This is a genomic window from uncultured Bacteroides sp. (genome assembly GCF_910578895.1).
GTDB lineage: Bacteria > Bacteroidota > Bacteroidia > Bacteroidales > Bacteroidaceae > Bacteroides.
Genome location: NZ_CAJTSC010000007.1, coordinates 1 through 57,671, shown reverse-complemented (window position 1 = coordinate 57,671; position 57,671 = coordinate 1). Strand labels below are relative to the sequence as shown.

The following is a 57,671-nucleotide window of genomic DNA, read 5'->3' as shown; positions in this document are numbered from 1 at the left end:
AAGAATGCCAACGACAACGGATGGATGTAATTTAACTGATTAATGAAACCGATTACTTGGATACAGTTACTGATATTCTGTGCGGGAATAGGACAATCCCGGGCTGTCAACGCCCAGGATGTCCGTTCCCGTTCGCAGCGGGAAGCCGGTTCGCCGGTAAATCCGCCGTTGGCAAAGCAGGCGGAACCGACGTTGCGTTTCGACAAGACCGTACTGGATGTCGGAACCCTGACCGAGGATGACGCCCCGCGGACGTACCGTTTTACAGGCACCAACGTAGGCAAGAAAACAATCATCCTGACCCGTGTAAGGACCACTTGCGGTTGTGCGGTGGCAGATGTCCGTACCGGAGAAATACTGCCGGGCGAAACGCGGACCGTCACGCTGACCTATCATCCGAAAAATCATCCCGGAACGATAGACGCGAACGCCTTCGTTTATCTCTCTTCTTCGGAAAAACATCCCGTGGCACGCCTGACGCTGACAGGAAACGTCATTCCCGGAGCGGACGAATGGGCACGCTATCCGCATGCGATGGGAAAGTTGAGACTGAAACAGAACCGGATGGAGTTTCAAGAAGTGGCTGCCGGACAGCAGCCTTCCGAACGGATTTTATGCGGAAACAGCGGCGACAAACCGTTGCGCCTGTCGGCACCTCTTCTTCCGAAGTTCGCAACTTTCCGTACGGAACCGGAGGTCATACAGCCGGGTAGCGAAGCCGATATCGTGGTAACGGTAGACGCCTCACAAATTCCTGCCGGGATGGGACAATCGTTCACCTTCCCGGTCATCATCGAAGGAGTGGATGCGCGTCCGTCGGACCGGACACTGAATGTAAAAGTAAACTGTATTAAGTAACGATAAAAACAAGAAATTCGATATGAAGAATATTTTCAAACTAATGGCGCTGTTTGCCTTCCTGTTCTGCCTTACATCCTGCGAGGATGACGAACCGGTAATCCGGACATTGGAAGTGACTCCCGCCAACCTGCACGGAACGTGGGAACTTGCCGAGTGGAACGGAGCTCCTCTGGCAGAAGGTACATACTGCTATGTGACTTTCAACCGCAAGGAACAGACTTTCGAAATGTACCAGAAGTTCGACAGCATGTATGCCCGCTACATCACCGGAAGTTTCAAGATTAAGAACGACCCTTATCTGGGCTATGTCATCAGCGGATTGTACGACTTCGGCAACGGCGAATGGAACAACCAATATATCGTGACCGACCTGTTGGAAAGCGGTTCGATGGTATGGACCGCCAAGGACAACGAAAGCGATGTGAACAAGTATGTGCGTTGCGAGAAAGTTCCTGACGAAATCGTTGAAGAGGCGAAGGCGGATAAAGGCGAGGAATAAGAAACAAACTGAAGAGCATGGGGGCAAAACCCTGACAGGACAATACGGCTGTCAGGGTTTTGCCCCCACGCTCTTTATAAGTACCCGCATTTGAAAGAGAGTGTTTCGAAACCCCCTCGGTTCACTCTCAATAAGAAACGCTCACTTCTATCCCTGCTTCCCTTACCAACGCCGCAATGCGGTCCAACTCCTCGGGAGCGGCCTTTTGCAACTCGCGGCAGGGCGTTTCGCGGTCAATCGTGTAAATCATGACTTGGCGGGGAGAAATCTCCTTGACCGCTTCCAGCCACGGCAACACAAAGGCATCGGTAGTGTTGTCCACATCCTTGCCTTGATAATCACCTTTCAGGAATATGGTCTGAATGATGCAATTGCCTTTGAAAGCTTTCATGCTTTCGATAATGGCAGCTACGGAGTACGTGCCGGCAGGGCGGTCCAGCGTACGGATATACGCTTCATCCACCGTATCCAGCTTCAAAATGTTATTATCCACCTTGCCCAATGCTTCGAACACGGCGCGCCGGTGAAGGAAGGTGGAATTGCTTAGTACGCTTACCTTGGCGGCAGGAAAATAGTTGTCGCGCAAAGCGAGCGTATCTTCTATGATTTCGGGAAAGTGCGGATGTGCGGTAGGCTCTCCGTTTCCCGCAAATGTCAGCACATCGGGCACGGGACCATTCGCTTGCATATCCTGCAAACGGGCTTCCAGCGCGATGCGCACCTCTTCACGCGTAGGAAGCGGCTTCTTGGGGCGGTGGTCGGAATTGAACCCGCACTCACAATAGATGCAGTCGAAAGAACATACCTTGCCGTCTGCCGGCAGCAGGTTAATTCCCAAAGATACTCCCAAGCGGCGGGAACGGACAGGACCGAAGATGGGAGAGGGGTAGATGATGGTCATTTGAGTTCCGAGTTATAAGTTATGATTGTTTGTCAACTGTCATTCAATGCGGCAAAGATACGAAATAAAGGGACGGGACTTTCATTTAAGGTACATTATTCGCTGTGTAAGCACACTGCTTTTTCATTTACAGGAGTTGAAGGGAGTTGGAAGGAAGTTTCGTGACAGGAGTTAAAATCCGGCAGCCGCACCGGGGAACACGACCGGAAAGACCGCGCAAACAGCCAGGCGGAAACGGACAAACGGAAACGGACCGGTGAAGAACAAACGGATAAGAACAGGTTGGCGAAACATTCCCTTCAAACGTTTATTATCAGCAACATACGAGTGCCAGTCGTTTTCTGCTTGGTGGAACTTTATTCCCAGCTTGCTGGGAACGCATTCCCTCTTCGTTGGGAAAACATTCCCAACAAGCTGGGAACACTTTCCCAACGGGGTGGGACAAAAAGCCGTGCGTGTATGTAGGTTGACGGGAGCCGCCCCCCTTTCACTGCTTCATTCCGGTGCAGTCCCATTCTCGTTCTGTTTGCAGGCGTTGCGTACAACTTTGTTGCATAAAAGAACGATTGTTATATGCCTTCATAGGATAAACGGACACTTTTGCAGAGGCATTTGAAATCCGAATAAGACTATGAAACGCATTTTATCTTCTAATCCTGAACCGGAGCCGCCTGCGCGGCTTGCTACTCTCAAGAAGGAAATTAATCCATAAAAGAAATAACTTATGAGTTTAAAGAAGCAACTGTTTTTACTATGCGGAGTGCTTGCAATGCCGTTTTCGGGTTTGCAGGCGGATGATGTGAATGTGGCGTTACGCAAGCCGGCGACGGCATCGTCGCAACAGGACAAGTTTCCGGCATCGAACGTGACGGACGGAACTGTTTCCCGTAAATCAACCTGGATGAGTGCCGGAAATGCCCGCCCGCCTCATCTTCTGGATATTAACCTGGAACGATATTATGATATCAGCCGGATTGTTATTTATACCGGTATTCCGGAAAACGAACAGACAGAACCGGAAAAAGGGAAAGCGCCGGGATTCTGGTCGATGAAGAACTTTAAGATACAGTACTGGGATGATGCCAATTGGACCGACCTGCCGGATACGGAGCGTACGGAAAACAGGCAGGACAGGCTCGAATTTACCTTTCGCCCTGCATTGCAGACTTTTCAAATCCGCGTGGTATCCACGGACGGCGAACCGGTACGCATTAATGAGGTGGAAGTATATGGCAAGGAGAAGAAGGATATGCCGGTGCCTGTGGCAATAAACGGGGTTCCGGAAACCGTTCGGCAACCTCTTGATACGGAGATACAGGTGACGATAACCAAAGATGTTATCGGGAAGTCGATGAAATACGTGGCTTACAATCAGGGATATTATTTGCCGGGAAGCAATATCTCCGGCTGGCTTGAATATTCCAATGTGAACAGTCTGCGTGTCTGGACTTCCTTGAACGACTATGTTCCTCAGTCGGCGGTGCTGCATGATGAAGGATTATCCGCCTTGGATGATTTTGAGGCATGCAAGGCTGAATTGAGAAACAATCCCGAACATAATCGCTTTATCCGTTGGAAAACTGTTTGGGAGAATTGCCGTAAAGTGCAGTTCTCCACCAATTCAATGGTTTTTGAATATGTGTTGAAGGAGCTGAAGCGTCTCAACATAGAGCCTGTCATTCAGATAAACTCCACGGATTTTGACGGCACGTGGAGCAATAAGTGGAAGCAGTGGCAACGCTTTTACGCGCTTGCCTTTTATGCTGCCAAAACCGGAGACGTAACCATGTATGCCATGCACAATGAGCCTAACCATCGCCATGCCGGTCCCATGAAGATAACGCAGTATGTGGATGCCATGAAAATTGTTTCGGATGCCGTCTGTTGTGCCGTGCAGGATGTGAACAGGTTGTATGGAAAGTGCTTGAAGTCGCGTTTTGTAAGTCCCGTCACGGCGGGTTCGAATGCCAATTGGTGGGCGGAAGTTGTGAGGAACCTGCGTACGGACTATCGCGGTTTGCCTTCGGGCAGGGACTTGCTGGATATATTTTCCACCCATTCGTATAATCTGCCGGCTGCGGGCTATGCGTCCAAGGTTTCGGACATCCGGAAAATTATCGTGGAAAATCATCCGTTGAAGCAACCGTTGCCGATAGTCTATACGGAAACCGGACGTTGGATGAATGCTTACCTGATAGACAAAGAGGAAACGATGGACTCTCCCTCTTTATTTACGGAATGGGCGGGTGAATATACCAACAATACGCTCAATCAGGGTTATGGCATGTGGGCTTTCAAGTTTGCCAATACTACGAGCGGCACCTATCCGCGCGGCATCAAGTCCGGGCATCATTTTATTTGGCAGGGCAAGCGGATTGTGGAGGATGCTTATGATAATGTGGCATTGGGCAAGCGGACAACCGACCTGACCGCTTCCCGCACGCAGGCTGTAAGAACAATAACGGACGGAGACAAGACCGATGCTTCTATGTGGGTCTCTCCGGACACAGATGCGGAGAAATGTCTGGAAATAGATTTGGGCAGAAACCATGTGTTGGGTGGAGCGGTTGTCTATACGGGTTCTTCGTATGGAGTTTATACTTCTCCCGACCGTGTGAAGGAGTTCAAGTTGCAGTATTGGGATGGTGCCGTCTGGACGGATATAAAGGAGACGGTGGAAAAGAATGCGCGTTATGCCCAGTCGTTCTTCTTGTTTGACGCACCTGTCGCCACCTCTAAAGTCCGCTTCGTATCCGCCGACAAAGGAAGTATAAAGGTCCGGGAAATCAAATTGTTTGATGCGGAGTCCGTACAGGATATCCCTTCTTCTTACGATGTAAGCGGCATTCAGCGCACCGGCGAGGTGGTCCGCCTTTTTGCGAAAGGATTCAAGGACGAACGTCCTTTGTTGAATACGGTGAAGTCCGTTGCAGATAATGATGTGGATGCCCTTACATGCTTTAATCCGGAAGAAATGAGGTATTATATATGGCTTGTGCAGCGCAAACACTTTTCAAATAACCTGACTTTGGACATGAAGTCGTTAGGGCTTCCCGCCGGTACCAGAGTGATTGCCGAAGAGGTAAGTGCGAACGCTTATGGTGAGGTGGTTTGGTCGGAAGAGATTCCGGAGAGCGGGCGGCTCTCTTTTGAACTTCCTGCCCAAAGTGTGATGCTTCTTACCGTTCCCATACGTATGAATGCGTTGGATACGTTAGTTGCGACAGATGATGCCACGGTAAAACCCGGCACGAATGATAAGAGGAATTTCGGTAAGGCTGAACGGATGGGCGTGGAGATGAATGCTTCCCGGATAAATGGCAACCAAGTGAGTTATGTCAAGTTCGATTTGTCCGGAGTGGACAGGCGGAAAATAAATGCCGCCCTGTTCCGGATATACGGCAACTCTGCTGCCGAAGCTCCTTATCGTTTCCATGTCTATGCTTTGGATAATAATGATTGGGACGAGCATACTGTAAACTGGACAAATGCTCCCAATCTGGAAAGGAAGCAGGTACGTGTAACGGATGTGGGGAATACCGCGCACGTGGCGGGTGAGATTGCGGTGAACCGGACGCCGGGTTATCATCAACTGGATGTTACCGGATTGCTCCGCAACTGCCGGGAACGGGAGATAACTTTTGTATTGGTAAGAGAAGCCAGGCAGTTGGGCGATGATGCCGATAACGGAAGAACCTGCTCTTTCCATACGAAAGAGGGCGGGAATGGTCCGCAACTGCTGGTTTGGTAGCATGAACCGGGGGGTGTATGATAGTGCTTTCTTTTCGTACAATCCTTTTATGGCAGCTTTGTCTTTTTCGTGACTTTTGTCTTGTTGTAAATTTAATCTTAATGTATAAATGAAAAACAATCGTCTAAAACTAATTGTGCCGGTCATGTTCTTATTAATCATGATGGGCATGCATGCGCAAAATGTACAAGTGACAGGGGTAGTGTCTGATGCGCAAGGTTCGCTGATTGGTGTGAATGTCCGTGTAAAAGGTAGCACAACAGGTGTGATTACCGATATGGACGGTAAATATTCGATTAGCGCCCCTTCTCACGCAGTGCTTGTATTCTCTTACATAGGTTATGCCGACCAAGAGCAGAAAGTGGGCAGCCGGAAGGTTATCGATGTGACAATGTCTGAAGACTCCAAATTATTGGATGAGGTGGTAGTGGTAGGCTATGGTTACCAACGAAAGAGCGATGTGGCAACTTCCGTGGCTTCCGTCAAGACGGATGAGATGAAGAGTTTCCCGGCAGGCAATGTGGGAGACATGCTTCGCGGACGGGTGGCGGGGGTCAATGTGACGAGTGCTTCCGGAAGACCGGGATCTGCACCGAACATTACAATTCGCGGCAACCGCTCCATTAGTGCGCAGAACACTCCTTTGTATGTCATCGACGGTTCCGTATCGGACGGTGAGGAGTTCAGTACGCTGAGTGCTGAAAGCATCGAGTCTATTGAAATCCTGAAGGATGCCGCTTCTCAGGCAATTTATGGCGCGCGTGCCAGCGACGGGGTTATTTTGGTGACTACCAAACGCGGCGCCCAAGGCAAGATGGAAGTAAACTACAACGGATATGTAGGTGTCCAGTCTTTGTGGCGCAACTTCGATTTTTATTCTCCCGAAGAATACCTGATGTTGCGGCGCGAGGCAATGGCAAACGACAAAGGCATTATAGATGCCCGTGAAATGCCTATATCGGAAGCGTTGGGCGATGATGTGATGGCGGAAGTATGGGCAAGCGGGAGATTTGTCGATTGGGAAGACCTGATGCTGAAAAATGCGCTTTACCAAAACCATGATGTGACCGTACGCGGCGGAAACGACAAGCTTCGCGTATCTGCAGGGCTTAATTATTTCAATCAGGACGGCATGGTGACTACCGGTTCCGGTTATCGGAAGGCGGCTTTCCGGCTGAATGTAGATTACAAGGTCAATAAATGGGTCGGTTTCGGTGTGAACACTTCTTATGCCTTGACGAAGAGCGAACGTGAGGACGGTAATTTTACCGAGTTCATCACGCGTACGCCGTTGGCTAAGGTATATGAAGAGGACGGAACTTATGCCAAGTACATTAATTCCGCCAATGACGTCAACCCCCTTTACCGGGCACAGAATTACAGCCACGAGATAAGTAACAACAGTTATCGTGTCAATCTGTTTCTGGAACTGAAACCTTTTAAAGGATTTAATTACCGTTTGAACACATCCTTCTACAACAGGCAACAGGAAGACGGGGAAGCCAAAAAGACGGATTATCCCGGTGGAGGAGCCACCGCGAAGCTGACGAATAACGAGAAAAGAAGCTATCTGATAGAGAACATATTCACGTATGACGTTCCCTTCAGGGATAAAAAGCATAAATTAGCTTTGACTGCCGTACAGTCTGTGGATCATACTCAATCCAAAGGATTGGGATATTCCACCGCTTCATTGCCTGTGGACATGGGTTGGGATTTTATCGCCAATGGCGAGTTCAGCGGAAAGCCGGTCCGGACATTCTCCGAGAATAACCTGGTTTCGTTCATGGGGCGTGCTTCCTATACGCTTATGGACAGGTATATTATGAACGTAGCCGTCAGGCGCGACGGTTCGAGCCGTTTCGGTAAGAATAATAAATGGGGCACATTCCCTTCTGTCGCTTTGGCATGGCGCGTAAACCAGGAGGAGTTTCTTCGCAACGTGTCTTGGGTCGACAATTTGAAATTGCGCCTGAGTTACGGCATTGTGGGCAATCAGAACGGCATCGGCAACTATACCACTCTTGGCTTGGCAAATGAATACCGCTATGAGTTCGGCGATAATATGTACATGGGTTACCTGCCCGGAAAAGAGCTTTCCAATCCCGGCTTGAAATGGGAGCAATCCCGCACCACCAATGTGGGAGTCGACTTTGCATTCTTCAAGAACCGTTTGTCGGGAACGGTCGAATATTATGCGACAAGAACCACCGACTTGCTTGTCAGACGCGAGATAAACTCGGTATTGGGCTATGAGAACATACTTGACAACCTGGGCGAAACGAAATCCCACGGGGTGGATATTACTATCAGTGGGGATGTTATCCGTACAAAGGGACTGACTTGGAGCCTGGGTGCCAATTTCAGCCGTTACGCCAATGAAATCGTGAAGATTGACGACCAGGTGGATGAGAACGGCACACCGTTGAGCCAACCCGGAAACCGTTGGTTTGTAGGCGAACCTATCAATGTGTACTATAATTATGTGCCGGACGGCATTTACCAGTATGAGGATTTTGACATCAGGCGCAATCCTTACAATGAACTGGAGTACGTCCTGAAACCGACCATCGATACGGACGGCGACGGCATTGCGGACAAGGCACTTTTGCGGGATGACAATGTACAACCCGGTTCCGTGAAGATTAAGGATATCAACGGTGACGGCAAGATTAATGCGGACGACCGTGTTCCCATTTCCAAAGACCCCGACTTCACACTATCCTTGAATACATCCCTTAAGTGGAAAGGTATTGATTTTTACATGGATTGGTACGGAGTGTCCGGACGTAAGATTCAGAACGCTTACCTGAACGAGTCAAACAGCGGCGGTTCTTTACAAGGCAAGCTGAACGGTATCAAAGTAAACTATTGGACACCGTTCAATCCGTCGGACGAATTTCCGCGTCCCAGCCATAATACGAATGTGCCTTACCACGGCGCATTGGCAATCCAGGATGCTTCTTACATCCGTTTGCGTACCTTGCAGTTGGGATATAGCTTTCCGGCAAAGTGGATTAAACAGCTTTCCTTGTCGCGCCTGCGGGTTTATGCCACGGCAACCAACCTGCTGACGTTTACGGACTTTAAGTCTTATAGTCCCGAACTCACCCCGGGGGCTTATCCTGAATCAAGGCAGTACGTGTTTGGCATCAATGTCTCATTCTAATAACTATGTATAGAATATGAAAAGAATAATATATATGGCAGCTTTGGCAATATCATCCACCATGTTATTGTCTTCTTGCGAGGATTTTCTGAATCCGGAATCCAAAACGAACATAACAGTCGATTATCTGATTAATTCCCCGGACGGGTTGAACCGTGCGGCGATAGGCTTGTATGCGCTGGACAGGGAGATAGCCAAAGGGGCCGACAACAATGGCAACGGCAATCTGTATGTGGTAACCATGTGCGATTACAGCACCGACCTGATGGCATTCCGTGCAGGGACCAGTACCGCCATTGCCAAACTTGAGAATTTTATGCCGAACAACAGTGATGTGGAGGAGTTCTGGCAACAGCACTACTTCATCATCGGTAAGGCGAACGAGGTGATAGCGGGAGCGGAAGCATTGGGAGTGGAAGACCCGGACCCCTTGACGCGCCGTGCCTACGGTGAGGCGAAATTCTTTCGCGGACGCGCCTATTTCGAATTGTGGAAGCGCTTTGAACGCCTTTACCTGAATACCGAACCTACTACGGTAGGCAATCTGGAGCGCGATTTTACTCCGGCAAGCAAAGAGGATGTCTTCGCATTGATCCGTAAGGACCTGGACACCGCCATCGGAATGCTCGACTGGAAAGCGCAGGACGGCGACCAGGGCCGTGTCACCAAAGCCACTGCCAAGCATGTGCGTGCGCAGGTAGCCATGTGGGATAAGGATTACGATAAGGCTATCAAAGAGTGTGAGGATATCTTTGAAGATGGTACATACGCAATGGAGCATAAAACCGCCGATGTATTCAATGGTCCGGATTTCCGCTCGAAGGAAGTGTTGTGGGCGTATCAGTTTTCGATGAACCTGGGAGGTGGCGGCAGCGGCACGCCGTTGACGGGACACCGTGCGGCAATTATCACGACCACCCGCTACCAGTCCAATGCCGATTGCACTTTCGAGGCTAAGAGCGGCGGATACGGTTGGGGACGCGTATATCCCAATACCTACCTGTTCAGCCTTTATGACCAAGTAAAGGATAACCGTTACACGGATCTTTTCATCCATACATTCCGTTATAACGACCCGAAGTCCGCAAAGTTCGGACAGGAGATACCGAAAGACCTGTATGGCACATCTGCCGGTTATATGGAGAAGCTTCATCCGATGTCCAAGAAGCATTTCGACCAATGGACCAATGCCGACCAGCCCGACCGTACTACCAGCTTCCGCGACTTGATTGTATATCGTTTGGCGGAGACCTGTCTGATGTGTGCCGAGGCTTACTATCATCGCGACGGCGGTAACAGTGCCAAAGCCGTGGAATACTACAATAAGACGTGGGAGCGTGCCGGCAATGATTACGAATACGGTCCGCTGACGCTTGATATGCTTTTGGACGAATATGCCCGAGAACTTCATTTCGAAGGTGTGCGTTGGTCGTTGCTGAAGCGTTTGGGCATCTTGGGCGAACGCGTCCGCCTGCATGGCGGCGACTTGAAATCGGAAGACCCTTACCTGGACAAGGATTATGCCGAATGTCGCCGGAATTTTGTGGACGGCAAGCATGAGACGTGGCCTATTCCGCAAAATCAGGTAGACTTGATGGGAGCCGATGTCTTCCCTCAAAGCGATCCGTGGAAATAATTTGTGGCCTGTTTTTATTTATAAATCTAAGAAAAGAAACTATCGTATGAAAAGATTTGCATGGGTTTCACTCCTTCTGTGCCTGGTTTTCGTCTCTTGCAAAGAGTATAACGAGGTGAGGATTATGCCGGAGTTCAATAATAGTGAAACGGAAATAACATTATATAAGAACGTGGGTTCTTCGGCAACTGTGGTTATCAACACAACGGTAGCCGATATAATCGCCGAATATAGTGCCGACTGGCTTGCGGTCGATGTAAACAGACGCAGAGTAATCTACACGGTGACGAAAGCCAACGAAACGGGCGAACCGCGTACGGCTGCGGTAAAACTGGTTTCGGGCGAATGGACCGAGGAAATCATTGTGACTCAACGCGAGTTGGACGAATCGGAAATCAGGTTGCTCAAAGTAGGAGACCTGACGGAAGACGGTTTGGGCATGGTCTTTTGGGTAGACCCTGAAAACCCCGAAGTGGGCAAGGCTGTCTCCTTGCAACGTCAGGGTGGAAAAGCGTTTGAGGCATCGGTGAAGTTGCATGAAGCGTTTTCCACTGTGAACGGCGTGGAGAATACGGCTAAATATACCGATGCAGGCGCGGACGATGCCGTTACTTTCTGTACAAGCCTGGGAGAAGGCTGGTATCTGCCCGCGCAGAATGAATTGCTCGAATTGTTCAAGGCATATAATGGAGCAGGTCCGGCGGACGCCGGGTTTACCAATGCCACCCCTGATGCCATCAGTGATTCGGAGAAGACAGCCCGTGCCGTATTTGATAAGAAATTGACCGACCTCGGCGGAGCGGTAATAAATGCTGCTGCCAGTGGCAATGGAGAGAGTTATTGGGCAAGTACGGAAAACGATGCCGGAGACAAGGCCCGTTATGTACGTTTCGGCAAGTATGGTTTGGATTGGGGAGCAAAGACCGGTACTACCCGTTTTGCCCGTGCCATGAAGCTGGTAGGCAAGTATAAGTTTCCTGAAGAACCGGCTACGCTGAACGTAACCCCAACGGAAGTAAGTTTGGCAAGTGAGGAAGGGTCTGCTAAAGAAGTAACTGTAACTACCAATAAAGATTCATATACGTATACCGTTGCAGGCGAAGACGTGGCTTGGCTCAAGCATGAGCAGAATGGCGATAAAGTGACTTTTATCGCACTTACAGCCAATACCGGTGGTAAGGAACGGTCTGTTACCGTAACATTCACCGCCGGTTCGGAAGAAAATCAGGCTGCGGTCGAAGTAGTTGTCACTCAGGAAAAAATGCCGGCGGCATCGGCATTCACGATTGGAGAGTACGTTGATAAGGATGGTGGCACGCAACTTGCCGAAGGCGGTATCGTATTTTGGACGGAAGGCAATGAAGCCAAAATTCTATCGCTTAAGCGTTATGGTCCTATGAACTGGGTAGAGCCTAAACCTGCCGGACTTACCGGTGTGACGGACGAGTATGACGGAGAAGCCAATACGCAGAAAATGAGAGAAGCCTCGACGGGAAATTTCCCGGTTCTTGAATATTGTACGGATGGTTGGTATTTTCCTGCAAGACAGGAGATGGAAGAGGTGTTCAGGGTATATAACGGTGGTCCCGCTTCTGCTCCGGTGAAGCCCGAAGCTATTACAGAGGCGGAAAAACAGGCGCGTGCAGCATGGGACCTGATTCTTACAACACACGGCGGGGATGTTATGAATGCGAAAACTCCGAGTGAAACCGGCGATAGTTATTTGACAAGCACGGAACATCCTTCGAATGCCGCTAATATGTATTATGTACGTTTCGGGCAATGGGGTGCGGGATTGGCAGCTGCCAAATATACTCAAAATCCGGTTCGTTATGTACGTTTAATCCGCAAAGTATCCAAGTAGAACTTTATTAAAGAAAGAACAACCATGAAAATGAAATCATTCTATATAGCAGCGCTTTTGGCGGGTGGGGCAACGCTTGTCTCATGTACCGATTACGAGGTGAAAGACCCCAACTTCATGCCGCCCGATGTAGTCCTCAATGAGGATCCTAAATATAACGAAATTATCGAAGGGTTGCCCGAACCGGGAAAGATGCAGGCTTATACGCCTTCGTTGCTGGGCAAGCCTTATCGCCCTATTACGGTGAAGTATTCTACTGAATTTAAACCTGTAAGCAGATGGACAGAGTCGAATACGCGCGTAGTGGCATATATGGCGGATTACGAACCCCAAGTAACAACGGAGGCCGGTTACAAAGCCATCACCAACAAGTACGGAAGCCTCACCACCGGAACCAGATTTGAGGCAACCGGACGTTTCCATGTCACCAAGGATGCTGACGGACGTTGGTGGATTGTCGATCCCGAAGGCTATCCCCACTACGAAAGAGGCGTCACTTCCGTGCGCTATGGCAGTTCCGTGCGCAACCGCACGGCATGGCTGGAACGCTTCGGTTCGGATGAGAACTGGCTTGCCGTTTCGCAAGCGGAACTGGCATCTATCGGCTTTCATGGCACGGGGGCTTTCTGCACGGACACGTATGCAAAGATACAGGCACACAATGCGGCGCATCCCGATGCGCCGATGACGCTTGCACCTTCATTCGGCTTTCTTGGCAAATTCAAGTCGGCACGCAAATATGACTATCCGGGGGGTAAATCGGAAAACCTGTTGGGCTTGGTGCTGAATGAAGAAGCGTGGACAACCTTCTGCACGGAGTATGTGGCAGAGGCGTTGGCTCCTTACAAGGGAGATGCCAATGTGTTGGGTTTCTTCTCCGATAATGAGATTAACTTCTCCACGCAGAACAGCAATATCTTGGACCAGTTTCTGAAAATCGCGGATAAAGAGGATATTGCCCGCCGGGCAGCCGATGCCTTTATGGAAGAGAAGGGCGCCGCTAAAGTGACGGCGGCACTGAACACCGAGTTTGCCGGCCGTTTGGCGGAAATCTACTACAAGGGCGTGAAAGAGGCGGTTGAGGCGTTCGACCCCGGCATGATGTATTTGGGAACCCGCCTGCACGGCACGCCCAAATACATGAAAAACGTGGTGGAAGCCTGCGGCAAGTATTGCGACATCGTGTCTGTCAACTACTACAGCCGTTGGAGTCCTGAATTGGATACGTATGTGAAAGATTGGGCCGCGTGGGCAGGAAAGCCGTTTCTTGTGACAGAGTTCTACACCAAAGGCGTGGAAGACTCCGATTTGAACAACGGATCGGGCGCGGGTTTCTCCGTGCCCCGGCAGGCGGACCGCGCATACGCTTACCAGCATTTCACACTCGGTCTGCTGGAAGCCAAGAACTGCGTAGGCTGGCACTGGTTCAAGTATCAGGATGATGACGGCACGGACAATGGCGGAAAACCTGCCAACAAGGGGGTGTACGATAATTATTATAAGATGTATCCTTACCTGGCGAAGTTTATGCAAGAGGTGAATTACAACGTGTATAACCTCGTTGATTTTTTTGACAATTGATAAATATCGGGTAAGGGAATAGTAATAGTATAAGATGATTAACCATTAGTATTTACATACAAAGTCAAACCTTAAAATGAAGGTAATGAGAAACAAGAAAAGAACTTTAATTATCAGTTTGGTCCTGTCGGTTTGCTTCACGTCATCGGCGTGTGCAGTATCCAAAGGCATGAAGAAAGTGGTGGATGAGGCGCTCAACTTCTCTGTCAGGCAGTCGATGTCCATGTTCGGTGAGATGAAAGACAAGGCAGGCATACTGCCCCGCACGGCGAAAGACGGTGAAATGATTACTTGCGAGTCGCCGTGGTGGACAAGCGGCTTCTATCCCGGAACCTTGTGGTATTGCTACGAATACAGCAACGACCCGCAGGTAAGGGCGGCTGCCGAAGAGATGACATCGCGCGTGGAGAAGCAGAAGTATACGACCAGCAATCACGATGTGGGCTTTATCATCAATTGCAGTTTCGGAAACGGTTATCGCCTGACACGTAACGAAGCATACAGGGAGGTGATGGAAACGGCTGCCAAGTCTTTGTCTACACGTTTTCATCCGGTGACGGGATGCACCCGTTCGTGGAACAGCAAGAAGTGGCAGTTCTCCGTCATCATCGACAACATGATGAATCTGGAACTGCTTACGGTGGCATCTTCCATGACGGGAGATAACTCTTACTATAAAAAAGCGAAATCGCATGCGGACCGCACGATGATTAATCATTTCCGTCCGGATGGCAGCTCCTATCATGTAGTCAGCTACGACACCATCACCGGCAAGGTGCTGAACCGGGTCACCCATCAGGGAGTGAACGACCGGTCGGCTTGGTCGCGCGGACAGGCATGGGGGCTGTACGGGTTTACCATGATGTATCGCCAGACCGGCAAAAAAGAGTACCTGGACCATGCCATAAAGGTGGGCAAGTTCATCATGAACCATCCGCGCCTGCCTAAGGACAAGATACCTTACTGGGATTTCGATGCTCCCGACATCCCTAAAGCCGACAGGGATGCTTCCGCCGGTGCCATTATGGCGTCCGCTTTCGTAGAACTGAGCACGTATGTGCCGGGCGAACTGGGCGAACAGTTTCTTGCTATCGGCGAACAGCAGATAAAGTCGCTGGCGTCTCCCGCATACCGGGCAAAAAAGGTGGGAGACAATAACCATTTCATCATACGCCATTGTACGGGTTTCATGGCGAAACAATATGAGATAGACGCGCCGCTTACATACGCCGATTATTACTTCGTGGAAGCGCTTGTGCGCTATAAGAATTTGTCGGAAGGCCGTCCTGCGGTACAAGCCGTTACCGCATTTTCGGAGAATGACGACCGTTCGGCATGGCTGAGCGCGCTTCACCGCATTTCTTATCCGTTGCTCAGTAACATGGCAAAGGGTGAACTGCGCAAGAATATGCCGGTAGAGTCCGTAGCCGCCGATATGCAGAAAAGAAGGGAAGTGACGCACCTTGAAGCTTTGGGACGACTGATTACCGGTATTTCCGCCTGGTTGGAATTGGGTCCTGACAATACGGTGGAGGGTAGGTTGCGTGCCGAATACATTGATTTGGCTGTAAAATCAATCGCCAACGGTGTAGACCCCGAATCTCCGGATTACCTGAACTTCAATAAGGGGCGCCAGCCGTTGGTGGATGCGGCATTTCTGGCTCACGGTCTGTTAAGGGCGCGTACGCAATTGTGGGACAGGCTTGACAGGACGACGCAAGAAAGAATCATCAAGGAGTTGAAGTCATCCCGGGTAATCAAGCCTTCCGAAACCAACTGGCTGTTTTTTGCCGCTATGGTAGAGGCTGCATTGAAGGAGTTCACCGGCGAATGGGAATATGAACGGGTGGAGTATGCTTGCAACCGTTTTGCCCAGTGGTATAAAGGCGACGGCTGGTATGGCGACGGTGCGGATTTCCACCTGGACTATTACAACAGCTTTGTCATACACCCCATGATGGTAGAGGTGTTGGCGGTTATGAAGAAACATGGGCTGGAAGGTTCCATTCCTTACGAATTGGAGTTGGACCGATATGCGCGTTATGCCGAACAGCAGGAGCGGTTGATTTCTCCCGAAGGCACTTTCCCGATAGTGGGCCGTTCGTTGGCATATCGCTTTGGTGCTTTCCATGCGCTTTCGGATGTGGCATACAGGAAATTGCTTCCGGACAGGGTGACGCCCGCCCAGGTGAGATGTGCCTTGACTGCCGTTATCAATCGCCAGATAAATGCGCCCGGGACATTCAATCCGGAAGGCTGGCTACGGGTCGGTTTTGCCGGTTATCAGCCCCATATCGGCGAAGCGTATATTTCTACCGGCAGTCTGTATCTGTGCACTGCCGTATTCGTGGCGCTCGGCTTGCCCGAGACGGACGACTATTGGGCTGCTCCGGCTGCTGACTGGACTTGCAAAAAAGGTTGGGCAGGCGTAGATATGGAGGTGGACAAGGCGTTGAAAAAGTAAAGGAGACCGGATGTAACGGATATGGTACCCTTGTACCGGTTATTAATCACTGTAAGTATTTAAATTCAGTTTATATCATATACTATCTGTCATTCAGGGCGCAGCGAAGCATATCTTCTCCTTGTATATATACAGGGAAGGACCGGCTTTACCCAAAAACACTTCCCGTTTTAAGGGAAAGGGATTTTTTGTTGCACCCTGAATAACAGATGGTATAAGCTAATAAATCATTCGTATCTATATGAAAAATATATTATCTGTATTGTTCGCTTCGCTTACTTTATATTCCTGTTCGGAGAGCAAGATAGCGGAGAAACAAACTACATTCTGTAACCCGATGAACCTGGATTACGGTTGGGGATGCTTTCAGACCAAACAGAAGAAAGCACGTTCGGCAGCGGATCCTGTCGTTGTTCTGTTCAAGGGCAAGTACTATCTGTTCACTACGATGGATACGGGCGGCTATCGTGTCTCCGATGATTTGGTTACTTGGAAAAACGTATATTTCAATCCGGAAGTACATGCTTCCGCGCTTGATACCGATCATTACGTGGCTCCTGCCGTTGCTTCCGATGACAATTATGTCTATTTTGTCAACTTCACCCGGGACCGTACGAAGAAGACGGTGGATGTAATCCGTTCGGCTGATCCTGAAAACGGGAAGTGGGAGAAGTGTGGCGAGGTGCGGCGCATGGCAGATCCGTGCCTGTTCATTGATAACGGTCGTTTCTATTTCTATTACGGGTTGGGCGGTACCCAGTCTACAACTTTCTTTGAGGTGGATCCTGTCACTTTTAAAGAGATTGAGGGTTCGAAGAGGGTTCTGCGCGAGTATGTGACGGATGTCAGCCTATGCAATTCCGGCTATCAGTTCGGACGCAGGGAACTCTATGACGAGATTGATGCTTCCGCCTGGCAGGGGAAATTCTCTAAAGTGCCGTGTCCCGAAGGTGCTTGGATTGTGAAGAATGGCAGTAAATATTATCTTCAGTATGCCACTCCGGGCACTATTTGTAACTGGTATTGTGATGTGGTGCTGGAGAGTGACAGTGTGAACGGCGGTTTCGTGGAGCAGCCGTATAATCCCGTATCGTTGAAAGTGGGCGGCTTTATCGGTGGTGCCGGACATAGCTGTGTGTTTAAAGATAAGTATGAGAACTGGTGGCAGGTGACATCCATGTGGGTGGGCAACCACGATGAGTTCGAACGGCGGATCGGGCTCTTTCCCGTCTCTTTCGATGAAAAGGGAAGAATGAGAACCCATACCGTGTTGGGCGATTATCCGATACAGCTTCCTCGGAAGAAACTTGATCCGCAGGATATCTCCGCTTTTGGCTGGATGCTCCAGTCGCAGAACAAGAAGAGCACGGCGTCTTCCTCGCTGCCCGGCTTCGAACCGGAAAAGGCAGCGGACGAGAATGTCAGGACCTGGTGGTCGGCTACGAGCGGCGATGCCGGTGAATATTTTGTGATGGACTTGGGCAAGAGAGTACGTGTCAATGCCGTCCAGATAAACTTTGCCGAGCAAAATATCAATCCGGATGCTCCGAAGGAAACGGATTATCATGCCTATAGACTGTATATATCCGACAATGGCAGGGATTGGAAGATGCTTGTCGACAAGTCGAAGAATACGATAGCCGTCCCGCACGAATATGTGGAACTTTCCGAACCGGCAGAGACTTCTTTTATCAAGATAGAGAATGTACATACGCCCAAAGAGGGCAAGTTTGCCTTGTTGGATTTGCGTGTGTTCGGTTTCGGCTATTCGGCAAAGCCGGGGGTGGTAAAAAAGCTGGCGGTGCAAAGAAACCGGGAAGACGAAAGATATGCTTCGCTTACCTGGAACAAGGCATCCGGAGCAGACGGTTATCTGGTCCGCTTCGGTTATCAACCCGATTTCCTGAATCAGTGTATTCAGGTGAAGAACTGTGAAACAACGGATTTGCTGCTTCACATTCTCACCAAAGGTGTAAAGTACCATTACCGGGTAGATGCCTATAATGATAGCGGTATTACCGAAGGGGTTGTTATCTCGGAATAATTATGAAGCGGATAATCTCTTGGTGACAATAAGATATGGGATTTAAAATCTGTACTCCAAACTCATAAATCCGAAATTATTTCGAACGTCACCAGCAACCCCTTGTGGTCTGTCGGCCATACTCCTTGCGGCAGCAGGAACTTGTCCTTGGATTTTTCTGCTGTCCGCCGGCTTTTTACGATGCTTCCCTGCGGACCGAAGATGACGGCATCTTTCAGTTTGATAGCGGGATGCGGGTAGTAGAACACATAATCTATCCGGTCTCGTTCATCGGATTTGGGGGTCCAGGTCAGTTTCTCTACCGGAATTAGCGGATTGTCGGCAGGGAAGGTGAAGCCCGGATAGTTCAGTACGTCCGGGTGAAGCGTGCGGTAAGTGTCGATGAAGCCACTGTTGTCCAACATCAGGGGTACTGTCCAGGGGACAACCAGTCCGTTGTGGTCGTATAGGTCTTTCGTTTCCCGTATCCAGTCGAGGTGTGAAGGTTCGTTGAAGTCGCCGCCCAGGATGACGATGGTGCCTTCCGCGATATCCTTGCGGGCAGCGGCGATAAACTCTTTGATGGCATCGTCGCGCAGGGAGGCATCGTTTACTTTCAGTACTTCCAGCACGGTTTGGGGAATGGGGATTTCCTCCCATGTGGAACCGTCGTATCCGCGTACATTATAATAAGCATCGTTCAGATAGTCGAGGTGTGCCGTGTAGACGGCTATCTTGCGCCCCTTTATCCGGCTTGTCATCTTGTAGATGCTTCCGTGGTCATCTTTTTCGGGGAAGACGGTCAGGGAGTCGGTTATCGGATGGCGGCTCAGCAAGCCGGAATCATAGCTGTAGAAGGAGTAGTAGGTCTCTCCTTTGGTTTTCAGCGACCGGACGATGCGGTCGCAAAACCGGGTGTTGTTGTAGTTTCTCACTTCGCTGAAAGTCACGAAGTCGGGTTTCAGGCGGACGATTTCATCGACAATGGCATCGTATCCGCCGGGCACTTTGGTGCCTTCTTGCCAAATGTTCCATTGCAATACGGTAAATTCATTCTTGTTTTGCCCCTTTCCGGCGATGGATGCCAACAGCATCAGGCACATCAGTAACAGTTTTCTCATGATTGATTTTAGAATTAAGTTTATGCAAAAATAGGCATTTCGTAGTAATAAGCATGTTTTTTAGTTAATACTTTGCCTGTTGTGTATCATATTCGCGTAAAACCTTTATCTTTGCACCTGAAAATGATATGTGGAAAGATTTGGGTAGCTTGCAACCACAGAAAAAAATGCTAAAACACATCCTTTTCTGACGGTACTTCGGTGTGCCGGAACTTGCATGCCCGCCCTCAATGACGCTTTTTTCATCTCCTTTTCAGAGCAAGGCTTAAAGACAAGCTCTTCATTGTTCATTTTTAATTTCTAAATTGAAATGGGATATTTATTCACATCCGAATCGGTGTCCGAAGGGCACCCCGACAAAGTGGCCGATCAGATATCGGACGCTGTGCTTGACAAACTGTTGGCGTATGACCCCAGTTCGAAAGTAGCTTGCGAAACTCTGGTTACTACCGGACAGGTGGTGCTGGCCGGTGAAGTGAAAACCAAAGCGTATGTTGACCTTCAACTTATCGCGCGTGAAGTAATCAAGAAAATCGGCTATACCAAAGGCGAGTATATGTTCGAGAGCAATTCGTGTGGTGTACTTTCAGCCATTCACGAACAGAGTCCCGACATCAACCGAGGTGTGGAGCGCCGGGATCCTATGGAACAAGGTGCAGGCGACCAGGGTATGATGTTCGGTTATGCCACCAATGAGACGGAGAATTACATGCCCCTCTCTTTGGACCTTGCCCACCGCATCTTGCAAGTGTTGGCGGATATCCGCCGTGAAGGCGAGGTGATGACCTACCTTCGTCCCGACTCCAAGAGCCAGGTGACTATTGAATATGACGACAACGGCAACCCTGTCCGTATCGACACGATTGTCGTATCCACCCAGCACGATGACTTCATCCTGCCTGCCGACGGGAGCGAGGCGGCTCAACTGAAAGCAGATGAGGAAATGCTGGATATTATCCGCAAGGATGTCATCGGCATCCTGATGCCCCGTGTCATTGCCTCTATTCACCACGACAAGGTACTGGCGCTGTTCAACGAAGATATCAAATACCACGTCAACCCTACGGGCAAGTTCGTTATCGGCGGTCCGCACGGAGATACGGGGCTGACCGGGCGTAAGATTATTGTTGATACTTACGGCGGCAAAGGCGCGCACGGCGGTGGTGCCTTCTCCGGCAAAGACCCCAGCAAGGTGGACCGTTCGGCAGCGTATGCCGCCCGTCACATTGCCAAGAATCTGGTTGCCGCCGGTGTGGCGGACGAGATGCTGGTACAGGTGTCGTATGCCATTGGCGTGGCACGTCCTATCAACATCTATGTGAACACATACGGACGTAGTCGTGTGGACATGAGTGACGGCGAGATAGCCCGCAAGATTGACGAAATCTTCGACCTTCGCCCGAAAGCTATTGAAGACCGGCTGAAGCTTCGTAACCCCATCTATCAGGAGACAGCCGCTTACGGTCACATGGGACGTGAGCCGCAGGTAGTCACCAAGCACTTCAAATCCCATTACGAAGGCGATAAGGATGTGACTGTGGAACTTTTCACTTGGGAGAAACTGGACTACGTTGATAAGGTGAAAGCGGCTTTCGGTCTTTGATGACCGTCCGTTTTCGGACTTGCCGTTTTGATAATAAAGTAATCAGCATAGCTTTACAGCTATTTATTATAGAAAGCCGCTATTTTGCTTTCGGAATTTCCGAAAGCAGAATGGACGGCTTCTTTTTTCAAATCTCCTTAAAATCATATACCTTTGCAACAACGTATAATCGATAGAGCTAAAAGATGATGAACAAGATAACTTCCGTATGCGTATACAGTGCCTCGAGTACCAAAATCGATTCCGTTTATTTTGATGCGGCTCGCGAATTGGGCACGTTCTTGGGGCAGCGGCATATCCGCCTGGTTAATGGTGCCGGCAATATGGGACTTATGTCTGCCGTTGCGGATGCCGCGCTTGCGGCGGGTGGTGAAGTTACCGGGGTAATTCCCCGTTTTATGGTGGAGCAGGGTTGGCATCATACGGGATTGACCGAGCTTGTGGAAGTGGAAAGCATGCACGAACGCAAGAAGCTGATGGCAGATTTGAGCGATGCCGTGATAGCCTTGCCCGGCGGTTGCGGCACGTTGGAGGAGCTGCTTGAAATCATCACCTGGAAGCAATTGGGGCTTTATCTGAATCCGATAGTCATATTGAATGTCAAGGGTTATTTCGACCCGTTGCTTGATATGCTCCGGAGAGCGGTGGATGAAAACTTCATGCGCGTGCAGCACGGGGCAATCTGGCAGGTAGCCGAAACAGTGAGTGAAGCTGTTGAACTGATACATACCGCTCCTTTGTGGGATGTCTCTATCCGTAAGTTTGCAGCAATATGATGAAGGAGTTGATGGCGTGGACGGTTGGCGGGACAGAAGGTATTCCCATTCCTTATTCCCCGAGAATGGATGATGGTATTACCATTGTCCTGTTGGGTTGTTTCTTTCTGTCGGCCTATGTTTTTTCCCGCAGTCGCCGGTTTCTATTGCAGTTGGTAAAGGATTTCTTGCTGCATCGGGAGCGGACCAGTATCTTTGCAACTTCGACGGCGGGCGATATGCGTTATCTGCTGTTATTGGTTTTGCAGACTTGCATACTTTCCGGAGTCTGTATTTTCAGCTATTGCAATGATGCCCGGCCGGAATTGGTACACCATATCCCGCCTTTTAACTTGTTGGAAATCTATGTCGGAATAAGCCTTCTTTATTTATTTCTGAAATGGGCGATATACTCTGTATTGGGTTGGATTTTTTTTGACAAAAGTATTACAACCCTTTGGCTTGAATCGTATTCCGCCCTGCTTTATTACCTCGGTTTTGCCCTTTTCCCGTTCGCTCTATTCATTGTCTATTTCGATTTAAGTCTGCAACTTACGATAATAATCGGATTGATTTTGGTCTTTTTTACTAAAATATTGATGTTCTATAAGTGGTTAAAGCTTTTTTGCAGCAATTTACATGGCAGTCTCCTTTTAATTTTGTACTTTTGTGCCCTTGAAATCATGCCTTGCTTTATGTTATATCAAGGCGTGGTACAACTAAACGATTATTTGATAATAAAATTTTAGGACGTTGAAAATTAAGAAAGTACTTGTGTCGCAGCCGAAACCGGCATCAGAGAAATCTCCATATTACGACATTGCCGAGAAGTACGGTGTGAAAATAGATTTTCGCCCGTTTATCAAAGTAGAGAGCCTTTCAGCGAAAGAGTTCAGGCAACAGAAGGTGTCTATACTGGATCATACAGCCGTTATTTTCACTTCGCGTCATGCAATCGACCACTTTTTCCATCTTTGTACGGAATTGCGTGTGACAATCCCCGAAACCATGAAGTATTTCTGTGTGACAGAAGCGATTGCTCTGTACATCCAGAAGTATGTGCAATACCGGAAACGTAAGATTTTCTTCGGGAATACCGGAAAGTTTGATGACTTGTTGCTTTCCATTGTGAAGCATAAGACTGAAAAGTATTTGGTGCCGATGTCGGATGTGCATACGGACGAAATCAAGAATTTGTTGGACAAGAGCAAAATCCAGCATACGGAAGTAGTGATGTATCGCACGGTAAGCAATGACTTTACTCCGGATGAGAAGTTTGACTATGATATGTTGGTTTTCTTTAGTCCTGCCGGCGTGTCTTCTTTGAAGAAGAATTTCCCGGACTTTGAGCAGAAGGAGATCAAGATCGGAACATTCGGCTCTACAACGGCGCAAGCTGTCCGTGATGCCGGGCTTCGCCTGGATTTGGAGGCTCCCAGTGTGCAGGCGCCCTCTATGACGGCAGCGCTCGATATGTTCATTAAGGAGAACAACAAAGGAAAGTGAAAGGAATGACGAGTTATGAATTATAAGTTATGAGTCCGCGGGCTTGTGGCTTGTAGTTGTAACGATAGAAATTACGAGCTACAGGTGCGGTGCTTGAATGCCGCAGGCCTTGTAGCTCGTTTTCTATATATAAATCTGAAATCATAAATCTGAAATCACTCATGGCAAATACCTTGCGTAAAGTCGAAAGGCTGGATAAGAAAAAGATAATAGAGAAGATGTTTGCGGGCGGCGCGCATTCGTTTTCGGTTTTCCCGTTGCGTGTGGTGTATCTGCCGGTGGAGGAGTTGGAGACGGATGCTGCCATTCTTGTCAGTGTTTCAAAGCGTCGTTTCAAACGTGCGGTGAAGCGTAACCGCGTAAAGCGTCAGATACGCGAGGCCTACCGCGTAAACAAGCACGGGTTGCTGGATATGCTGGCGCAAAAGAAGTGCCGGCTGGCAATCGCCTTTATTTACCTTTCCAATGAGCTGGTGGAATCTTCCGTCATAGAAGAACGGATGAAAACGGCTTTGGCGCGTGTGGCGGAGAAGGTGGCGGCGCAACATGCTACTGCGGATACTGCTGAGACCGTAGCCGTAACACCATCTCTGTAGGACCATGAAACGCCTGTTCTCATATTTGCTGTTGCTCCCTATCTATTTTTATCGGAAGTGTATTTCCCCCATGACTCCCCCGTCGTGCAGGTTTACGCCTACCTGTTCTCAATACGCTGTTGAGGCGATTAAGAAACACGGTCCTTTTAAGGGGCTTTATCTGGCGGTGAAACGTATATTGCGTTGCCATCCCTGGGGAGGTTCCGGATATGACCCCGTCCCATGAAATTTCCTGTCGACATACACACGCATTGGTTGCCGCAAATGCCCGGAAGTGCCATTGTGAACCGTTATCCCGATACTCTTGTCATGGAGGCAGGCGTGTGGTATTCGGTGGGCATACATCCCTGGCTCGTTGGATCAGGCATTACCCCGGCTATCCGGCATGGAATGGATATCTTGCCCGTTTTAGCCGGACATCCGCAGGTACTTGCCGTGGGAGAAGCGGGCTTGGACAAACTGGCGGATGCTCCGATGAGCGTACAAATGGAAGTTTTCGAATATCAGGCACGGCTCTCCGAGGAACTTGGCAAGCCTTTGATAATTCATTTGGTAAAGGCGGCGGACGAGTTGCTGAAACTGAAACAACGCATACAGCCTGCCAATCCTTGGATTATTCACGGTTTTCGCGGAAAGGCGGTTTTGGCGGAAGAATACCTGCGGCATGGGTTGTACCTCTCTTTCGGAGAGAGGTATCAGGAAGAGGCGCTTCGGGTAACTCCTGCTTGCCGCTTGTTTTTAGAAACCGATGAAAGTACCGTGCCGATTATGGATTTGTATAGCCGGGCAGCCGAAATCCGTTGCACATCTTTGGCAAACCTGACGGAAGCGATAAGGGAAAACATCGGCAAAGTCTTTTTTAAACAATAAGAGTTGTTTGTTAGAATAAAGTGTCGTATTTTTGTCGCACAGACAAAGTATAAATCAACTAATTAATAGTTAATCATTCGATGAATTTTGTAGAAGAATTAAAATGGCGTGGCATGCTCCACGATATGATGCCGGGTACGGAAGAACTGTTGGCTAAGGAACAAGTGACTGCGTACATCGGTTTCGATCCTACGGCAGACTCTTTGCATATCGGTCACCTTTGCAGTGTGATGATATTGCGTCACTTCCAACGTTGCGGTCACAAGCCGCTGGCGTTGATTGGCGGTGCCACGGGTATGATCGGCGACCCTTCCGGTAAGTCGGCGGAACGTAATCTGCTCACTGAAGAAACCTTGCAACACAATATGGCAGGCATGAAGAAGCAACTGAGCAAGTTCCTGGATTTTGAGTCGGATGCCCCTAACCGTGCGGAACTGGTGAACAACTACGATTGGATGAAGGATTTCAGTTTTCTTGACTTCGCCCGCGAAGTAGGTAAGCATATCACCGTAAACTATATGATGGCTAAGGATTCGGTGAAGAAGCGTTTGAACGGTGAGGCACGCGATGGTCTTTCTTTCACAGAATTCACTTATCAGTTGCTGCAAGGTTACGACTTCCTGCATCTGTACGAAACCAAAGGTTGCAAACTGCAAATGGGCGGTTCGGACCAATGGGGTAATATCACTACGGGAGCGGAACTTATTCGCCGTACTAATGGCGGCGAGGTATTCGCTTTGACAAGCCCGCTCATTACGAAGGCGGACGGCGGTAAATTCGGCAAGACGGAGTCGGGTAATATCTGGCTCGATCCCCGCTATACGTCTCCTTATAAGTTCTACCAGTTCTGGCTGAACGTAAGCGATGCCGATGCGGCACGCTACATTAAGATATTCACCTCTTTGAGCAGAGAGGAGATTGAGGCGCTTACAGCCGAGCACGAAGCTGCGCCGCATCTGCGCGTCCTGCAGAAGCGTTTGGCAAAGGAGGTTACTGTTATGGTACACTCTGAGGAAGACTACAACGCAGCTGTCGATGCTTCCAATATCCTCTTCGGCAATGCCACTTCGGAAGCCTTGAAGAAGTTGGACGAAGACACTTTGCTGGCGGTATTCGAAGGCGTTCCCCAGTTCGAGGTGTCTCGTGATGTGCTGGCAGCCGGTGTAAAGGCGGTTGACCTGTTTGTAGACAATGCCGCCATATTTGCTTCTAAAGGCGAAATGCGCAAGTTAGTGCAAGGCGGCGGTGTCTCCTTGAATAAAGAGAAGCTGGCGGCTTTCGACCAGGCGGTTACAACAGCCGATTTGCTGGATGGCAAGTATCTGCTGGTGCAACGCGGCAAGAAGAATTATTACCTGATTATTGTAAAATAATATAGTATACCGAAAAAATGTCCCGAAATATTTGCATGTTTCGGGACATACTTCTATCTTTGCACCGCTTTTTAACAGAAAGCATATATGTTTGGACTATGGTGTAATGGTAGCACAACAGGTTTTGGTTCTGTTTGTCCAGGTTCGAATCCTGGTAGTCCAACAACCATTCAGTTATTAACAGCTAAAAACCCTCTAAAACGGCTAATTTTAGAGGGTTTTTTCGTTGTTTCAGGACAGGCATCGAAAAAGCTCCGGCAATCAATGATTGTCGGAGCTTTTTTCATATTATTCCCTTTCTTTTCCTTTGTAAGGTTGATTTGAAAAATCGGATTGGCGCAATGCGCGGCACCTTCTTTTATTTGTATTTCTATCATATTTTTCCTTTCTTTGTACAATATTGATAGATAATTAGGACAAAAAAGCAATGTTTTGCCGTTTTCTTTTGCTACATTTGCAATCGTGTACGCAAACGACGTACCACTCGGCTATTAATTGGACAATTTAAAAACGTGATAAATCATGAAAACGAATTATGAAATTCGCTATGCCGCACATCCGGAAGATGCGAAAAGTTATGATACGAAAAGAATCCGTCGTGATTTCCTGATAGAGAAAGTATTCTCACCCGATGAAGTGAACATGGTATATTCCATGTATGACCGTATGGTGGTGGGTGGTGCCATGCCTGTAGGCGAGACGCTGCAACTGGAAGCTATCGACCCCTTGAAAGCCCCTTACTTCCTGACACGTCGCGAAATGGGTATCTTCAACGTAGGCGGACCGGGCGTGGTGAAAGCCGGCGATGCTGTATTCGAACTGAATTATAAGGAAGCTCTCTACTTGGGTTCGGGCGACCGTGAAGTTACTTTCGAGAGCAAGGACGCGGCACATCCCGCCAAGTTCTACTTCAATTCCGTAACGGCTCACCGCAACTATCCCGACAAGAAGGTGACGAAGAGCGATGCCGTGGTGGCGGAGATGGGTTCTTTGGAAGGCTCCAACCATCGTAATATCAATAAGATGCTGGTCAATCAGGTGCTGCTCACCTGCCAGTTGCAAATGGGTATGACGGAACTTGCTCCGGGCAGTGTGTGGAACACGATGCCTGCGCATGTCCATAGCCGCCGCATGGAAGCCTATTTCTACTTCGAGATACCGGAAGACCATGCCATCTGCCACTTTATGGGCGAGGTGGACGAAACCCGCCATATTTGGATGAAGGGCGACCAGGCTGTTCTCTCTCCCGAATGGTCCATCCACTCTGCCGCCGCTACGCACAACTATACCTTTATTTGGGGTATGGGCGGCGAGAACCTGGATTACGGTGATCAGGACTTCTCTTTGATTACAGACTTGAAATAACACTATTTTTTCAACCTAAAATAAATAAACATCATGAATCAGTATTTGAATTTTTCTTTGGAAGGTAAAGTAGCCCTTGTTACAGGTGCTTCTTATGGTATCGGTTTTGCCATCGCTTCGGCTTTTGCAGAACAAGGTGCAAAAATCTGTTTCAACGACATCAACCAGGAGTTGGTTGACAAAGGTATGGCTGCTTATGCCGAAAAGGGTATCCAGGCACACGGTTACGTATGCGATGTGACTGACGAACCGGCTGTTCAGGCTATGGTGGCAACTATTGAGAAAGAAGTAGGCACTATCGATATTTTGGTAAACAATGCAGGTATCATTCGCCGTGTTCCCATGCACGAAATGGAAGCTGCCGATTTCCGTCGCGTTATCGACATCGACCTGAACGCTCCGTTCATCGTTTCTAAGGCTGTGTTGCCTGCAATGATGAAGAAGGGCCACGGTAAAATCATCAACATCTGTTCTATGATGTCTGAGCTGGGTCGTGAGACTGTATCCGCATACGCTGCCGCTAAGGGTGGTTTGAAGATGTTGACTCGTAACATCTGCTCCGAATACGGTGAATACAACATCCAGTGTAATGGTATCGGTCCGGGTTACATCGCTACTCCGCAGACTGCTCCGTTGCGTGAAAAACAAGCTGACGGCAGCCGTCATCCGTTCGATTCATTCATTTGCGCCAAGACTCCGGCAGGTCGTTGGCTGGATCCGGAAGAACTTACAGGTCCTGCTGTGTTCTTGGCATCCGAGGCTTCTAACGCAGTTAACGGACACGTACTGTACGTTGACGGCGGTATCTTGGCTTACATCGGAAAACAACCGAAATAACAGGTAATAAGGTGGTAAGGCGGTAGGTGATAGAAGGTATTGCTTTACCGCCTTATTTTTTTATTATAAGGCCGTTTTATTACCACTGCATTATTTGCATTACCATCCTATTACATCACCACTTTATCCTATTATTTATTCAGTATGAAGAAATTTCTTTTATTATGTATGGCGGCATTGTTTTGCTTTGCTTGCAATGACAGCAAGATAGTAACCGTCACGGTAACCAACCCGTTGGACGTGGAGCGTTCCAACGAAATGGTAGAGGTGTCTATGGAAACCGTTACCAACCGTTTGGGGCTGGCAGATACCGAACAGATTGTGGTATTCAATGCCGACAGGCAGCAGGTGCCTTATCAGATTACGTATGACGGAAAGGTTATATTTGCGGTTACGGTAGCTGCCAACGGCACTGCCACGTACACCATACAGACCGGCAAGCCGAAGGCTTTCAGCGTAAAGGCTTGCGGCAAATGCTATCCCGAACGTATGGATGATATGGCTTGGGAGAATGATTTGGTAGCTTTCCGTGCTTACGGTCCTGCTTTGCAGGCAAAGGGAGAGCGCGGTTTCGGCTATGACTTGTTTACGAAGTACAATACCACCGAACCCATACTGGAGGCTATGTATGCCAAAGAGCTGGACAAGGATACGCGGGCTAAGATTGCCGAGTTGAAAAAGACCGATCCGGAAGCTGCCTCCAAGTTAAGCCGCGAGCGTTCTTATCATATCGACCACGGTTATGGTATGGACTGCTATGCCGTAGGTCCTACATTGGGAGCCGGTGTGGCGGCACTGATGGTGAACGACAGCATTGTCTATCCGTGGTGCTATAAGAACCAGGAGATTTTGGACAACGGTCCGTTGCGTTTCACGATGAAGCTGGAGTTCAACCCTCTTACCGTAAAGGGCGATTCGACGGTGGTGGAAACGCGTTTGATTACGTTGGATGCAGGTTCACATCTGAACAAGACTGCCATATCCTACAGCAATCTGAAAGAGACATTGCCCATCGTTGCAGGTATCGTGCTGCACGAACCGGACGGTGCTGTCGTGGCTGATGCCGCTAACGGATACATCACTTATGTAGATCCTACTACAGGACCTGATAATGGTAAAATCTTTATGGGTGCTGCCGTTCCTGCACTTGTCAAGGATGCGAAAACCGTACTTTTCTCTGAAGAGGAGAAGAAAGAACGCAATAACGCCGACGGCCATGTGCTTGCTGTCAGCGATTACGAACCGGGTTCGGAATACGTATATTATTGGGGATTTGCATGGAGTAAGGCGGATATCAAGACTGCCGATGCCTGGAACCGGTATATGGCTGATTTCGCCCGGAAAGTGCGCAATCCGTTGACGGTAAAGGTAGACTGAAAAGGCTTGGCTGGTTGAAAGTCTTAATATTGTAAATACGGAGAGTTGGAAGCTCACGCTATGCGGCATAACCGCGTACCCCGGCTTCCAACTCTCCGTATTTTATCTGTCGGGACATTCTTAGGAATATTCAGTAAATGTCCCTATCTGTCAAAGTAATTTAAACTCGTAACCTTCTTCTTTCAGAAATTCTATAGCTCGCGGCAATGCGTATTGCAGGTTACCGTTGTTCCAGGACTTCAGGGAGTCGTGGAAGGTAATGATGGAGCCGTTGCGCGCGTATCTCATTACATTGGCAAGCACCTGCGGCCCGCGCAGCTTCTTACTGTAATCGCGGGTTACCAAATCCCACATTATTATCTTGTAGCGGCGCTTCAGTATCATATACTGTGTCCACCCCATATGCCCGTGCGGAGGACGGAATAAATCCGTTTTCATCACCTCGTTTGCTCTCTCCGTATTTGCCAGGTAATCCTTGAAGTTGTACTCAAATCCTCTGAGGTGATTGAAAGTGTGGTTGCCGATGCGGTGTCCGCGCTCTACAACCATCTGAAATTCATCGGGATGTTTACGGATGTTGTCACCTACCATGAAGAAGGTGGCTTTTATGCCATATTGGTCGAGCAAGTCGAGCACCCACGGAGTTACTTCGGGGATGGGTCCGTCATCGAAAGTCAGGTATACGGCCCTCTCATTCGGGTCCATTCGCCAGACGGCACTGGGATATAACTTACGAACGAACTCGGGAGGCTGTTCTATAAACACGGTTAATCAGTGATTGGTGGTTAGTGATTGGTGACAGGCGTTGGGCAGCGGGCGGTTAGTAACCGTGGAGGGAACTTGCTGACCGCCCGCTGCCCAACGCTTGTCACTGTTTAAGTCTTTCTACATATAAGTTGTACAACTCTTCTACCTTCGGGTCGTAGGTCTCCGCCAGTTTGGAATTGTATTTCTTCATGATTTTTACCTCGGCATCAAGCACTGCCAAATGGTATTCGAATTCACGGCTGGAAACCGCGAAACGGTAGTCGTCCATGCTCAGATACCAGGTGAGGTATTCCACTGCCTTGTCGGCGAGGGCTTTCATCATTTCTTCGGCTTGTGCGGAATTGCCCAGTTGGTAGTACGCCTCCGCCATCTGTACGGCGCCGTTTTGCCAGTCGTACGGCACGTTGCAGGCAGGAATCATCTTCTCTGCATAGTCCAGTGCGGCTATTGCCTTGTCTTTCTTGCCTTCGCGTATCAGCTGTTGTACAAGCTGTGAGAAAATGCGTCGATGCGAGTTGCACATGCGCATTGTGTTTTCGTCAATGTAGATGCCGGGCTTGTCGATGCCGCCAAACTTGAATTTGTTCATCAGGTTGTCGTACATCTTTTCGCTGTCTATTTTCACACCCAGCTTGTCCGTATCGAACGGGGTGAAGCGGTAGGTAAGACCTTCCTGAATGAAGTGGTTGCTCATGTTCAACTGGTTTTCAGGCCCTACACTGACTGCGATGTAGATAGGACGTTCCCAGTTGGCTTCCGACAACATTTCGAGCATCATCAGTTCGCTTTTGTAGAGGGCACGTTTGCCTTTCAGCGAGATATGCATGTAGTCGGGGATGGAATCGCCCGGTATCATCATGCCGCTGCGGCGTACGGCTTCCTTGTCCACTTTCATGACGATGCTGTCGGTAGGGATTACCTTCAGGTCTTCGTTCTTGCTTCGTACCCAGTATTTCAGTATGTTCTTAAGCTCGTAAGGGTTGTCGCCGAACTCTTTCTTCACATTTATCATGGCTTCGGCATTGCCGTTCAAAGCCTGCTTTTCCGCTTCGGCATATAATGCGTCGATACTCTTCTTATATTCGGGGCGTATCGGAATATACTCGTTAGTGCCTTCCACGTACTCCATACGGTCCCATGTGATGGGCAGGGAAGGAGAGTCGTAGGCGGGACGCTTCATCTGGTCGATGTACCAGTCGGTCTGCAGGTAGCTGAGGTTGCATGTACGGGCATCGGTGCGGAAACCTTCCGTCTCCTGGTTATACCACAAGGGGAACGTGTCGTTGTCGCCGTTGGTGTAGATAATCGGATTGCCCGTTTCTTGCAACGACATCAGGTAGTTCTGGCCGAAGTCGCGTGCCACATAGCGGTCGCTGCGGTCGTGGTCGTCCCACGTCTGGCTTGCCATTTGCACGGGGACGAAGAGACAGAGCAATGAGACAGCGAGGGCGGAAGTCAACGAGGGCGCAAAAGCATTGTCGTCATTTGCTTCGTCTGTTCCCATGTAGCCTTGTTTCCTTGTGCAGTTGTTCACAACCTGTATTAACCCTGCCACACCCATGCCAATCCAGATGGCGAAAGCGTAGAACGAACCGGCGTACGCATAGTCGCGTTCGCGCGGCTGGCTGGGGGTCTGGTTCAGATAGAGCACAATCGCTATACCAGTCATGAAGAAGAGGAAGAACACCACCCAGAACTGTTGGATGCCCCTCTGCCCGCGATACGCCTGCCACAACAGGCCGATGATGCCGAGCAACAGCGGCAGACAGTAGAATACGTTGTGTCCTTTGTTCTCTTTCAGCTCTTTCGGCAGCAAGTCCTGGTTGCCTACGAGCATGTTGTCGATGAACTTGATGCCGGTAATCCAGTTGCCGTGCTCTATCTCCCCGCTACCTTGCAGGTCGTTCTGGCGTCCGGCAAAGTTCCACATGAAGTAGCGCCAGTACATCCAGTTGAGCTGGTAGGAGAAGAAGAACTTGATGTTTTCCCACTGCGTAGGCATGGTCACCATAACTATGTCGCCGCATTTGTCGTAGGGCAGGTCGTATCCCTTGATGTCTTGCCATGCTTGATACTGGCCAGCATGCGCGCTGCTGTACATGCGCGGGAAGAACATATTCTGCGCATACTCGTATTCGATGCGTCCGGGGATTTCGATGTAGCTGTCTTTCTCGTCGGCAGCGGTTTTTTCCTTGCGGATATATTTCGTTCCGTTGTAGGAGACACGCGGTTCGCAATACCCGTCTTTTACATCCAGTGCCACTTGTGAGGAGTAAGCCGGACCGTAGAACAGCGGGCGTGTGCCGTATTGTTCGCGTCCTAAATATTCTCCCAATGTGAAGATGTCTTCCGGAGAGTTCTGGTCCATCGGAGTATTGGCAGTGGAACGGATTACGATGAGCGCGTAGGATGAATATCCGACGACAATCATCATGGTGCACAGCAACGACGTGTTCAGTGTACGTGCCGATACGCGGAATTTCTCTTTAACGCTTTTCTGTATCTCCGGTGCGAGGTAGATTGACAACAACGTAATGACAATAATGCCGATAATGACGGAACTGGCTCCGTGTCCGTAGAAAGGAATGCCCAGCATGGCTATGGTCAGTACAAACGATAGTGTCATGCGCAATTTGTGCTTTTCGACATAGCTCTCGTACACTCCCCAGATAAGGCAAGTTGCCAACAGAATGATATACACTATGACACCGCTGTTGAAAGGCATGCCGATTCCATTGACGAAAAGCAGTTCGAACCAGCCGCCCACTTTCACAATGCCCGGAACAATGCCGTACAGCACGGCGGCTACCAATATTCCCGAAGCAAGCAGAGCCAACAGGGAGCCTATTGCATCGGCGTTGGGCACTTTCTTGTAGTAGTATACCAACACGATAGCCGGAAGGCAGAGCAGGTTCAGCAGGTGCACGCCGATGCTCAGTCCGGTGAGGTAGGCGATAAGTATCAGCCAGCGGTCGGAGTGCGGTTCGTCTGCTACATCCTCCCATTTCAGTATCAGCCAGAATACTACTGCCGTAAACAGTGAGGAGAAGGCATATACCTCGCCTTCCACGGCACTGAACCAGAATGTGTCACTGAATGTATATGCCAGCGCACCTACCAGTCCGCTGCCCATGATGGTAACCAGTTGTCCGTTGGTGATGTTGTTCTCATCGGTCACTACCAACTTGCGTACCAGGTGCGTGATGCTCCAGAACAGGAACAGGATACAGGCGGCACTCATCAGTGCGCTCATATAGTTCACCATTTTGGCAACGCTGCTTGCATCGGAAGCGAATTGTGAGAAAAGGTTTGCCACCAGCATGAAGAACGGTGCGCCGGGCGGATGGCCTACTTCCAGCTTATAGCCGGTGGTGATGAACTCCGGGCAGTCCCAAAAGCTTGCAGTCGGTTCGATGGTCATGCAATAAACCGTTGCCGCAATGAGGAAGGTAATCCAACCCATCAGGTTGTTTACAGTTTTGTACTGTTTCATTCGGATGAAATTCGTTATAGTTTTATTTTTAATTTCAGCATGTACGGGTGCAAAGATAATGATTTCGGTTCTAAATAGGTGAAGATAAGGCGGATTATTAGGATTGGTTAAAAGATATAACAGGAATTTATGCAAAAAAGAAAGGGTATGGAGTGGGCTGTATGTCGGGAGATTGTTCCCAGTTAATTGGAAACATGTTCCCTGTGCGGTGGGAACATATTCCCAATTAAGAGGGAATGCGTTCCCGGTTAACTGGGAATAAAGTTCCACCGTTCAGAAATCATGTGGCACTCGTATGCCGCTGACAATAAATATCTTGCGGGGATGTTTCACCGGTCTTTTCTTGTCCATTTGTTCTTCACCGGTCCGTTTCCGTATGCCTGTTTCTGCCTGTTTGTTTGTGCGGTCTATCTAGTCGTCTTCTCCGGTATGGCTGTCTGCTTTTAACTCCTGTCCCGAAGGAAGATAACTCCTTCAGACTCCCTTTAATAACGACTTCTATAAATGAAAAAGCCGTGCCTCGCGACAGATATTAATGTCTTTCGCGTAAAGTTTCATATAAAAGTGCCCGTATCTTTTTTATCGGTAGCTCAAAAAAACGAGCTACCGATAAAAAAGATACGAGTATTTTCACTTGAGTTTGTAAAGGAAAAGGATAGGATTGTCGTCGTCTTTTATATTACCGACAAGTTCTTTGAGTTCTTGCGATATGGCTTTCGCGTTCGGATTCTTGTCCGAAACAACTTTCAGATTTATCAGGGAAGAGGCGGGCACAATGAAGCAGACGGCATCTTCTTCTCCCGTTGTCGAGGTGTATTTAGGCAGGGGGAATTTGTATTGCGAGTTGTATACCACGTTGTATTCCGACAGTGTACTGTCCGCCTTGGACAGGATGTATGTGCTGCCGGGCAGGTTGGTCTTGAACAGTAAGGTCTTCTTTGCATCTACAACATCGGTCATCAGATAGACCAATCGGTTTCTGATGGTATACCTGTTTAGCTCACGGCAATCGTATACTTTGTTCTTGGCATCTTCGGGGAAAGTTTCTTTGGAGAAATCAATACGGTAGAGGGGAGCGATTTCTTCTTTGGTTATTTTATAGATGGTAGGGTCGAACTTTCTTGTGAACAGAGTGGGGGATGCCCCACCCAGCAGTCGTCCTTCGGTGGTACAATAGGGAGCCAGTTCTTTCAGCGGTTCCAATATCTCGGTGCTGTGTCCGTTGTGCAAAATCGTTATTGAATATTTCGTCGGACGGTTATTGGCGTAAGTGGCATTTCCCAGGTAAATGTAATCACCGTCAATAGAGATGGAGTTGTAGTAGGCGGGTAGTTTTTGGCTACCAACGAAACGGCCTTTGCTGTCGAAACTGAGCAGTGCCGACGGGTCTGTCAGCAACACCAATTCGTTCTTCTTTTTATTGATAGCCGCATCGATGATGGCACTGTATTCGCCCCGGCCGCTGCCTACCCGATGGATGGTGTATTTGTGTCTGCCGTCAGCATCGAAAGCAATCAGTTGGTTTCCTCTCCTATCGAGAACGTACAGTGTCCGGTTCCACTCAATCACTTTATTGATACGGGTTATCAGTGTTTCGTTGTTGGTCTCCAAACGGATAGTGCGCGGCGCGTACAGAAAAGCGGTGTCTGTTATCGACTTTTCATTTACCTGTAGCGTGATGGTCGGTTCATCCCCGTAGTGAGACGTGGCACATCCTGTTATAAGAAGCGACAGGATGGTCAGTATGAGGGTATGAATTGTTTTTTTTGTCATGGGTTTAATACTCTTGTTGCAAGATCCATACTGAAATCATATTCGCACTTAATGATACCTGAACCATAACAAGTTGTTTCTGTACATACAATTATATTTTCTATAATTTTTTCCCCATCAGGACTTATTGTATAAGTAGGGTCAGAGTCGTATGTATTGACGATTTTTTCAGCAGAACCATTTTCATAATTGTATTCATCTTGGGCCAATGCCTCAACATTTGCTAACATGATGTTACTCAATTTTTCATTTTTCATTTCTGTAGAAAAGTACACACTAAAAACAAGCACACTTACAAATAGTAAGATGCACAAACCGATAATTCTCTTTTTGTTCATTGTAACTATATTATTGATTAGTTTCATAAGTATAAGCAAAAGAACTCTTATATGCAAGGTTTATCTTGTATTTTTATGTTTTTTTATTATACTTGCGCAATATTGTGCCCTAAAATTCTATGAGCAGTATGGCAATAATTATTTGTCCCCCTACTTCGTATAAATAACAATCCCCCTACGCTGTATATGTTCCAATAGTTCGAGGCTTTTCAGTTGGTGCAGGATAGAGAGGTCGAAGTTGTAGGGAAGTAACGAGCCGTACAGGATGGCTTGGTCTATCTCTTCGTAGCGGGCGAGAAGCGTGCATAGTTCGTGGAGTTTGTTGTCGGTCAGTCCGTACATAAGTAATACAAGACTATAAGAAAGAGGGAGTGGACAATAACGACTGCATTTTCTCCTCGAAAGCGCAGAGCAACGGATAATATAGCTGCATGATTGTCTCGTAGATTTCCGATGCCACTTCATCATCGTAGTTGTGGGAGGTCAGCTTTTTGGACTCAATGGACTCCATCCAGCGGCGGTCGTCTATCGGTCCCATTTCAAATGCCTTACAATTTGCTTCTAATGACGATGACAATGCTCCCCCAGTATCCGGTGCGGCAACGTGCCGTGCCCCAACAGCTCTATGGGGCAATTGAAATTGCGTTCGAGCCATTCGCCGGTGATGCCCGTGTCGGGGTGGTAGTCCAGTGTTTCGTTGACGCAGGCGATGGATTTCACTTGTTGCAGCACGGTGCCTATGTCGTGGCTGACGAGTATGATGGCGCAATCTTTGTTGATTTCCGCCAACAACTGATACAGGCGGGCTTCGAAGCGCTTGTCGATGTAGGTGCTGGGTTCGTCGAGGATGACGACTTCGGGGTCGGAAATAATGGCACGTCCCAGCAAGGCACGTTGCAGTTGTCCGCCGCTCAGCGCACCGATGGCGCGGGTTTCCAGTCCTTCCAGTCCCATGCGGGCGATGACTTGGCGCGCCTTTTCCTTATGTTCTTTCGTGAAACGTGAAACGAGGGATTTCTTGCTGCTGAGACCTGATAGGATTACCTCTTCGACGGTGATAGGAAACTTACGGTCTATGCTGTTGTATTGTGGCAAATAGCCCATGGTGAGCCGGGAGTTGCCTGCCTTGCCGGGAGTGGTAAAGGTTATTTCACCGGAAATGGGTTTAAGCAATCCCAGGATACATTTGATGAGGGTGGTTTTGCCGCCGCCGTTCGGACCGATGATTCCCAGGAAGTCACGGTCGTACACAGTGAGGTCCACATCACGCAGCACGGTGCGACCATCGTATCCGGCATGGAGGTTTTTTATCTCGATGATTGGTGTCATGTTCATATACGTATATGGTTGATGGTTTCGGGCACGGACGGTGCGGGCTCCGTGCGGTTGTCATCGTTCTGCCAGTGCCTTTGCCGTATGCAGCATCTCCGCTTCCCAGTCGTACGACAGGGGATTGATGCCTACCACCCGGCTACCCGTTTGCTTGGCGATGAGTTCGGCATTGCGGCGGTCGAACTCCGGTTGCACGAAAATGACATGCACTTGTTCGCTCTTGCACGTATCAATCAATGCCTTCAGGTGTGCGGGCGAGGGTTCTTTGCCGCCGGCTTCGATAGGAATCTGATGCAGACCGTAGTCGCGGGCGAAATAGGAGAGCGCCGGATGATAAATCATGAAGGCGTGGTCTGCACCGGGAGTGGAGAGTTTTTCGCGGATAAGGCTGTCTGTGCGTTCTATCCGTTCGCTGAGTTGTTTGTAGCGTCCGATGTACTCCAGTTTGTTGGGCTGGTCGAGCGTAATCAGGGCATGAAGAATGTTGCGCGCAATGATCCGGGCATTGACGGTAGAGTTCCAAATGTGCGGTTCCACGCCGCCGGGATGGTGGTGCTCCTGTCCGGCTGTCTGCGGAGAGTGTGCCGGCTGATGGTGGCTGTGGGCATGCGCGTGGGTGTCGTCGTAGATAAGTTCCACCCACTCTGACATGTCGAAGAATTGCAGGTGCGGGGCGTTTTCCGTCAGTTTGTCAGTCCAGGTCTGCTCAAAACCGATATAGCCGATGCGGAAGTAGGCTTTGCTGCGGGCAAGGTCTACGAGTTGTTGCGGTGTGGGGTCGTAGGTTTCCGGGCTTGTGCCTTTGGGAACCATGCTGACTACCGTAAAGCGGTCACCGGCAATGGCTTCGGTAAGGTATCGCAACGGTTCGAGGGTAACGGTGATGACCGGTTTGCCGCCGGTATCGTTGCTTTGTCCGCCTTTCGGTTTGCAGGAAGCTGCCAGTATCGCGGCAAGCAATAAAAAATATATCTTTCTCATCTGTTCTGTGGTATGTTTCGGGGTTTAGTCTCAGGTTTATGATTTCATCGTTTATGATTCGTTCTCTATTTTCTTGCCCGGAGTATCTCGCGTTTGCCGCCCGGCGGACCGGGAAGCCGTTCCACCGTAAACCCTACGGCTTGCAGAAGCCGGCGGACGGCGCCTTTTGCGCAATACGTGGTCAGTATGCCGTCGGTGTTCATGGCGGCGTATATGTTCCGGAAGAGCTCCTCGCCCCACATTTCCGGCTGTTTTTCGGGGGCGAAGGCATCGAAATACACAACATCGAAAGGAGAGCCGGCAGTTAGCGGCAGATGATTGGCAGACGGTTCGTTGCTAATCGCCGATGGATTGCCGCTAAACGCTTTGGTCACGTCTCCTTGTACTTTGTGTAACGTGAAGTACGGCGTAATGTTCACGTCCCTGTTCCACGGCGCCGCGTGCAGCTCTTTAAACAAAGGATTGTCGCTATAATGCAGGACATCGACCTCTTCCCACGACAGGGGATACAGCTCGATGCCGGTATAACGGACCGGACGCTGTTCCTGTCCGGCAGTTTCCAACGTAAGCAAGGCGTTCAGCCCCGTGCCGAAGCCTATTTCGAGGATATGAGGCAGGGGAGCGGCGGTTGCTTTCAGTCCCATGTCGATAAAGATGTGTTGCGACTCGGTGCGCGCCCCTTTTACCGAGTGATAATGTTCGTTCAGTTCGGGCACAAACAATGTGGCGCTCCCATCTTCCGTCCGTTCTATAATCCGTTTCATGCTCATCAGTCCACTCATTAAACACTAATCACCGACAACGCTTCTTTCAGTGCCAGCAACAGCACTATGTAGCGTATCAGTTTCCCGGCAAACATGGAAGAAACGGTCAGCAGGACGTTGCTTCGCATAAATCCCAATGCCACGGCAATGACCCCTCCCACGAAAGGCAAGAAGGCGAAAAACGCCATGAGCGCTCCTTTCCCTTGCAGGAACAGTTGCATCTTGTCTATCTTTTTCTTTTTTACTTTGAGATATTTCTCTATCCAGTCTGTCTTGCCAAGGTGTCCCATGTAGTAGCAGGTCATGCCGCCTGCCGTATTTCCCAGTGTGGCGGCAAAGAGACAGACGGTAGGGTTCAACCCTACCTTGACGAGCGCTATCATCACCAGTTCGGAACTGAAGGGAATGATGCTTCCCGCCAGCAATGCCGACACAAAGAGCCCTACATATCCCCAGTCAATCAGCAGTTGTATCAACGTGTTTATAAAAGCGTCCATAAGTTAAATCCGAATAAGAAGAATAGTCCGACAAGTATGATGATGAAGAACAGGTTGGAACTCCGGCTATTGGTCAATACGAATAAGTGTCCCGTCAGGATGCTGACGCCGATTAGTAACAGCGGCACCAGGTGGGGATACAGCATAGGTTGCAATCCCATACAGGCGAAAATGCAGAAGGTCAGCAGTATCAGGAAGTGCAGGTAGCTGCGCGTGCGTATCTTGTCTTCATAGCCGGCAATCAGGCAGTGGCTCGAACTTACTATATATAGAAGGAGTATATATCCGATGGTTACCAGTTCCGAAGGCAGGAAACCGTACCGGATGGGACGGAAATCCGCCAGTTCCAGGAAGGGGCGGTAGAACAAGTCTATATGCCCGGACAGGTAGGCATATCCCAGCAGAAACCAATACGGCACGCTCCAGCCGATGAGCGAGGCGAAGAAGCTCTTGGGCTGGAGAGACTGGAAATTGTAAGCGCCTATCCAGAATACGGGCACGAAGAGTGTCAGTTGCGGAAAGAGAAGGCTGCCCATTCCTATGAATGCGAATGCGTGGAACAGATAGCCCGCAGGGGTAGGCTCCTGGTAACTCCTGAACAGGAAATAGAGGGCTACCAGAAAAGCGACCGCCGCCAAATCGCCGGCGTGCAGCATGTGCATGCCGGGACAGACGGAAATCAGCAGGAAATAGATGGCTGTCTGCACCGATGCCCGCATGCGGATGATGGCGAATGCGTTGTTCAGCCCGATAAGAAAATATCCTATGACGGAGTATAGGATAAAACTGAAAAGGCGTGCGCCCCAAGCCGGAATGCACGAACCATAGAATGTGTTCCACAAGGGATAACCGCTTGTGGGCAGTTCCTGACCGGGCAACAGGACAGCGCTCAGTATCCAGCAGGCTACCGATATCAGGATAGCGGCGGGAAGCGTAAAGCGTCCCGCCGTCACCCGGTTTTGGAATCTTTGAATCCTCATTGATTGTTAAAGGTCGAATCCGATGTCGCGACGGAAGTATTTGCCTTCGAAACTCAACATGTCTGCCACTTTATAACTCTTCTCCAAAGCCTCTTCTTTCGTTGCTCCATACGAGCAGACAGCGATGACGCGTCCGCCGTCGGTGACGATACGTCCGTCTTTTACGGTGGTGCCGGCATGGAACAGGATGCTGTCCGTGGCTTCCGCCAAGTCGAAACCGCTCATGGGATATCCTTTTTGGTAGGCTTCGGGATAACCGCCGCTCACCAGCATCACGCAAGCCGCCGTGCGCGGGTCCAGTTCCAGCGTTTTGGTATCGAGGTTCACTTGGTGCACGCCTTCGAAGAGGTCGATGAGGTCGCTCTTGATGCGCAGCATCACGCTCTCCGTTTCCGGGTCGCCCATGCGCACGTTGTATTCGATGACCATAGGTTCGTTCTGCACGTTGATAAGCCCCAGGAAGATGAAGCCTTTGTAAAGGATGCCTTCTTCGCGCAAGCCGTTTACGGTAGGCTCGATGATGCGTTGGCGCACTTTCTCCATAAATTCGTCGTTGGCAAAGGGAACGGGAGTCACGCTGCCCATGCCGCCGGTGTTCAGTCCCTTGTCGCCTTCTCCGATGCGCTTGTAGTCTTTTGCTACGGGCAATACCTTATAGTGCTCGCCGTCGCTCAGGACGAATACCGAACACTCTATTCCGCTGAGGAACTCCTCGATGACCACCGTTGCGCTGGCATTGCCGAACATGCCGCCCAGCATCTCCTTCAACTCTTTTTGCGCCTCTTCCAGCGTCGGAAGTATCAGCACGCCTTTGCCTGCGCACAAACCGTCGGCTTTCAGCACGTAGGGGGCGGAGAGGGTCTCAAGAAAAGCAAGCCCCTCTTCCAGCGTATCGGCTGTCACGCTTTTGTAGCGGGCGGTAGGTATGTTGTGGCGCAACATGAACTCTTTGGCAAACTCCTTGCTGCCTTCCAGTTGCGCGCCCTTTGCCGAGGGACCGATAACGGCGATGTGGCGTGTGGCGGCATCCCCTTTGAAGAAATCGAAAATGCCTTGCACCAACGGGTCTTCCGGACCCACTACAATCATGTCGATGCCATGTTCAAGGGCAAAAGCCTTGAGGGCGGGGAAATCCGTAGCTTTGATGTCTACATTTTTGCCTACTGCGCTTGTTCCGGCGTTGCCGGGAGCGATATACAGTTTCTCTATTTTCGGGCTTTGTGCAATCTTCCAAGCCAAAGCATGTTCGCGGCCGCCTGAGCCTAACAGTAATATCTTCATATTGTTTTCGTTTTTAAGTTTCTTCATTTTCTTAGGAGTTAAGTGAGTTGTCGGGAGTTAAAGCCGATAGTTTTGCTAATGGTTAGCGACTGACGATTAACAAGAGTATCGGCTTTAACTTCTCTGACTCCTTTAACTTCTTAACTTCTTTAACCCCTCTAACTCCTTCCTTACAGATAATCTTCAAAATACCTCGTAATCTTCTCGTGCAGATGCACCCGGTCGCGTCCCAGCACGTTGTGCTTGTGTCCGGGATAGATAAACAGGTCGGGATAGGTGCGCGCATCGATACACGCCTTCATGAAAGAAAGCGTATGCTGGGGCACGCATGTGTCATCGTGGTCATCGTGTATGATAAGCAGATGCCCTTTCAGATTACCCGCAAGGTTTCTCAGGTTCGTCTCTTTGTAACCCTCGGGGTTTGTCTGCGGGGTATCCATATAGCGTTCGCCATACATTATCTCATAATAGCTCCAGTCAATGACCGGTCCGCCGGCAACGCCTGTTTTAAAGATTTCCGGATAGCGCAGCATGAGCGCGGTGGTCATGTGCCCGCCGAAGCTCCAGCCGTGAACGCCGATGCGGTTGCCGTCCACATAGGGCAGGCTTTTCAGATACTCCACCCCTTTCACCTGGTCTTTGCCCTCTTCAATGCCCAGCTGCCTGAAAGTGGCATTCTCGAACTCCAGCCCGCGGTTACTGCTGCCCCGGTTGTCGAGCGTAAACATGATATAGCCTTTGTTCGCCATGTAGAGGTCCCATCCGCGTGCGCCGTTCATCCAGCCGTTAGTAACCAATTGGGCGTGCGGTCCGCCGTATACATAGACAATGGCGGGATATTTCTTGTTCGGGTCAAAGCCGGCGGGCTTGACAAGGCGGTAGTAGAGGTTGGTCTTGCCGTCTGCCGCCTTTAGGGTGCCTGTCTCGATGCCCGGCATGGCAAAGCCTTCGAACGGATTCTTTGCCCTTAGCAGGTTGACGGTTTTGAAGGTCTTGGTGTTGATGATGTCGATATTGCGGGGCACGGTGGGCGACGAGTAACTGTCGATGATGTACGTGCCTGACGCACTGAGCAATCCGGTGTGCACGCCGTCGGTATCGGTGTTGATGCTGAAAGGCAGGCTGCGCTTGCCGCTGTTTACGTTTACGGCGAAGTTGGCGCTTCCCGTAGCATCGATGGCATTGAAGATGACCTCTTGCCGTTGGGCGTTGAAGCCCAGGATGGCGTTTACCAGCCATTTGCCTTCGGTCAGCTGCTTCACTTTATAACTTTGGCGGCAGGTGCCTCCACCTACGGGAGTAGCGTGTGTTTCGGGATACATCCGGATTTTGGTATCTACCAGATACAAGTGGTTGTAGCCGTCGCGCTGGCTCTGGTAGATGAACTTGCTGCTGTCCCACGGCAGGAATACGATGGGTTGCTGAGGCTCAACGTATTTAGGATGCGTCTCTTCGAGAAGAGTGGACATAGGTTCTCCCGTCTCCGCGTCATATTGGCAGAGTTTGGAGTGGTTCTGGTCGCGGTTCAGTTCGATGAGGTAGAGGCTCTTGCCGTCGGGTGCCCAACTGATGTTGGTGAAATAGCGGTCGGCAGGGTCGCCCGTGTTCAGGTAGACGGTGGTTTGAGTCTCCGTGTTGTAGATGCCTACGGTGACCTGGTGGCCGGACATTCCTGCCATCGGGTAGCGTATCGGGTTCGCCGAAGCCACCCTGGAGGTGATGTCCACCAGCGGATACTGCGTCACCATGCTTTCGTCCATGCGGTAAAAGGCGAGCCGGTCTCCTTGAGGGCTCCAGAATGTGCCTTTGCTGATGCCGAACTCGTTGCGGTGGACGCTCTGTCCGCATACAATCCCTTCGGGCTCCGCAGTTACGGCTTTGTTGTCGACAAAGAGGTTGTTCTTTACGGTATAGGCTATATGTCCGCCCTGCGGGGTATAGTCGATGTTCGCGCCGTTCCTTTCTCCCGCCTGCGGCATGCCTTTGACAAATTCGTCTTTCTCGAAATCGTAGATGATGTATCTTGCCGGCAACTTGATAAGCATGTACGGTTTGTCGTGCCACGGAAACTCGGTGTTATAGAAGTGCTGTATCTTGCTTCCCTTTGGTCCGGACGCCGTTTCCGTTTCCGCAGAAGCCGTTTCCGTCTCCGTAGGGGATATCAGCGAACCGAGCACGCGGTTTACTTTCTCTCGTGTCGTGAGCAATGTCTCCTTCCCGTTTTTGGGGTTGACGGCAAACAATGAATCGATGCCGGGTTTTATGCATACGTCGCCCCACCACTGCAAACCGTGGAGGTTCTCGACGGTGCGGTAAGTCTCGCCCCCCGGAATGAGGTCTTCCAGCGTAGGCTTTTTCAAGTCCTGTGCCATAAGCTCCATTGAAAATAAAGCAGATACTGCCGGTAGCAGTACCTTGATTGCCTTACTGATTTTCTTTATGTCCATAGCCTGTCATTTTAGCGATGTCAGTCATTGTTCCGTTCATCGTCCCCTCTCCGGAATTCTCTCGGGTTGCGGGCATTGCCGAACTCCCGTCCCTTGCCGAATTCCCGTTTCGGTTTCCATTCCCCGTCTGCCGGCTTTCTGTATTCGCGGTGCTTGAACGCTTGCTTGTCGTCCGGTCTGAACTCTCTTCTTTCCCTCGGTTTGAATTCTCTTTTCTCTCTGGGCTTGAATTCCCTCCGTTCGCCGGGTTTGAACTCTCTTCTTTCCCGTGGTGCGTAAGGCCGGTACTCCTTGTCGCCGCCTTCTTCATTCTCCTGCTTTTTGAACTCTTTGTATTTTCCGTCGAAGATTTCATACTTGCGGAACTCGCATTCCAAAGCGCCGTTGAACAGGGGGATCTTGGCGGTGGCTTTCAGCCCGATTTGGTCGAAACACTCTTCGCGGTAAGAGAGTATCCATGCGGTGTTGCCCGTGAACGCGTGTTTCAGGCGTTCGCCAATCATGGAGTAAAGCCCCAGCAGGTCGTTTGTGGAGATGCGTTCGCCATAAGGCGGGTTGGTGATGATGACCGCCTTCTCTTTGGGCTGTTCAAATTGTTGGAAAGGCTGTAGCTTCAACGTCACGTCCTTGGACACGCCTGCCGCTTTGATGTTGTGGGTGGCTATCTCGTTTGCCTGCGGGTTGTTGTCGTATCCGTATATCTTATGCGTGAACTCGCGTTCCTGGCTGTCGTCGTTGTAAATCTTGTCGAACAGTTCCTGGTCGAAGTCGAGCCATTTCTCGAAAGCGAACTCCTTGCGGAATACGCCCGGTGCGATGTTCTTGGCTATCAGTGCCGCCTCAATGGGTATGGTGCCCGAACCGCACATCGGGTCTATCAGGTCGCATTCGCCGTGCCAGCCCGTCATGAGTATCATGCCGGCAGCCAACACCTCGTTCAGGGGAGCTTCCACCGCTTCCTGGCGGTAGCCGCGGCGGTGCAGGGACTCGCCGGACGAGTCGAGGGAAAGCGTGCACTTGGTTTCCGCGATGTGGATGTTCAGCAGTACGTCCGGTTTGCTGATGCGCACGGACGGGCGTTTGTTGTAGGCATCGCGGAAGTAGTCCACAATGGCATCCTTCACCTTGTAGGAAACAAACTTGGAGTGGCGGAACTCTTCGCTGAACACAACCGCGTCGACGGCGAAGGTCTTGTCGATATCCAAATAATCTTCCCAGTGGATTGCCTTGATTTGTTCGTACACCTCATCGGCATTCTTTGCTACGAAATTCTTGATGGGTTTCAGGATGCGGATAGCGGTTCGCAGGCAGAAATTTGCCTTATACATCATCTCCTTGTCGCCGCGGAATGATACCATGCGGCGTCCTATCTGTATCTCGTCTGCTCCTAAAGCGGTCAGCTCCTGTGCCAATGTTTCTTCCAGTCCCTGGAAAGTTTTGGCAATCATTTCAAATGATTGTTCGCTCATTTAGTTATTAGTTGTTTTTACTGTTTCTATATCTGTTGTAATTCGGTTCGTTGTTGCCGGTCCTGACAGACACTTGTACCTGTCGTCTCAGACACTTGTGTCTGTCCGCTCAAACACTTGTGTCTGTCAGGACAGACGCCAGTGTCTGTCAAGTCAAAGACCAGTGTCTGTCCGCCCCACCGTTATGCCTCCGTATTTCAGGCTTCTGCACCCTTCCGGAGGGCTTCCCTATTTTTTCGCCTTTGGTTGCACTATCCTTGCGCCTGCCGGCACGTCTTCCGTCACCCAGATGTTGCCGCCTACGGTGGCGTCTTTCCCTACGGTGATACGTCCCAATATGGTGGCGTTGGAATAGACAATGACATTGTCTTCCAATATGGGGTGGCGCGGAATGCCTTTGATGGGTTTGCCGTTTTCGTCCAACGGGAAACTTTTGGCTCCGAGCGTCACGCCCTGGTATAGTTTTACGTTATTGCCGATGATGCAAGTCTCGCCGATTACCACGCCTGTGCCGTGGTCTATCGTGAAGTGGCTGCCTATGGCGGCTCCCGGATGTATGTCGATGCCGGTTTCGCTGTGCGCCATTTCGGTTATGATGCGCGGGATGAGGGGCACGCCGAGTATTAGCAGCTCGTGTGCTATGCGGTAGTTGCTGATGGCACGGATGGCGGGATAGCAGCTGATTACCTCGCCGAACGAGTGGGCGGCGGGATCGCCGTTGTAGGCGGCTTCCACGTCTGTTGCCAATACGCGGCGCAATTCGGGCAGGCGGCTGATGAAGCGGGCGGCGACGGATGCGGCTTCTTCGCGTTGAAGCCCTGTGCAGCTGCTTTCGTCATCGCTGCCGAAGCAGAGTCCTGCCAGTATCTGCTCTGTCAGCAGGTCGAACAACCGCTCTACGTTGACTCCGATATGGTAGGTCATCGTGCGGCTGTTGACCGTTGAGTTTCCAAAATATCCGGGAAAGATAATGGCGCGGGCAAGTTCGATGATATCGCACAAGGCTTTGGCTGAAGGCAATGGATTGCCGTCCGTGTGCTGGTGAAACAGCCCTTTGTAAGATTCGCTTTCCGATAGCTCATCGACTGCCTGTGTCAGGATGTGAGTAAAACTGAATGGACTCATTATGATATCCTTTATTGATAAAGTGGCTACAAAGGTATGAAATACTCGCCAAATTTCCTACATATACCTTATTTATAGTCACATTTATGCACGGCTTTTGCATTTAATAAAGGAGGTAAGGGAATTAAACCTTCATTTTATCTCGCTCGGCCGCAGCCCGAACGATTTGCAGCTTATCTTCTCTACTTTCACTTCCCAGATTTTCACATTCCGCACAGCCGGTTCGGCATAGCCGCACACATTGTCCGTATATTGCTTCATGAAAAGGTCGAGTATCCGGCGTTTCTCGTCCATCGCTTCTATGAAGCGCACTTTGCCTTTGCAAATGACGCTGCGCGACTTCATGCTGTAGCTGCAAGCCACCTGTTTGTGCATATACACCAGTTCGTTTCCTTCACAGAAGTTGATGCAGACTTGCGGATGCCGCGCCACCATTTCCACTTTGCTCCCTTCGGGACCCGAATGCAGGTAAACGGTGCCGTTCTCCCAGGCAAAGTTCATGGGCACTACATACGGGTTGCCCTCTTTGTCGGTGATTCCGACCGTGCAGTAGGGGCATTTGCGGATAATCTCTTCTATTTGTGTGTGGTCTGTAATGGTAATTGTTTTCATGCGTATGCACTGTTTATGTCAACCTTCTTGCCAACTGCCTGCTAAAGTCAGGGCATCAGCGCGAAGTCCAATTGCTTTTTCTCCAGGTTGGCGCGTGCCACCTTGACGGTGATGGTATCGCCCAGGCTGTATGTGCGTTTCTTCCGGCGCCCGCGCAGGCAGTAGTTCTTTTCGTCGAACTCGTAATAGTCGTCGTCGAGGTCGCGGATGGGTATCAGCCCCTCGCATTTGTTCTCGTTCAGTTCGACGTACAATCCCCATTCGGTGACACCCGAAATGACACCGTCGTAAGTCTGTCCCAGGCGCTCTGTCATGTACTCCACTTGCTTGTACTTGATAGAGGCGCGTTCGGCATTGGCGGCAATCTGCTCCATGCTGCTGGAGTGCTCGCAGAGGGCTTCGTATTTCTGTTCGGACACGCTTCGTCCGCCCTGGTCCAGGTACTTGGTGAGGAGGCGGTGCACCATCATGTCCGGATAGCGGCGGATGGGCGAGGTGAAGTGGGTGTAGTAGTCGAATGCCAATCCGTAGTGCCCGATGTTGTGCACGGAGTAGCGTGCTTTCTGCATGGCACGGATGGAGACGGTCTCGATGAGGTTCTCCTCTTTCTTTCCCTGGATATCATCCAGCAGGTGGTTGATGGATTTGGATACATCCGTTTTGCTTCCGCCGGTGCGCAGTTTATAGCCGAAGCGGGCGATGAACTGCGACAGGTTGTCCAGCTTCTCGGGGTCCGGCAGGTCGTGGATGCGGTAGGGGAATACCTTCGGCTTTTTGCTTTTGGGCACACGTCCTATCTTTTCCGCCACCGTGCGGTTGGCAAGCAGCATAAACTCCTCTACCAGCTTGTTGGCGTCTTTGGATTCTTTGAAGTATACGCTGACGGGCTTTCCCTTTTCGTCAATCTCGAACTTCACCTCATAGCGGTCGAAGTTGATGGCGCCGGCTGCAAACCGCTTCTCGCGCAATATCTTGGCAAATGCGTCCAGTTGCAGGATTTCCTCTTTAAAGTCTCCCTCTTTGGTTTCGATAACCTGTTGCGCTTCCTCGTAAGTGAAGCGGCGGTCGGACTTGATGACCGTATGCACGATGCGCGAGTCCTTTACCTCACCTTTGTCCGTCATTTCGAAGATGGCGGAATACGCCAGCTTCTCTTCATCGGGGCGTAGCGAGCAGATGAAGTTGCACAGCCGTTCGGGCAGCATCGGGATGGTACGGTCTACGAGATAGACGGATGTGGCTCGTTTCTCCGCCTCTTTGTCGATGATGCCGCCTTCTGTCACATAGTGCGTCACGTCGGCTATGTGCACGCCTACTTCCCAAAGGTTGTCCTTCAGTTTGCGGATGGACAAGGCGTCGTCAAAGTCTTTGGCATCCTTGGGGTCGATGGTAAAGGTGGTTACCTTGCGGAAGTCTTCGCGCTTGGCATATTCCTCCGCAGGGATTTCGGCGGGTATCTTGTCCGCAGCTTTCTCCACGGAAGCGGGATAGATGTACGGCAGGCCGAATTCCGCCAGTATGGCGTGCATTTCGGTGGTGTTCTCGCCGGCTTTTCCCAGGATGTCGATAACCTGTCCGATGGGATTCTTTGCCTTATCGGGCCACTCCACCACTTTGACGATGGCTTTGTCTCCCGTCTTTCCGCCCTTCAGTTTCTCTTTGGGGATGAAGATGTCGTTGGCAAGCGTACGGTTTTCGGTGACGAGGAAGGCGTATGACTTGGCTACTTCCAATGTCCCCACAAAAGTGTCGTTGGCGCGTTCCAGTATTTCGATGACCTCGCCTTCGGCTTCGCGTCCGCGGCGTTTGGCATAGAAGGCGATGCGCACCTTGTCGCCCGCCATGGCGTGTGCCGAGTTGCGTTCGGCAATGAAGATGGGGTCGCCGCCGCCTTCGGGTATGAAGGAGTTCTTGCCGTTGCTCTTGCGCTGGAAAGTGCCGGTCATTTCCACACCGTGGTTGTTCAGCCTGTATTTATGCTTGTCTACTTCGGTGATATAGTCGTCGTCCTGGAGTTCGGACAGGATGTCCATGCACAGCATTTTCAGCGGGTGCGTAGTGAGACGCAGTTGCTCGAAGATGTGTTTCAGGGAGAGCACCTCGTTCTGTTTTATGTGGAAGAAGTCCAACAGTACTTTGACGAGCTCTTTCTTTTTCATTCGCTTGCCTGCTTTCTTCTCCTTCTTTTCTTTTTTTGTCTTAGCCATAATTTTGGAAATATATTTTAGTGTGTACGTCAGCGCCTGCTTGGGTGCGGCATGAAAATGACGCAGGCTTCTGTCCGCCTGTGCAAAGTAAACAAATAAAAGCGTTCACTCGTTCACTCGGTGTTCAAAAATCGTCCTGTCTCACTGAAAATTATAGATGACCCCCCCCGCCGTAACGGATTTATGTACTATATTTGCAACGACTTGGAGAGAAAGAGCATGGAAGTACAGCCTGTGGATAAGGAAGATGTTGCGAGGGAAAAAGGCATTTACCGCGTGACGGTCGTGGGGAGTGCGGTGAACTTCCTTCTGCTGCTGCTCAAGTTTTTTGCGGGCATCGTGGGGCACAGTGCCGCCATGCTGGCGGATGCCGTCCACTCGCTGTCGGACTTTGTGACGGACATCATTGTCATCGTGTTCGTACGTATCTCCTCCAAACCGGAAGATGAGGGGCACGACTACGGGCACGGCAAGTACGAGACGCTGGCAACCGCCATCATCGGCATTGTGTTGCTTTTTGTCGGTTTCGGTATTTTCTGGAACGGCGCTTCATCCATCTATCATTTTCTTCATGGAGGTTCCTTGCAGGAGCCGGGCATGTTGGCACTGGCGGCGGCGTTGGTGTCCATCGCTTTTAAGGAAGCGCTTTACCGCTACACGGTGTTCAAGGGAAAAAGTCTGGACTCTCAGGCGGTGGTTGCCAATGCGTGGCATCACCGGAGCGATGCGCTCTCTTCCATAGGAACTGCCGCCGGCATTGGCGGAGCCATTCTGTTGGGAGACCGTTGGCGGGTGCTCGACCCCATAGCTGCGGTCGTTGTCAGCCTTTTCATCATGAAGGTAGCCGTGCAGCTGTTGGTTCCTTGTGTGGATGAACTGCTGGAGAAGTCGCTGCCTGCCGATGTGGAGGATGAGATAAGGCAGATTATCCTCTCCTGCCCGGGAGTAAGTTCGCCGCACCATCTGCGTACCCGCCGTATAGGCAACCATTATGCGATAGAGGTGCACGTGCGTATGGACGGTGCGATAACGTTGGAGGAAGCCCACCGCACGGCAACCGCCATTGAGAACACATTGAGAGCGCGATTCGGCAAAGGGACGCACGTGGGCATCCATGTGGAGCCGGTGAAATGAGGGAGGGATTTTTGATTTCAGATTTCAGATTTTAGATTTCAGAGTTCTGGTTTCAGAGTTCTGGTTTCTTTTTGCTGTATTCCGTATGGCATGAATCATGAATTTGAAATCTGAAACCAGAAATCTAACATCTGAAATCAGAAATCATATAAGTAAACATCATTGAAGTGGAAACGATTTTAATAACAGGGGCAAGCGGGTTTATCGGAAGTTTCATCGTGGAAGAGGCGTTGAGACGTGAGTTTGGCGTATGGGCGGGCATCCGTCGGTCCAGTAGCCGGGAATATTTGCAGGACGGCAGGATACATTTCCTCGAACTCGACTTCGCACATCCCGACAAGCTCCGTGCGCAGCTCGCCGCCCATAAGGACGCCTGCGGCAGGTTCGACTACGTTGTCCATTGCGCCGGAGCCACCAAATGCGTGGACAAGGAAGATTTCGAACGGGTGAACTACCTGCAGACCAAACATTTTGCGGACGCCTTGCGGCAACTGGACATGACACCCCGTCAGTTCATCTTCATCAGCACGCTGAGTGTCTTCGGTCCGGTACGCGAAAAGATATACACCCCCATTACGGAGCAGGACACCCCTATGCCCAATACTGCCTACGGGCGCAGCAAACTGAAAGCCGAGGCGTATCTGCAAAGCCTACCCGGTTTCCCATACGTCATTTACCGCCCCACAGGCGTCTACGGACCGCGCGAGAAGGACTATTTCCTCATGGCGAAATCCATCAGGCGGCATACGGACTTCTCCGTGGGCTTCCGCCGGCAGGACCTGACGTTTGTCTACGTCAAGGACATCGTGCAGGCGGTCTTCCTCGGGATAGGGAAGCAGGTGTCGCGCCGTGCCTATTTCCTGGCAGACGGCAAGGTGTACAGCAGTCGCGCTTTTTCCGACCTGATACGGCAAGAATTGGGAAATCCGTTTGTAATTCGCCTGAGATGTCCGTTAATTATATTGAAAGTTGTATCTTTGCTCGCCGAATATTGGGCGAAACGCCGGAATGCCGCCAGTACGCTCAATTCGGACAAGTATAGAATAATGAAACAACGCAACTGGCAATGCGACATCGCCCCCGCCGTCGAGGAACTGGGCTACGCTCCCCGATACGATTTGGAGCGGGGTGTGAAGGAGACCATTGCCTGGTATAAAGATAAAGGATGGCTTTAGACTTATTCAAGCGGGTAGAAACCCGCAAAGGGCTTTTTGCGGTAGAGAAGATTACGTTGATATACAATCTGCTGACTTCCATTCTCATACTGTTTCTTTTCCAGAAGATGGATCATCCGGTGCAGATGCTCGTTGACCGTGTCGTGATTGCGGGCATGACGTTCCTGCTGATGTACCTCTACCGGCTGGCGCCTTGCAGGTTCTCCGCCTTTGTCCGTATCGCCATCCAGATGTCGCTGCTCTCCTACTGGTATCCCGACACCTTCGAGTTCAACCGTGTCTTCCCCAACCTCGACCATATCTTTGCCTCGGCGGAGCAGTGGATATTCGGCGGGCAGCCTGCCGTGTGGTTCTGCCTGCGCTTTCCGCAGATGTGGGTCAGCGAGCCGTTCAATCTGGGCTACTTCTTCTATTATCCGATGATATTGTTCGTGGTGGTGTGGTACTTCCTCTACCGCTTCGACCTTTTCGAGAAAGTGTCGTTCGTCATAGTCACCGCTTTCTTCATCTACTACTTGTTCTACATCTTCGTGCCGGTAGCGGGACCGCAGTTCTATTTCCCGGCTATCGGTGCCGACAACGTGGCGCAGGGGATATTTCCCGCCATCGGCGATTATTTCAACCATAACCAGGAGTTACTGCCCGGTCCAGGATACGAACACGGCTTCTTCTACAACCTGGTGGAGAGTTCGCAGCAGGTAGGTGAGCGCCCCACGGCAGCTTTTCCCAGCTCGCATGTCGGCATGTCTACCATGCTGATGATTATGGCATGGCGCGGCAGCAAACGTCTGTTTGCCTGCCTGTTTCCCTTCTACCTGCTGCTGTGCGGCGCCACGGTCTATATCCAGGCGCATTACCTCATTGACGCTATCGTCGGCTTTTTCTCTGCCATCGTGTTGTATGTGGTGGTGACGTGGATGTTCAAGCGCTGGTTTGCGCAACCCATGTTCAGGTGAGGCAAGGGCGGCGCTGGTTTCTTCTGACTAACTCTCACTCATATTTATATTAGAGACCTAATCTCCCGGAAGATGCGGTAAAGTTCCTCTTTCGTCTCTGCCCGCAACATGGCGATGCGCGTGTCGCGGAAGTTGGGAATGCCCTTGAACAAGGGGCTTGCCGCCAGGTGACGGCGCACGTGCAGGATGCCTCGGCGTTCGTCCAGCAGCTTTACGCTCTCTTCCACCTCTTGGCGGAGCACGTCCAGTTTCCATTCGGAGCTGAGGGGCGGCAACTCCTCGCCCGTTTCGAGGTAATGTTTCACTTCCTTGAATATCCAGGGACGTCCGAAGCTGGCACGGCCTATCATGACGGCATCCACCCCGTAGCGGTCGAAGCACTCTTTGGCACGTTGGGGGGTGGTGATGTCGCCGTTGCCGATGACGGGGATGTGCATGCGGGGGTTATTCTTCACTTCGCCTATCAGCGTCCAGTCTGCCTCGCCCGTGTACATCTGGGCGCGGGTGCGTCCGTGGATGGTGAGGGCGGCGATGCCGCAGTCTTGCAGCCGCTCGGCAAGTTCTACGATGATTTTGTTGCCGGCATCCCAGCCAAGGCGGGTCTTTACGGTGACGGGTATCCGTACGGCATCCACCACGGCACGGGTTATCTCCAGCATCTTCGGAACGTTCTGCAGCATGCCGGCTCCGGCTCCTTTGCCTGCCACGCGCTTCACGGGACAGCCGAAGTTCAGGTCTAGGATATCCGGGCGTGCCCGCTCCACGATGCGTGCCGCTTCTACCATTGTCTCCGTATCTTTGCCGTATATCTGTATCGCCACGGGGCGCTCTGCGTCGCTGATGTTCAGTTTCTGTTCGGTCTTGCTGACGGAGCGTATCAGCGCGTCGCTCGACACGAACTCGGTATATACCATGTCCGCCCCGAAGTTTTTGCACATCAGGCGGAATGCGGGGTCGGTCACGTCTTCCATAGGGGCGAGGAGTACGGGGCGTTCGCCCAGGTCTATGTTGGCTATCTTCATGAATGAATTGAACTAAATGATTATTTCGCTGCAAAAATACGGAAAAAAGCCTACCTTTGTATCATTCATTGGTTTAACCGGGTTGGAATTATGAAAAAAGGATTGAGGAAGGAGTGGCGATATGAAAGAGCAGTTGGATAATGAAACGCGCGGCTGCTATGTTCAGCTATCGTTTGGAGCTTGCTCATGGTACTTTGGGCGAAGCGGACTTTTATCAATGCGGTTGAAGAATTGATTAACAGCCCTTCTATTTATAAAGACAAGAAATGATGAAACTGAGCGATTTTGAAATCATGGCGCCGGTAGGTTCGCGCGAATCACTCGCGGCAGCCATTCAGGCGGGTGCCGACTCTATCTATTTCGGTATAGAGAACCTGAATATGCGTGCACGTTCCGCCAATACGTTTACCATTGACGATTTGCGGGAGATTGCCCGAACCTGCGATGCGCATGGCATGAAAAGCTATCTTACCGTCAATACCATTATATACGATAATGACATTCCTCTGATGCACACCATTGTGGATGCGGCAAAAGAGGCGGGAATCTCCGCCGTGATTGCGGCGGATGTGGCTGTGATGAGCTATGCGCGGCAGATAGGCCAGGAGGTGCACCTCAGCACCCAATTGAATATCTCCAATGTGGAGGCGCTGCGCTTCTATGCGCAATTTGCCGATGTGGTGGTGCTGGCACGTGAACTGAACCTGGAGCAGGTGGCGGAAATCTACCGTCATATCTGCGAGGAGAACATCTGTGGGCCGGGCGGCGAACGGATACGTATCGAGATGTTCTGCCACGGTGCATTGTGCATGGCGGTATCGGGCAAGTGCTACCTGTCGCTGCACGAAATGAACCATTCCGCCAACCGCGGCGCCTGCATGCAGGTGTGCCGCCGCTCGTATACGGTGCGCGATAAGGAGACGGATGTGGAACTGGAGGTGGACAACCAGTACATCATGTCGCCCAAAGACTTGAAAACCATTCACTTCATGAACAAGATGCTGGATGCGGGCGTACGCGTGTTCAAGATTGAGGGGCGTGCCCGCGGTCCCGAATATGTGCGCACCGTAGTGGAGTGCTACAAAGCTGCCATCCGCTCTTATGTGGACGGCACGTTCACTGACGAGAAGATAGCCGCTTGGGACGAGCGGCTGAAAACCGTCTTCAACCGTGGTTTCTGGGACGGTTATTACTTGGGGCAACGCTTGGGCGAATGGACCCGGAATTACGGTTCGGCAGCTACCGAACGCAAGATTTACGTCGGCAAGGGCATCCGCTATTTCTCGAATATCGGCGTGGCGGAGTTTCTGGTGGAAGCTGCCGAAATCAACGTGGGCGACAAGCTGCTGATAACGGGACCCACAACGGGTGCCGAGTTCGTCACTCTGGAAGAAGCCCGTGTCGATCTGAAGCCGGTGCAGACAGTGAAGAAAGGACAGCATTTCTCCATGAAGTCGGTCAAGATACGTCCCAGTGACAAACTCTACAAACTCGTCTCCGTCGAGGAACTGAAGCGGTTCAAGGGGCTGGACGTGGAACAGAAACGGGGATAAATCACTCCTCGCTCTAATAACTTCTTAACGAAGAAATAATATGGAAAAGTATATCTACGAACTGAAAATGAAGGTACGCGACTATGAGTGCGACCTGCAGGGCATTGTCAACAATGCCAACTACCAGCATTATCTGGAGCATACGCGACACGAGTTCCTGTCGGGCACGGGTGTCAGTTTTGCCGCACTTCACGAACAGGGGGTAGATCCTGTGGTGGCGCGCATCAACATGTCATTCAAGACGCCGTTGAAGAGCGGTGATGAGTTTGTCTCCAAGTTATATATGAAGAAGGAAGGCATCAAGTATGTGTTCTACCAGGATATTTTCAGAGCGAGTGATAATAAAACAGTCATTAAGGCAGTGGTTGAAACGGTATGTGTGGTAAACGGACGTTTAAGCGACAGCAAGCTATTCGATAACGTCTTTGCCCCTTACCTTGACCATGAGTAACGACGAGCGCATTTGCAGTATAGCCCTGACTCTTTGCCCCGGCATAGGACATATCGGGGCAAAGCGTTTGATAGACGGCATGGGCAGTGCCGTTGATGTCTTCAGGCAGCGTGAAGCGTTGCCGGAACTTCTGCCCGGTATAAATCCTTCCGTCGTGGCGGCTCTCGACTCTCCTGCCGCTTTTCTTCGTGCCGGGCGCGAAATGGAGTTCGTGGAAAAGAACCGGCTGGCTTGCCTTACTCTGCAGGATGAGGCGTATCCTTCCCGCCTGCGCGAGTGTGAGGATGCTCCGATAGTCCTGTTCTTCAAGGGCAATGTCGATTTCAACCGTTTGCATGTCGTCAATATGGTAGGCACACGCCGTGCCACGGAGTACGGCAAACAGTTTTGTGCAGACTTCGTGCACGATTTATCCGTCCTTTGTCCCGATGTGCTGGTGGTGAGCGGGCTTGCTTACGGCATCGACATCCATGCGCACCGTGCGGCTTTGGCGGATGGTGTCTCCACCGTTGCCGTCCTTGCCCACGGCTTGGACCGCATCTATCCCTTTGTGCATCGCAAAACGGCTGTCGACATGCTGGCAAACGGCGGACTGCTTACCGAGTTCCTTACCGAAACCACCCCCGACAAGCATAATTTCGTCAGCCGCAACCGTATTGTGGCGGGCATGTGCGATGCGACGATTGTAGTGGAGTCTGCTGCTAAAGGCGGTTCTTTGATTACGGCGGATTTGGCGGACGGCTATCACCGCGATTGCTTTGCCGTGCCCGGGCGGGTGACGGATGCCGCTTCTATCGGCTGCAACCGCTTGATACGGGACAATAAGGCGCAACTTGTGCAGAGTGCCGAAGAGTTCGTAAAGGCGATGGGATGGGCGGATGCGGCGTCTCCGGTTAAGGCGGAAGGCATCCAGCGTAACCTGTTTCCGGAGCTTACGGACGAGGAAGAACTGGTGGCGGGCATACTGTCCCGCCAGGGCGACTTGCATATCAATACGCTTGTAGTAGAAGCGGATATCCCCGTAAACCGCATGAGTGCGTTGCTCTTCGAACTGGAAATGAAAGGGATGGTAAAGACACTGGTAGGGGGAGTATATCACTTGTTGGCATAAAAAAAGGAGTACCGCCGTACTCCAACCTTTGTTAACCTTAAATCTAATAC

General features: G+C 50.5%; 49 protein-coding genes and 1 tRNA gene (1 of these 50 running past the window's edge). 28 read left to right on the top strand and 22 right to left on the bottom strand.

Going from position 1 to position 57,671, the window contains the following annotated elements:
* The 3 genes in view from QZ327_RS03295 to QZ327_RS03285 are tightly spaced (at most 22 nt apart) and all read left to right on the top strand, a layout consistent with a single transcriptional unit that may run on beyond the window.
* A protein-coding gene (locus tag QZ327_RS03295) for a subtilase family N-terminal domain-containing protein (RefSeq protein ID WP_294617088.1) crosses the window boundary here: on the top strand, positions 1 to 30 show its end. 2,073 nt of this gene lie to the left of the window's left edge; 30 of the gene's 2,103 nt are visible here — the last part of the coding sequence; its start codon lies off the left edge, out of view; its stop codon occupies positions 28 to 30.
* 12 nt (positions 31 to 42) lie between these two features.
* On the top strand, positions 43 to 858 hold the full coding sequence (locus tag QZ327_RS03290) for a DUF1573 domain-containing protein (RefSeq protein ID WP_294617086.1): 816 nt from the start codon (positions 43 to 45) through the stop codon (positions 856 to 858).
* A 22-nt stretch (positions 859 to 880) separates the two neighbouring features.
* On the top strand, positions 881 to 1,360 hold the full coding sequence (locus tag QZ327_RS03285; protein WP_294617085.1) for a lipocalin family protein: 480 nt from the start codon (positions 881 to 883) through the stop codon (positions 1,358 to 1,360).
* Positions 1,361 to 1,487: 127 nt separating this feature from the next.
* On the opposite strand, the gene QZ327_RS03280 is transcribed toward QZ327_RS03285, so the two are convergent.
* The gene (locus tag QZ327_RS03280; RefSeq protein ID WP_294617083.1) at positions 1,488 to 2,261 is read right to left on the bottom strand and encodes a radical SAM protein; all 774 of its coding nucleotides are present in this window, start codon (positions 2,259 to 2,261) and stop codon (positions 1,488 to 1,490) included.
* A 171-nt stretch (positions 2,262 to 2,432) separates the two neighbouring features.
* Complete coding sequence (locus tag QZ327_RS03275; RefSeq protein WP_294617081.1) at positions 2,433 to 2,564, bottom strand: hypothetical protein; 132 nt, start codon at positions 2,562 to 2,564, stop codon at positions 2,433 to 2,435.
* Between the two features lie 421 nt (positions 2,565 to 2,985).
* Here QZ327_RS03275 and QZ327_RS03270 point away from each other — a divergent pair, with 421 nt between their 5' ends.
* The 7 genes from QZ327_RS03270 to QZ327_RS03240 all read left to right on the top strand — a co-directional run bounded on the left by QZ327_RS03270 (position 2,986) and on the right by QZ327_RS03240 (position 18,770).
* The gene (locus QZ327_RS03270) at positions 2,986 to 6,012 is read left to right on the top strand and encodes a DNRLRE domain-containing protein (RefSeq protein WP_294617080.1); all 3,027 of its coding nucleotides are present in this window, start codon (positions 2,986 to 2,988) and stop codon (positions 6,010 to 6,012) included.
* Between the two features lie 109 nt (positions 6,013 to 6,121).
* On the top strand, positions 6,122 to 9,181 hold the full coding sequence (locus tag QZ327_RS03265) for a TonB-dependent receptor (protein WP_294617079.1): 3,060 nt from the start codon (positions 6,122 to 6,124) through the stop codon (positions 9,179 to 9,181).
* 16 nt (positions 9,182 to 9,197) lie between these two features.
* Positions 9,198 to 10,817: a RagB/SusD family nutrient uptake outer membrane protein gene (locus QZ327_RS03260; RefSeq protein ID WP_294617077.1), complete on the top strand. Its 1,620-nt coding sequence runs from the start codon at positions 9,198 to 9,200 to the stop codon at positions 10,815 to 10,817.
* Positions 10,818 to 10,863: 46 nt separating this feature from the next.
* Positions 10,864 to 12,681 (top strand): BACON domain-containing protein, encoded by a 1,818-nt coding sequence (locus QZ327_RS03255; protein ID WP_294617075.1) that lies wholly within the window; start codon positions 10,864 to 10,866, stop codon positions 12,679 to 12,681.
* Positions 12,682 to 12,705: 24 nt separating this feature from the next.
* Entirely contained in the window at positions 12,706 to 14,262 is a 1,557-nt protein-coding gene (locus QZ327_RS03250; protein WP_294617073.1) for a hypothetical protein, read from the top strand.
* Between the two features lie 76 nt (positions 14,263 to 14,338).
* Entirely contained in the window at positions 14,339 to 16,726 is a 2,388-nt protein-coding gene (locus QZ327_RS03245; RefSeq protein WP_294617072.1) for a DUF2264 domain-containing protein, read from the top strand.
* A gap of 241 nt (positions 16,727 to 16,967) precedes the next feature.
* A complete protein-coding gene (locus QZ327_RS03240; protein WP_294617070.1) occupies positions 16,968 to 18,770 on the top strand; it encodes a family 43 glycosylhydrolase in 1,803 nt (600 codons plus the stop codon).
* A 62-nt stretch (positions 18,771 to 18,832) separates the two neighbouring features.
* Here QZ327_RS03240 and QZ327_RS03235 read toward each other — a convergent pair whose 3' ends face one another.
* A complete protein-coding gene (locus QZ327_RS03235) occupies positions 18,833 to 19,870 on the bottom strand; it encodes an endonuclease/exonuclease/phosphatase family protein (protein WP_294617068.1) in 1,038 nt (345 codons plus the stop codon).
* A gap of 310 nt (positions 19,871 to 20,180) precedes the next feature.
* On the opposite strand from QZ327_RS03235, the gene metK reads away from it, so the two are divergent.
* From metK to QZ327_RS03190, 9 genes are all read left to right on the top strand, one after another.
* Positions 20,181 to 21,473: a methionine adenosyltransferase gene (gene metK, locus QZ327_RS03230; RefSeq protein WP_294617066.1), complete on the top strand. Its 1,293-nt coding sequence runs from the start codon at positions 20,181 to 20,183 to the stop codon at positions 21,471 to 21,473.
* A 188-nt stretch (positions 21,474 to 21,661) separates the two neighbouring features.
* Complete coding sequence (locus QZ327_RS03225) at positions 21,662 to 22,249, top strand: TIGR00730 family Rossman fold protein (protein ID WP_294617128.1); 588 nt, start codon at positions 21,662 to 21,664, stop codon at positions 22,247 to 22,249.
* The gene (locus tag QZ327_RS03220) at positions 22,246 to 22,977 is read left to right on the top strand and encodes a DUF4271 domain-containing protein (protein ID WP_294617064.1); all 732 of its coding nucleotides are present in this window, start codon (positions 22,246 to 22,248) and stop codon (positions 22,975 to 22,977) included. The genes QZ327_RS03225 and QZ327_RS03220 overlap by 4 nt, the downstream gene beginning before the upstream one ends.
* A gap of 4 nt (positions 22,978 to 22,981) precedes the next feature.
* Positions 22,982 to 23,734 carry a uroporphyrinogen-III synthase gene (locus tag QZ327_RS03215; protein ID WP_294617063.1) on the top strand — a complete coding sequence of 251 codons (753 nt, stop codon included), beginning with the start codon at positions 22,982 to 22,984 and terminating at the stop codon, positions 23,732 to 23,734.
* A gap of 161 nt (positions 23,735 to 23,895) precedes the next feature.
* Complete coding sequence (rnpA, locus tag QZ327_RS03210; RefSeq protein ID WP_294617061.1) at positions 23,896 to 24,330, top strand: ribonuclease P protein component; 435 nt, start codon at positions 23,896 to 23,898, stop codon at positions 24,328 to 24,330.
* A gap of 4 nt (positions 24,331 to 24,334) precedes the next feature.
* Positions 24,335 to 24,556 carry a membrane protein insertion efficiency factor YidD gene (gene yidD / locus QZ327_RS03205; RefSeq protein WP_294617059.1) on the top strand — a complete coding sequence of 74 codons (222 nt, stop codon included), beginning with the start codon at positions 24,335 to 24,337 and terminating at the stop codon, positions 24,554 to 24,556.
* Positions 24,553 to 25,200: a TatD family hydrolase gene (locus QZ327_RS03200; protein ID WP_294617058.1), complete on the top strand. Its 648-nt coding sequence runs from the start codon at positions 24,553 to 24,555 to the stop codon at positions 25,198 to 25,200. The genes yidD and QZ327_RS03200 overlap by 4 nt, the downstream gene beginning before the upstream one ends.
* 80 nt (positions 25,201 to 25,280) lie before the next feature.
* Positions 25,281 to 26,573 carry a tyrosine--tRNA ligase gene (gene tyrS / locus QZ327_RS03195; protein ID WP_294617056.1) on the top strand — a complete coding sequence of 431 codons (1,293 nt, stop codon included), beginning with the start codon at positions 25,281 to 25,283 and terminating at the stop codon, positions 26,571 to 26,573.
* Between the two features lie 92 nt (positions 26,574 to 26,665).
* Positions 26,666 to 26,736 (top strand) — tRNA-Gln (locus tag QZ327_RS03190).
* A 7-nt stretch (positions 26,737 to 26,743) separates the two neighbouring features.
* On the opposite strand, the gene QZ327_RS03185 is transcribed toward QZ327_RS03190, so the two are convergent.
* Complete coding sequence (locus QZ327_RS03185) at positions 26,744 to 26,950, bottom strand: hypothetical protein (protein WP_294617054.1); 207 nt, start codon at positions 26,948 to 26,950, stop codon at positions 26,744 to 26,746.
* Positions 26,951 to 27,095: 145 nt separating this feature from the next.
* Here QZ327_RS03185 and kduI point away from each other — a divergent pair, with 145 nt between their 5' ends.
* From kduI to QZ327_RS03170, 3 genes are all read left to right on the top strand, one after another.
* Positions 27,096 to 27,938, top strand: coding sequence for a 5-dehydro-4-deoxy-D-glucuronate isomerase (gene kduI / locus QZ327_RS03180; protein ID WP_294617052.1), 843 nt, complete (start codon positions 27,096 to 27,098; stop codon positions 27,936 to 27,938).
* A 33-nt stretch (positions 27,939 to 27,971) separates the two neighbouring features.
* Positions 27,972 to 28,775, top strand: a complete 804-nt coding sequence (locus QZ327_RS03175) for a gluconate 5-dehydrogenase (protein ID WP_294617050.1) — start codon at positions 27,972 to 27,974, stop codon at positions 28,773 to 28,775.
* A gap of 144 nt (positions 28,776 to 28,919) precedes the next feature.
* On the top strand, positions 28,920 to 30,152 hold the full coding sequence (locus QZ327_RS03170; protein ID WP_294617048.1) for a DUF4861 domain-containing protein: 1,233 nt from the start codon (positions 28,920 to 28,922) through the stop codon (positions 30,150 to 30,152).
* 150 nt (positions 30,153 to 30,302) lie between these two features.
* On the opposite strand, the gene QZ327_RS03165 is transcribed toward QZ327_RS03170, so the two are convergent.
* From QZ327_RS03165 to rnr, 17 genes are all read right to left on the bottom strand, one after another.
* Complete coding sequence (locus tag QZ327_RS03165; RefSeq protein ID WP_294617047.1) at positions 30,303 to 30,917, bottom strand: polysaccharide deacetylase family protein; 615 nt, start codon at positions 30,915 to 30,917, stop codon at positions 30,303 to 30,305.
* Positions 30,918 to 31,020: 103 nt separating this feature from the next.
* Positions 31,021 to 34,413, bottom strand: a complete 3,393-nt coding sequence (locus QZ327_RS03160; protein ID WP_294617046.1) for a DUF2723 domain-containing protein — start codon at positions 34,411 to 34,413, stop codon at positions 31,021 to 31,023.
* A gap of 630 nt (positions 34,414 to 35,043) precedes the next feature.
* Positions 35,044 to 36,186 (bottom strand): 6-bladed beta-propeller, encoded by a 1,143-nt coding sequence (locus tag QZ327_RS03155; RefSeq protein WP_294617045.1) that lies wholly within the window; start codon positions 36,184 to 36,186, stop codon positions 35,044 to 35,046.
* On the bottom strand, positions 36,183 to 36,551 hold the full coding sequence (locus QZ327_RS03150) for an NVEALA domain-containing protein (protein ID WP_294617044.1): 369 nt from the start codon (positions 36,549 to 36,551) through the stop codon (positions 36,183 to 36,185). The genes QZ327_RS03155 and QZ327_RS03150 overlap by 4 nt, the downstream gene beginning before the upstream one ends.
* Before the next feature lie 123 nt (positions 36,552 to 36,674).
* Positions 36,675 to 36,866, bottom strand: coding sequence for a hypothetical protein (locus QZ327_RS03145; RefSeq protein WP_294617043.1), 192 nt, complete (start codon positions 36,864 to 36,866; stop codon positions 36,675 to 36,677).
* A 13-nt stretch (positions 36,867 to 36,879) separates the two neighbouring features.
* On the bottom strand, positions 36,880 to 37,062 hold the full coding sequence (locus QZ327_RS03140; RefSeq protein WP_294617042.1) for a nucleotidyltransferase substrate binding protein: 183 nt from the start codon (positions 37,060 to 37,062) through the stop codon (positions 36,880 to 36,882).
* 23 nt (positions 37,063 to 37,085) lie between these two features.
* Entirely contained in the window at positions 37,086 to 37,853 is a 768-nt protein-coding gene (locus tag QZ327_RS03135) for a metal ABC transporter ATP-binding protein (protein ID WP_294617126.1), read from the bottom strand.
* A 60-nt stretch (positions 37,854 to 37,913) separates the two neighbouring features.
* Positions 37,914 to 38,837 (bottom strand): zinc ABC transporter substrate-binding protein, encoded by a 924-nt coding sequence (locus tag QZ327_RS03130; protein WP_294617041.1) that lies wholly within the window; start codon positions 38,835 to 38,837, stop codon positions 37,914 to 37,916.
* Between the two features lie 65 nt (positions 38,838 to 38,902).
* A complete protein-coding gene (gene mnmD, locus QZ327_RS03125; protein ID WP_294617124.1) occupies positions 38,903 to 39,601 on the bottom strand; it encodes a tRNA (5-methylaminomethyl-2-thiouridine)(34)-methyltransferase MnmD in 699 nt (232 codons plus the stop codon).
* 17 nt (positions 39,602 to 39,618) lie between these two features.
* Entirely contained in the window at positions 39,619 to 40,098 is a 480-nt protein-coding gene (locus QZ327_RS03120) for a DedA family protein (protein WP_294617039.1), read from the bottom strand.
* Positions 40,083 to 41,078, bottom strand: coding sequence for a hypothetical protein (locus tag QZ327_RS03115; RefSeq protein ID WP_294617038.1), 996 nt, complete (start codon positions 41,076 to 41,078; stop codon positions 40,083 to 40,085). The genes QZ327_RS03120 and QZ327_RS03115 overlap by 16 nt, the downstream gene beginning before the upstream one ends.
* 6 nt (positions 41,079 to 41,084) lie before the next feature.
* Entirely contained in the window at positions 41,085 to 42,359 is a 1,275-nt protein-coding gene (gene purD, locus QZ327_RS03110) for a phosphoribosylamine--glycine ligase (protein ID WP_294617037.1), read from the bottom strand.
* Positions 42,360 to 42,529: 170 nt separating this feature from the next.
* Positions 42,530 to 44,806: a S9 family peptidase gene (locus QZ327_RS03105; RefSeq protein ID WP_294617035.1), complete on the bottom strand. Its 2,277-nt coding sequence runs from the start codon at positions 44,804 to 44,806 to the stop codon at positions 42,530 to 42,532.
* Between the two features lie 20 nt (positions 44,807 to 44,826).
* Complete coding sequence (locus QZ327_RS03100; protein ID WP_294617033.1) at positions 44,827 to 46,275, bottom strand: THUMP domain-containing protein; 1,449 nt, start codon at positions 46,273 to 46,275, stop codon at positions 44,827 to 44,829.
* A 228-nt stretch (positions 46,276 to 46,503) separates the two neighbouring features.
* Positions 46,504 to 47,400: a serine acetyltransferase gene (locus tag QZ327_RS03095; RefSeq protein ID WP_294617031.1), complete on the bottom strand. Its 897-nt coding sequence runs from the start codon at positions 47,398 to 47,400 to the stop codon at positions 46,504 to 46,506.
* 132 nt (positions 47,401 to 47,532) lie between these two features.
* Complete coding sequence (locus QZ327_RS03090; protein WP_294617029.1) at positions 47,533 to 48,012, bottom strand: pyridoxamine 5'-phosphate oxidase family protein; 480 nt, start codon at positions 48,010 to 48,012, stop codon at positions 47,533 to 47,535.
* 47 nt (positions 48,013 to 48,059) lie between these two features.
* Positions 48,060 to 50,219 carry a ribonuclease R gene (rnr, locus tag QZ327_RS03085; protein ID WP_294617027.1) on the bottom strand — a complete coding sequence of 720 codons (2,160 nt, stop codon included), beginning with the start codon at positions 50,217 to 50,219 and terminating at the stop codon, positions 48,060 to 48,062.
* A gap of 219 nt (positions 50,220 to 50,438) precedes the next feature.
* On the opposite strand from rnr, the gene QZ327_RS03080 reads away from it, so the two are divergent.
* From QZ327_RS03080 to QZ327_RS03070, 3 genes are all read left to right on the top strand, one after another.
* Complete coding sequence (locus QZ327_RS03080; RefSeq protein ID WP_294617122.1) at positions 50,439 to 51,353, top strand: cation diffusion facilitator family transporter; 915 nt, start codon at positions 50,439 to 50,441, stop codon at positions 51,351 to 51,353.
* A gap of 167 nt (positions 51,354 to 51,520) precedes the next feature.
* Positions 51,521 to 52,528, top strand: a complete 1,008-nt coding sequence (locus QZ327_RS03075) for an NAD(P)-dependent oxidoreductase (protein WP_294617026.1) — start codon at positions 51,521 to 51,523, stop codon at positions 52,526 to 52,528.
* Positions 52,519 to 53,484, top strand: a complete 966-nt coding sequence (locus QZ327_RS03070; protein ID WP_294617024.1) for a phosphatase PAP2 family protein — start codon at positions 52,519 to 52,521, stop codon at positions 53,482 to 53,484. The genes QZ327_RS03075 and QZ327_RS03070 overlap by 10 nt, the downstream gene beginning before the upstream one ends.
* Positions 53,485 to 53,528: 44 nt before the next feature.
* Here the strand turns inward: QZ327_RS03070 and dusB are convergent, their stop codons facing one another.
* A complete protein-coding gene (dusB, locus tag QZ327_RS03065; RefSeq protein WP_294617022.1) occupies positions 53,529 to 54,506 on the bottom strand; it encodes a tRNA dihydrouridine synthase DusB in 978 nt (325 codons plus the stop codon).
* Positions 54,507 to 54,772: 266 nt separating this feature from the next.
* Between dusB and QZ327_RS03060 the strand changes: the two genes are divergently transcribed.
* Genes QZ327_RS03060 through dprA form a run of 3 tightly spaced genes read left to right on the top strand, consistent with a single transcriptional unit; the run spans position 54,773 to position 57,621 of the window.
* A complete protein-coding gene (locus QZ327_RS03060; RefSeq protein ID WP_294617020.1) occupies positions 54,773 to 56,059 on the top strand; it encodes a peptidase U32 family protein in 1,287 nt (428 codons plus the stop codon).
* A gap of 40 nt (positions 56,060 to 56,099) precedes the next feature.
* Positions 56,100 to 56,510: a thioesterase family protein gene (locus QZ327_RS03055; protein ID WP_294617018.1), complete on the top strand. Its 411-nt coding sequence runs from the start codon at positions 56,100 to 56,102 to the stop codon at positions 56,508 to 56,510.
* Positions 56,503 to 57,621 (top strand): DNA-processing protein DprA, encoded by a 1,119-nt coding sequence (gene dprA, locus QZ327_RS03050; protein ID WP_294617016.1) that lies wholly within the window; start codon positions 56,503 to 56,505, stop codon positions 57,619 to 57,621. The genes QZ327_RS03055 and dprA overlap by 8 nt, the downstream gene beginning before the upstream one ends.
* Positions 57,622 to 57,671: the final 50 nt, after the last annotated feature.

Coding starts and splice junctions, on each gene's coding strand:
- QZ327_RS03290 (WP_294617086.1), top strand. CDS start 43: ATGAAACCGATTACTTGGATACAGTTACTGATATTCTGTGCGGGAATA.
- QZ327_RS03285 (WP_294617085.1), top strand. CDS start 881: ATGAAGAATATTTTCAAACTAATGGCGCTGTTTGCCTTCCTGTTCTGC.
- QZ327_RS03280 (WP_294617083.1), bottom strand. CDS start 2,261: ATGACCATCATCTACCCCTCTCCCATCTTCGGTCCTGTCCGTTCCCGC.
- QZ327_RS03270 (WP_294617080.1), top strand. CDS start 2,986: ATGAGTTTAAAGAAGCAACTGTTTTTACTATGCGGAGTGCTTGCAATG.
- QZ327_RS03265 (WP_294617079.1), top strand. CDS start 6,122: ATGAAAAACAATCGTCTAAAACTAATTGTGCCGGTCATGTTCTTATTA.
- QZ327_RS03260 (WP_294617077.1), top strand. CDS start 9,198: ATGAAAAGAATAATATATATGGCAGCTTTGGCAATATCATCCACCATG.
- QZ327_RS03255 (WP_294617075.1), top strand. CDS start 10,864: ATGAAAAGATTTGCATGGGTTTCACTCCTTCTGTGCCTGGTTTTCGTC.
- QZ327_RS03250 (WP_294617073.1), top strand. CDS start 12,706: ATGAAAATGAAATCATTCTATATAGCAGCGCTTTTGGCGGGTGGGGCA.
- QZ327_RS03245 (WP_294617072.1), top strand. CDS start 14,339: ATGAAGGTAATGAGAAACAAGAAAAGAACTTTAATTATCAGTTTGGTC.
- QZ327_RS03240 (WP_294617070.1), top strand. CDS start 16,968: ATGAAAAATATATTATCTGTATTGTTCGCTTCGCTTACTTTATATTCC.
- QZ327_RS03235 (WP_294617068.1), bottom strand. CDS start 19,870: ATGAGAAAACTGTTACTGATGTGCCTGATGCTGTTGGCATCCATCGCC.
- metK (WP_294617066.1), top strand. CDS start 20,181: ATGGGATATTTATTCACATCCGAATCGGTGTCCGAAGGGCACCCCGAC.
- QZ327_RS03225 (WP_294617128.1), top strand. CDS start 21,662: ATGAACAAGATAACTTCCGTATGCGTATACAGTGCCTCGAGTACCAAA.
- QZ327_RS03220 (WP_294617064.1), top strand. CDS start 22,246: ATGATGAAGGAGTTGATGGCGTGGACGGTTGGCGGGACAGAAGGTATT.
- rnpA (WP_294617061.1), top strand. CDS start 23,896: ATGGCAAATACCTTGCGTAAAGTCGAAAGGCTGGATAAGAAAAAGATA.
- yidD (WP_294617059.1), top strand. CDS start 24,335: ATGAAACGCCTGTTCTCATATTTGCTGTTGCTCCCTATCTATTTTTAT.
- QZ327_RS03200 (WP_294617058.1), top strand. CDS start 24,553: ATGAAATTTCCTGTCGACATACACACGCATTGGTTGCCGCAAATGCCC.
- tyrS (WP_294617056.1), top strand. CDS start 25,281: ATGAATTTTGTAGAAGAATTAAAATGGCGTGGCATGCTCCACGATATG.
- QZ327_RS03185 (WP_294617054.1), bottom strand. CDS start 26,950: ATGATAGAAATACAAATAAAAGAAGGTGCCGCGCATTGCGCCAATCCG.
- kduI (WP_294617052.1), top strand. CDS start 27,096: ATGAAAACGAATTATGAAATTCGCTATGCCGCACATCCGGAAGATGCG.
- QZ327_RS03175 (WP_294617050.1), top strand. CDS start 27,972: ATGAATCAGTATTTGAATTTTTCTTTGGAAGGTAAAGTAGCCCTTGTT.
- QZ327_RS03170 (WP_294617048.1), top strand. CDS start 28,920: ATGAAGAAATTTCTTTTATTATGTATGGCGGCATTGTTTTGCTTTGCT.
- QZ327_RS03160 (WP_294617046.1), bottom strand. CDS start 34,413: ATGAAACAGTACAAAACTGTAAACAACCTGATGGGTTGGATTACCTTC.
- QZ327_RS03155 (WP_294617045.1), bottom strand. CDS start 36,186: ATGACAAAAAAAACAATTCATACCCTCATACTGACCATCCTGTCGCTT.
- QZ327_RS03150 (WP_294617044.1), bottom strand. CDS start 36,551: ATGAAACTAATCAATAATATAGTTACAATGAACAAAAAGAGAATTATC.
- QZ327_RS03145 (WP_294617043.1), bottom strand. CDS start 36,866: ATGTACGGACTGACCGACAACAAACTCCACGAACTATGCACGCTTCTC.
- QZ327_RS03140 (WP_294617042.1), bottom strand. CDS start 37,062: ATGGGACCGATAGACGACCGCCGCTGGATGGAGTCCATTGAGTCCAAA.
- QZ327_RS03135 (WP_294617126.1), bottom strand. CDS start 37,853: ATGACACCAATCATCGAGATAAAAAACCTCCATGCCGGATACGATGGT.
- QZ327_RS03130 (WP_294617041.1), bottom strand. CDS start 38,837: ATGAGAAAGATATATTTTTTATTGCTTGCCGCGATACTGGCAGCTTCC.
- mnmD (WP_294617124.1), bottom strand. CDS start 39,601: ATGAAACGGATTATAGAACGGACGGAAGATGGGAGCGCCACATTGTTT.
- QZ327_RS03120 (WP_294617039.1), bottom strand. CDS start 40,098: ATGGACGCTTTTATAAACACGTTGATACAACTGCTGATTGACTGGGGA.
- QZ327_RS03115 (WP_294617038.1), bottom strand. CDS start 41,078: ATGAGGATTCAAAGATTCCAAAACCGGGTGACGGCGGGACGCTTTACG.
- purD (WP_294617037.1), bottom strand. CDS start 42,359: ATGAAGATATTACTGTTAGGCTCAGGCGGCCGCGAACATGCTTTGGCT.
- QZ327_RS03105 (WP_294617035.1), bottom strand. CDS start 44,806: ATGGACATAAAGAAAATCAGTAAGGCAATCAAGGTACTGCTACCGGCA.
- QZ327_RS03100 (WP_294617033.1), bottom strand. CDS start 46,275: ATGAGCGAACAATCATTTGAAATGATTGCCAAAACTTTCCAGGGACTG.
- QZ327_RS03095 (WP_294617031.1), bottom strand. CDS start 47,400: ATGAGTCCATTCAGTTTTACTCACATCCTGACACAGGCAGTCGATGAG.
- QZ327_RS03090 (WP_294617029.1), bottom strand. CDS start 48,012: ATGAAAACAATTACCATTACAGACCACACACAAATAGAAGAGATTATC.
- rnr (WP_294617027.1), bottom strand. CDS start 50,219: ATGGCTAAGACAAAAAAAGAAAAGAAGGAGAAGAAAGCAGGCAAGCGA.
- QZ327_RS03080 (WP_294617122.1), top strand. CDS start 50,439: ATGGAAGTACAGCCTGTGGATAAGGAAGATGTTGCGAGGGAAAAAGGC.
- QZ327_RS03070 (WP_294617024.1), top strand. CDS start 52,519: ATGGCTTTAGACTTATTCAAGCGGGTAGAAACCCGCAAAGGGCTTTTT.
- dusB (WP_294617022.1), bottom strand. CDS start 54,506: ATGAAGATAGCCAACATAGACCTGGGCGAACGCCCCGTACTCCTCGCC.
- QZ327_RS03060 (WP_294617020.1), top strand. CDS start 54,773: ATGATGAAACTGAGCGATTTTGAAATCATGGCGCCGGTAGGTTCGCGC.
- QZ327_RS03055 (WP_294617018.1), top strand. CDS start 56,100: ATGGAAAAGTATATCTACGAACTGAAAATGAAGGTACGCGACTATGAG.
- dprA (WP_294617016.1), top strand. CDS start 56,503: ATGAGTAACGACGAGCGCATTTGCAGTATAGCCCTGACTCTTTGCCCC.